General features: G+C 69.1%; 52 protein-coding genes (2 of these 52 running past the window's edge). 3 read left to right on the top strand and 49 right to left on the bottom strand.

Going from position 1 to position 57,671, the window contains the following annotated elements; genetic code table 11:
* The 46 genes from AOP72_RS05980 to hisS form a co-directional block, all read right to left on the bottom strand.
* A protein-coding gene (locus tag AOP72_RS05980; protein ID WP_062133718.1) for a bifunctional 3,4-dihydroxy-2-butanone-4-phosphate synthase/GTP cyclohydrolase II crosses the window boundary here: on the bottom strand, positions 1 to 153 show its start. The gene continues 1,089 nt to the left of window position 1, outside the view; only the first 153 of its 1,242 coding nucleotides appear in the window; it begins with the start codon at positions 151 to 153; its stop codon lies beyond the left edge, outside the window.
* Positions 150 to 761 carry a riboflavin synthase gene (locus AOP72_RS05975; protein ID WP_062133715.1) on the bottom strand — a complete coding sequence of 204 codons (612 nt, stop codon included), beginning with the start codon at positions 759 to 761 and terminating at the stop codon, positions 150 to 152. Before AOP72_RS05975 ends, AOP72_RS05980 begins: the two co-directional genes overlap by 4 nt.
* Entirely contained in the window at positions 761 to 1,789 is a 1,029-nt protein-coding gene (gene ribD / locus AOP72_RS05970) for a bifunctional diaminohydroxyphosphoribosylaminopyrimidine deaminase/5-amino-6-(5-phosphoribosylamino)uracil reductase RibD (RefSeq protein WP_062133712.1), read from the bottom strand. The genes AOP72_RS05975 and ribD overlap by 1 nt, the downstream gene beginning before the upstream one ends.
* The gene (rpe, locus tag AOP72_RS05965; protein ID WP_062133709.1) at positions 1,786 to 2,451 is read right to left on the bottom strand and encodes a ribulose-phosphate 3-epimerase; all 666 of its coding nucleotides are present in this window, start codon (positions 2,449 to 2,451) and stop codon (positions 1,786 to 1,788) included. Before rpe ends, ribD begins: the two co-directional genes overlap by 4 nt.
* Before the next feature lie 174 nt (positions 2,452 to 2,625).
* Positions 2,626 to 3,969 (bottom strand): RsmB/NOP family class I SAM-dependent RNA methyltransferase, encoded by a 1,344-nt coding sequence (locus AOP72_RS05960; protein WP_062133708.1) that lies wholly within the window; start codon positions 3,967 to 3,969, stop codon positions 2,626 to 2,628.
* On the bottom strand, positions 3,966 to 4,898 hold the full coding sequence (gene fmt / locus AOP72_RS05955) for a methionyl-tRNA formyltransferase (RefSeq protein WP_062133705.1): 933 nt from the start codon (positions 4,896 to 4,898) through the stop codon (positions 3,966 to 3,968). Before fmt ends, AOP72_RS05960 begins: the two co-directional genes overlap by 4 nt.
* 29 nt (positions 4,899 to 4,927) lie before the next feature.
* Entirely contained in the window at positions 4,928 to 6,898 is a 1,971-nt protein-coding gene (locus tag AOP72_RS05950) for a primosomal protein N' family DNA-binding protein (protein WP_152650262.1), read from the bottom strand.
* Positions 6,895 to 8,064 (bottom strand): methionine adenosyltransferase, encoded by a 1,170-nt coding sequence (gene metK / locus AOP72_RS05945; RefSeq protein WP_084631365.1) that lies wholly within the window; start codon positions 8,062 to 8,064, stop codon positions 6,895 to 6,897. The genes AOP72_RS05950 and metK overlap by 4 nt, the downstream gene beginning before the upstream one ends.
* Positions 8,061 to 9,569, bottom strand: coding sequence for an HNH endonuclease (locus tag AOP72_RS05940; RefSeq protein WP_062133695.1), 1,509 nt, complete (start codon positions 9,567 to 9,569; stop codon positions 8,061 to 8,063). The genes metK and AOP72_RS05940 overlap by 4 nt, the downstream gene beginning before the upstream one ends.
* Before the next feature lie 67 nt (positions 9,570 to 9,636).
* Entirely contained in the window at positions 9,637 to 10,866 is a 1,230-nt protein-coding gene (coaBC, locus tag AOP72_RS05935) for a bifunctional phosphopantothenoylcysteine decarboxylase/phosphopantothenate--cysteine ligase CoaBC (RefSeq protein ID WP_062133692.1), read from the bottom strand.
* 26 nt (positions 10,867 to 10,892) lie between these two features.
* Entirely contained in the window at positions 10,893 to 11,162 is a 270-nt protein-coding gene (rpoZ, locus tag AOP72_RS05930; RefSeq protein WP_062133689.1) for a DNA-directed RNA polymerase subunit omega, read from the bottom strand.
* Between the two features lie 68 nt (positions 11,163 to 11,230).
* Positions 11,231 to 11,785 carry a guanylate kinase gene (gmk, locus tag AOP72_RS05925; RefSeq protein ID WP_062133686.1) on the bottom strand — a complete coding sequence of 185 codons (555 nt, stop codon included), beginning with the start codon at positions 11,783 to 11,785 and terminating at the stop codon, positions 11,231 to 11,233.
* Positions 11,782 to 12,096 carry an integration host factor, actinobacterial type gene (mihF, locus tag AOP72_RS05920; RefSeq protein WP_062133683.1) on the bottom strand — a complete coding sequence of 105 codons (315 nt, stop codon included), beginning with the start codon at positions 12,094 to 12,096 and terminating at the stop codon, positions 11,782 to 11,784. Before mihF ends, gmk begins: the two co-directional genes overlap by 4 nt.
* Positions 12,097 to 12,123: 27 nt before the next feature.
* Positions 12,124 to 12,966, bottom strand: coding sequence for an orotidine-5'-phosphate decarboxylase (gene pyrF / locus AOP72_RS05915; RefSeq protein ID WP_062133681.1), 843 nt, complete (start codon positions 12,964 to 12,966; stop codon positions 12,124 to 12,126).
* A gap of 47 nt (positions 12,967 to 13,013) precedes the next feature.
* Complete coding sequence (gene carB / locus AOP72_RS05910) at positions 13,014 to 16,343, bottom strand: carbamoyl-phosphate synthase large subunit (RefSeq protein WP_062133678.1); 3,330 nt, start codon at positions 16,341 to 16,343, stop codon at positions 13,014 to 13,016.
* Positions 16,344 to 16,345: 2 nt separating this feature from the next.
* Positions 16,346 to 17,473: a glutamine-hydrolyzing carbamoyl-phosphate synthase small subunit gene (carA, locus tag AOP72_RS05905; protein ID WP_062133675.1), complete on the bottom strand. Its 1,128-nt coding sequence runs from the start codon at positions 17,471 to 17,473 to the stop codon at positions 16,346 to 16,348.
* A complete protein-coding gene (locus tag AOP72_RS05900) occupies positions 17,470 to 18,771 on the bottom strand; it encodes a dihydroorotase (protein ID WP_062136918.1) in 1,302 nt (433 codons plus the stop codon). The genes carA and AOP72_RS05900 overlap by 4 nt, the downstream gene beginning before the upstream one ends.
* A 23-nt stretch (positions 18,772 to 18,794) precedes the next feature.
* Entirely contained in the window at positions 18,795 to 19,757 is a 963-nt protein-coding gene (locus tag AOP72_RS05895) for an aspartate carbamoyltransferase catalytic subunit (RefSeq protein WP_062133672.1), read from the bottom strand.
* The gene (gene pyrR, locus AOP72_RS05890; RefSeq protein WP_062133668.1) at positions 19,754 to 20,320 is read right to left on the bottom strand and encodes a bifunctional pyr operon transcriptional regulator/uracil phosphoribosyltransferase PyrR; all 567 of its coding nucleotides are present in this window, start codon (positions 20,318 to 20,320) and stop codon (positions 19,754 to 19,756) included. Before pyrR ends, AOP72_RS05895 begins: the two co-directional genes overlap by 4 nt.
* Before the next feature lie 90 nt (positions 20,321 to 20,410).
* Positions 20,411 to 20,785: a YrhK family protein gene (locus tag AOP72_RS05885; protein ID WP_062133665.1), complete on the bottom strand. Its 375-nt coding sequence runs from the start codon at positions 20,783 to 20,785 to the stop codon at positions 20,411 to 20,413.
* Positions 20,782 to 21,315 carry a transcription antitermination factor NusB gene (nusB, locus tag AOP72_RS05880; protein ID WP_084631356.1) on the bottom strand — a complete coding sequence of 178 codons (534 nt, stop codon included), beginning with the start codon at positions 21,313 to 21,315 and terminating at the stop codon, positions 20,782 to 20,784. The genes AOP72_RS05885 and nusB overlap by 4 nt, the downstream gene beginning before the upstream one ends.
* Positions 21,315 to 21,878, bottom strand: coding sequence for an elongation factor P (efp, locus tag AOP72_RS05875; RefSeq protein WP_062133661.1), 564 nt, complete (start codon positions 21,876 to 21,878; stop codon positions 21,315 to 21,317). Before efp ends, nusB begins: the two co-directional genes overlap by 1 nt.
* 83 nt (positions 21,879 to 21,961) lie before the next feature.
* The gene (locus AOP72_RS05870) at positions 21,962 to 22,411 is read right to left on the bottom strand and encodes a type II 3-dehydroquinate dehydratase (protein ID WP_062133659.1); all 450 of its coding nucleotides are present in this window, start codon (positions 22,409 to 22,411) and stop codon (positions 21,962 to 21,964) included.
* A 101-nt stretch (positions 22,412 to 22,512) separates the two neighbouring features.
* A complete protein-coding gene (gene aroB / locus AOP72_RS05865; RefSeq protein ID WP_062133656.1) occupies positions 22,513 to 23,601 on the bottom strand; it encodes a 3-dehydroquinate synthase in 1,089 nt (362 codons plus the stop codon).
* Positions 23,598 to 24,122 carry a shikimate kinase gene (locus tag AOP72_RS05860; protein WP_062133652.1) on the bottom strand — a complete coding sequence of 175 codons (525 nt, stop codon included), beginning with the start codon at positions 24,120 to 24,122 and terminating at the stop codon, positions 23,598 to 23,600. Before AOP72_RS05860 ends, aroB begins: the two co-directional genes overlap by 4 nt.
* On the bottom strand, positions 24,122 to 25,306 hold the full coding sequence (gene aroC, locus AOP72_RS05855) for a chorismate synthase (RefSeq protein ID WP_062133650.1): 1,185 nt from the start codon (positions 25,304 to 25,306) through the stop codon (positions 24,122 to 24,124). The genes AOP72_RS05860 and aroC overlap by 1 nt, the downstream gene beginning before the upstream one ends.
* 110 nt (positions 25,307 to 25,416) lie before the next feature.
* Positions 25,417 to 26,232, bottom strand: a complete 816-nt coding sequence (locus tag AOP72_RS05850; RefSeq protein ID WP_062133648.1) for a hypothetical protein — start codon at positions 26,230 to 26,232, stop codon at positions 25,417 to 25,419.
* Positions 26,232 to 27,005, bottom strand: coding sequence for a hypothetical protein (locus AOP72_RS05845; RefSeq protein WP_062133645.1), 774 nt, complete (start codon positions 27,003 to 27,005; stop codon positions 26,232 to 26,234). The genes AOP72_RS05850 and AOP72_RS05845 overlap by 1 nt, the downstream gene beginning before the upstream one ends.
* On the bottom strand, positions 27,002 to 28,060 hold the full coding sequence (pilM, locus tag AOP72_RS05840; protein WP_062133644.1) for a type IV pilus assembly protein PilM: 1,059 nt from the start codon (positions 28,058 to 28,060) through the stop codon (positions 27,002 to 27,004). Before pilM ends, AOP72_RS05845 begins: the two co-directional genes overlap by 4 nt.
* A 61-nt stretch (positions 28,061 to 28,121) precedes the next feature.
* Positions 28,122 to 28,907, bottom strand: coding sequence for a prepilin peptidase (locus AOP72_RS05835; protein WP_062133640.1), 786 nt, complete (start codon positions 28,905 to 28,907; stop codon positions 28,122 to 28,124).
* Positions 28,908 to 28,914: 7 nt separating this feature from the next.
* A complete protein-coding gene (locus tag AOP72_RS05830) occupies positions 28,915 to 30,774 on the bottom strand; it encodes a bactofilin family protein (protein ID WP_062133637.1) in 1,860 nt (619 codons plus the stop codon).
* Positions 30,775 to 30,785: 11 nt separating this feature from the next.
* On the bottom strand, positions 30,786 to 31,409 hold the full coding sequence (locus tag AOP72_RS05825; protein ID WP_152650261.1) for a PulJ/GspJ family protein: 624 nt from the start codon (positions 31,407 to 31,409) through the stop codon (positions 30,786 to 30,788).
* On the bottom strand, positions 31,406 to 31,843 hold the full coding sequence (locus tag AOP72_RS05820; RefSeq protein WP_152650260.1) for a type IV pilus modification PilV family protein: 438 nt from the start codon (positions 31,841 to 31,843) through the stop codon (positions 31,406 to 31,408). The genes AOP72_RS05825 and AOP72_RS05820 overlap by 4 nt, the downstream gene beginning before the upstream one ends.
* A gap of 123 nt (positions 31,844 to 31,966) precedes the next feature.
* Positions 31,967 to 32,431: a prepilin-type N-terminal cleavage/methylation domain-containing protein gene (locus AOP72_RS13200; protein ID WP_084631353.1), complete on the bottom strand. Its 465-nt coding sequence runs from the start codon at positions 32,429 to 32,431 to the stop codon at positions 31,967 to 31,969.
* A gap of 141 nt (positions 32,432 to 32,572) precedes the next feature.
* Positions 32,573 to 33,802 carry a type II secretion system F family protein gene (locus AOP72_RS05810; RefSeq protein ID WP_062133629.1) on the bottom strand — a complete coding sequence of 410 codons (1,230 nt, stop codon included), beginning with the start codon at positions 33,800 to 33,802 and terminating at the stop codon, positions 32,573 to 32,575.
* A 12-nt stretch (positions 33,803 to 33,814) separates the two neighbouring features.
* Positions 33,815 to 35,347: a type IV pilus twitching motility protein PilT gene (locus AOP72_RS05805; RefSeq protein WP_238581619.1), complete on the bottom strand. Its 1,533-nt coding sequence runs from the start codon at positions 35,345 to 35,347 to the stop codon at positions 33,815 to 33,817.
* Between the two features lie 111 nt (positions 35,348 to 35,458).
* Positions 35,459 to 37,126 carry a GspE/PulE family protein gene (locus AOP72_RS05800; protein ID WP_062133624.1) on the bottom strand — a complete coding sequence of 556 codons (1,668 nt, stop codon included), beginning with the start codon at positions 37,124 to 37,126 and terminating at the stop codon, positions 35,459 to 35,461.
* 96 nt (positions 37,127 to 37,222) lie between these two features.
* Positions 37,223 to 38,095 (bottom strand): shikimate dehydrogenase, encoded by an 873-nt coding sequence (locus tag AOP72_RS05795; protein ID WP_062133621.1) that lies wholly within the window; start codon positions 38,093 to 38,095, stop codon positions 37,223 to 37,225.
* Entirely contained in the window at positions 38,082 to 39,239 is a 1,158-nt protein-coding gene (mltG, locus tag AOP72_RS05790; RefSeq protein WP_084631350.1) for an endolytic transglycosylase MltG, read from the bottom strand. The genes AOP72_RS05795 and mltG overlap by 14 nt, the downstream gene beginning before the upstream one ends.
* Complete coding sequence (gene ruvX, locus AOP72_RS05785; protein ID WP_238581618.1) at positions 39,229 to 39,684, bottom strand: Holliday junction resolvase RuvX; 456 nt, start codon at positions 39,682 to 39,684, stop codon at positions 39,229 to 39,231. Before ruvX ends, mltG begins: the two co-directional genes overlap by 11 nt.
* Before the next feature lie 25 nt (positions 39,685 to 39,709).
* Positions 39,710 to 42,391 (bottom strand): alanine--tRNA ligase, encoded by a 2,682-nt coding sequence (gene alaS / locus AOP72_RS05780; protein ID WP_062133612.1) that lies wholly within the window; start codon positions 42,389 to 42,391, stop codon positions 39,710 to 39,712.
* 171 nt (positions 42,392 to 42,562) lie between these two features.
* Complete coding sequence (rpsD, locus tag AOP72_RS05775) at positions 42,563 to 43,189, bottom strand: 30S ribosomal protein S4 (RefSeq protein WP_062133609.1); 627 nt, start codon at positions 43,187 to 43,189, stop codon at positions 42,563 to 42,565.
* A gap of 180 nt (positions 43,190 to 43,369) precedes the next feature.
* Positions 43,370 to 44,716, bottom strand: a complete 1,347-nt coding sequence (locus tag AOP72_RS05770; protein ID WP_062133606.1) for a replication-associated recombination protein A — start codon at positions 44,714 to 44,716, stop codon at positions 43,370 to 43,372.
* Between the two features lie 16 nt (positions 44,717 to 44,732).
* A complete protein-coding gene (locus AOP72_RS05765; RefSeq protein ID WP_062133603.1) occupies positions 44,733 to 46,823 on the bottom strand; it encodes a bifunctional diguanylate cyclase/phosphodiesterase in 2,091 nt (696 codons plus the stop codon).
* A gap of 326 nt (positions 46,824 to 47,149) precedes the next feature.
* A complete protein-coding gene (gene aspS, locus AOP72_RS05760) occupies positions 47,150 to 48,937 on the bottom strand; it encodes an aspartate--tRNA ligase (RefSeq protein WP_062133600.1) in 1,788 nt (595 codons plus the stop codon).
* Positions 48,938 to 49,042: 105 nt separating this feature from the next.
* Positions 49,043 to 50,377, bottom strand: a complete 1,335-nt coding sequence (hisS, locus tag AOP72_RS05755; RefSeq protein WP_062133597.1) for a histidine--tRNA ligase — start codon at positions 50,375 to 50,377, stop codon at positions 49,043 to 49,045.
* Between the two features lie 107 nt (positions 50,378 to 50,484).
* On the opposite strand from hisS, the gene AOP72_RS05750 reads away from it, so the two are divergent.
* From AOP72_RS05750 to AOP72_RS05740, 3 genes are all read left to right on the top strand, one after another.
* Positions 50,485 to 51,345, top strand: coding sequence for a peptidylprolyl isomerase (locus AOP72_RS05750; RefSeq protein WP_062133594.1), 861 nt, complete (start codon positions 50,485 to 50,487; stop codon positions 51,343 to 51,345).
* Positions 51,342 to 52,703, top strand: a complete 1,362-nt coding sequence (locus tag AOP72_RS05745; protein WP_062133592.1) for a DUF349 domain-containing protein — start codon at positions 51,342 to 51,344, stop codon at positions 52,701 to 52,703. Before AOP72_RS05750 ends, AOP72_RS05745 begins: the two co-directional genes overlap by 4 nt.
* Positions 52,704 to 52,799: 96 nt before the next feature.
* Complete coding sequence (locus AOP72_RS05740) at positions 52,800 to 53,219, top strand: hypothetical protein (RefSeq protein WP_062133589.1); 420 nt, start codon at positions 52,800 to 52,802, stop codon at positions 53,217 to 53,219.
* Here AOP72_RS05740 and AOP72_RS05735 read toward each other — a convergent pair.
* The 3 genes from AOP72_RS05735 to secD form a co-directional block, all read right to left on the bottom strand.
* A complete protein-coding gene (locus AOP72_RS05735) occupies positions 53,191 to 55,446 on the bottom strand; it encodes a RelA/SpoT family protein (protein WP_062133587.1) in 2,256 nt (751 codons plus the stop codon). The two genes, AOP72_RS05740 and AOP72_RS05735, sit on opposite strands and share 29 nt — an antisense overlap.
* 75 nt (positions 55,447 to 55,521) lie before the next feature.
* Positions 55,522 to 56,607 carry a protein translocase subunit SecF gene (gene secF / locus AOP72_RS05730; RefSeq protein ID WP_062133584.1) on the bottom strand — a complete coding sequence of 362 codons (1,086 nt, stop codon included), beginning with the start codon at positions 56,605 to 56,607 and terminating at the stop codon, positions 55,522 to 55,524.
* A protein-coding gene (gene secD / locus AOP72_RS05725) for a protein translocase subunit SecD (RefSeq protein WP_238581617.1) crosses the window boundary here: on the bottom strand, positions 56,604 to 57,671 show its 3' portion. Its footprint extends 822 nt past the window's final position; 1,068 of the gene's 1,890 nt are visible here — the last part of the coding sequence; its start codon lies off the right edge, out of view — the gene reads right to left on this strand; the stop codon is at positions 56,604 to 56,606. Before secD ends, secF begins: the two co-directional genes overlap by 4 nt.

The raw sequence follows: 57,671 nt of genomic DNA, 5'->3' as shown, positions 1-57,671 counted from the left end.
GCCCCAGGCGACCCACTCGACCGTGGTGGTCTGTGCGGACATGATGAAGTCCGCCTCGTTCTCGCGATGGCGGGAGTCCGCGACCAGGACGGGCTTGCCGGCGCGCAGGTCTGCGAGGGCCCGCTCGACCAGGGTGACGACGTCGTGGCTCATGCGCGGGCCGCCAGCATCGACTCGACGTACTTGCCCATCACATCGACTTCGACGTTCACGGAGTCGCCCATGGACAGTCCGCCGAGCGTCGTGTCGGCGAGCGTGGTGGGGATCAGCGACACCGTGGCACGGTCGCCGTCCAGTGCCGCGACCGTGAGCGACACGCCGTTGAGCGCGATCGATCCCTTGGGCACGACGTAGCGCACCAAGTCAGCGGGGAGAGCGAAGGTGAAGTCGTCCCAGTCCTCCTGCGAGTCCCGCGCGACCAACTGCGCGGAGCCATCGACGTGGCCCTGCATGATGTGACCGCCGAGCCGGCCGTCGGCACGCAGCGCACGCTCGAGGTTGACCCTTCGGCCGGGCGCGATGTCACCCAGCGTGGTGGTCTCGCGGGTGACCCGCATGACGTCGGCATCCCACAGACCGGTGAGCCGCCCGTCGGCCTCCGGCTGACCCGCGACGGTCAGGCACACGCCGTCGACCGCGATCGACTCGCCATGCGCAAGATCGGTGCCGAACCCGTCTGACTGGATGGTCACGCGTGAGCGAGCGCCGTCGTCGTCGACGTTCACCACGGTGCCGACCGCCTCCACAATGCCGGTGAACATCAGATTCCTCTCGAGAGATGAGCGACTATCAGTGTATCCGCGCCCAATGGTTGAAGGTTCACGTGCTGTCCCCTCAACGCGTCTGCCATCGTTCCGATTCCCAGGTCGTCGACCACGCTCGGGCCTGCTCCCAGGAGCACCGGAGCGATGTACGCGTGCACCTCGTCGACGAGCCCTTCGCGCAGGAACGCTGACAGCACCGTGGGACCGCCTTCGACCACGAGCGACCGCACCTCTCGCTCCCAGAGTGCGGCGAGAACGTCGCGGGGATCGTGGGAGGGAACGGACACGGCGTGAGAGTCCCGCCACACGCGCCTGCCGGATGTGTCCCGATGCCCGATCACCACCCGCAAGGGCTGATGCGGGCCGTCCTCTCCCCCGGGACGCGCGGACAGCCGGGGATCGTCGACCAGCACGGTGCCGGTGCCGACGGCGATGGCGTCGACCTCCGCGCGGATGCCGTGAGCATGGTCGCGAGCCTCCGGACCGGTGATCCACACCGACGTCCCATCCGCGGCCGCCATCCGGCCGTCCAGAGTCGCGGCCCACTTGGCGATCACGTAGGGCCGGCCCCGTCGCATCGCGGTGAGCCATCGATGGGTGAGCGCCGATGCGCCCGCGTGTGCGGTGAGCATCGCGGGGATTCCGCGCGTCGCGAGCACCGCAGCACCGCCGCTGGAGGAATCGCCCGGATCGGCGACGGCGTACGTCACTGCCGCGATGCCGGCCTCGGTCAAGGCGTCGACGCACGGGCCGGTGCGCCCCGTATGGGCGCAGGGCTCCAGGGTGACGACGGCCGTGCCTCCGCGGACGTCGGCGCCTCGGGTGCGCGCATCGGCGATGGCCGCCACCTCCGCGTGCGCGGTCCCCGCGCCGCGGTGCCAGCCCTCGCCCAGCACGGCTCCGGCGCTGTCGAGGAGGACGCATCCGACTCTGGGGTTCGGCCCGTATGCGGGACCGTTCGCGGCCAGCGCGACCGCGCGGTCCATCGCGCCGGCGACGGACAGCGGCGCACGGGCGGCGGTCATGCGGGCCGTGCGTGAGTAGCGAGTTCGCGCAGGGCGGTGACCTCGGCGGCCGGGTCATCCGCTCCGAACACTGCGGATCCGGCGACGAAGACGTCGCAGCCGGCCGCAGCGATGTCCTCGATGGTGTCTCGGGACACGCCACCATCGGACTGCAGCCACAGCGGGTGGCCCGCGGCTGTCGCGGCGGCCCGCAGCGCTTCGAACTTGGGGAGCATCTCCGGCATGAACGACTGGCCCCCGAAGCCGGGCTCCACGGTCATGACGAGCACCATGTCGAACTCCTTGAGGTGCTCGAGCACGACGTCGACGTCGGTGCCCGGCTTGAGTGCGACCGACGCACGCGCGCCCAGGGCACGGAGGTCCCTGGCGATCGCCACGGGGTCAGCGGCGGCCTCGTAGTGGAACGTCACCGACGTCGCGCCCGCTTCGGCGTACCGCGGCGCCCAGTGGTCGGGGTCATCGATCATCAGGTGCGCATCGATCGGCATGGGAGACACCTCGGCGATGCGCTCCAGCACCGGCAGCCCGAGCGTGAGGTTGGGCACGAAGTGCGCATCCATCACGTCGACGTGGAGCCAGTCCGCGCTGGCGACCGCGGCGATGTCTCGCTCGAGGTTCGCGAAGTCGGCGGCCAGGATCGACGGAGAGATCTGCATGCCCATGCGTCGAGCCTAGCGCCGCTGCGGCACCGGCTCAGCGCGCGCTCTCCGCGGGAGGCGCCAGCATGCCGACTCGGCCCGATGGGCCGCGCACCCACGGCCGCCGCGCACTCCACCCGCATCGTTGCCGCGGCCCCCGTTCGCGCCGCTGCCCGCCGGCACACTGTCCCTGACGGATCAGTCGGGTCGCTCCAGCAGCGCCAGGAACATCGCATCCGTGCCGTGCGCGTGCGGCCAGAGCTGCACGTGCGGGCCTGCACCCCAGTCCGATGCCGTGGTGCCGGTCAGCGCCGCCACGGCCTCGCGGGCGTCGAGCTGTCGCAAGGCGGACCCCGCCACGACGTCGCGGGTCTCGGCCACCACGGGCGAGCAGGTGATGTACGCGAGGATCCCGCCCGGCGCCAACAGCCGTGCGGCGCGCGCCAGCAGCGATCGCTGAAGCGCGACCAGCTCGCCAAGGTCGTCGAGGCCGCGGCGCCAGCGCGACTCAGGCCGCCGTCGCAGCGCACCCAGGCCGGAGCACGGGGCATCGAGCACGATGCGCTGGTAGGCACCCTCGTCACCCCACTCGCGGGCATCCCCCACGTGCACCGCTACGGTGCCCTCGGGCACGGCACGGACCGAGGAGCGCACCAGCTCGGCCCGGTGCGGGTGCAGCTCGAGCGCATCCAGCCTGACCCCCTGCTGAGCGGCGATCGCTCCCAGAAGGGCAGCCTTGCCGCCGGGCCCGGCGCACATGTCCAGCCAGCGCTCCTCTGGCGCCATGGGTCTCGCCGACGCCAGTGCACCCGCGGCGACCTGGCTGCCCTCGTCCTGGACGGCGGCCCGGCCCTCCGCGACGGACCCGAGATCTCCGGGACGGCCGGAGGCGAGGGTGACCGCCCAAGGCGACCAGTGGCCGGCCTCACCGCCCGACTCCGCGAGCACGTCATCCCGCTCAGCCAGTCCAGGTCGCGCCGCGAGGGTGACCCGAGCGGCAGCGTTGTCGGCCTCCAGCAGCGCGTCGATCTCGCCCGCACGGCCGTCGGCGGCGAGAGCACGCTCGAACTCCGCGACCACCCACTCGGGATGAGAGAACCGCACGGCCTTCGCCGCGCGCGACGTGCCGGGCGCGATCACGGTGAGCCACGCATCGGCGGTCTTCTCCGTGACCCGCCGCATCACGGCATTCGCGAACTTCGCCGCCCCCTGGCCGCGCTCGCGACGCACCAGGTCGACGGTCTCGGATACCGCGGCATGGGAGGGCACTCGCATGGCCAGCACCTGGTGGGCGCCGACCCACAGCGCGGCCCGCACCTCAGGGTCGAGCGACGCGGGGTCGCGCCGTGCCGCCTTGGCGATGATGGCGTCGTACTGGCCCCGCATGCGTAGCGCCCCATAGGCCAGCTCCGTGGCGAAGGCCGCGTCGCGACCATCGAGCCGGGCCTGATCGATCAGTCCGGGCATCACCAGGTTCGCGTAGGCGTCGTCGTCACCGACTGCCATCACGCAGCGATAGGCGACATCGCGCGCGGCGCTCATGCGTCGCCCAGGACAGCGGCGTCGCCGAGGCGCGCTCCGCGCCACCACGCGTCGGCCTCGACCTGACCCTTGCCCGCCGGCTGCACCCACCCGAGCTGGACGGGGTCACCGCCTGTACCGACGATCACGGCGCCATCGTGCTCCGCCACCTGACCGGGGACGGTCGGTGGGAGGTCGGCGCGCTCGCGGACAGGGCCGAGCTTCATCGCGGTGCCGTCCGGCAGCGTGGTCCACGCTCCCGGCGCCGGAGTGCAGCCGCGGATCTGGCGGTCCACCACGTGCGCTGGTCGGTCCCACCGCACGGAGGCGTCGTCGCGCGTGAGCTTGGGTGCGTGACTCACGCCGTCCTCGACCTGGGGAATCGGCGTCGCCTGGCCGGTGCCGAAGGCATCGATGGCTTGGACCAGCAGCGGGGCACCCGCCTCAGCGAGACGCGCGAGCAGTATTCCGGCCGTGTCATCGCGGCGCACGCGCTCCGACATCGAGCCGATCACCGGGCCTGTGTCCATGCCCTCGTCGAGCACGAAGGCGCTGACTCCGGTGATCTCGTCGCCTGCCATGAGCGATCGCTGCACCGGCGCCGCTCCCCGCCAAGCCGGAAGCAGGGAGAAGTGCAGGTTGACCCACCCCAGCCGAGTGGCGCCGAGCAGGTCCTTGCGCAGAATCTGCCCGTACGCGACGACTGCCGCGATATCGGCGTCCAACGCGGCGATCTGCGCCATGAAGTCGGGATCGGAGGCTCGAGGAGGAGTCAGCACCGGCCATCCCCGCTCCTGCGCGTATGCCTTGACCGGCGACGGGTGCAGGTCGCGACCGCGCTTGCCCCGAGCGTCGGGCTGGGTGATCACGGCGACGATCTCGTGTCGGTCCGCGAGAGCCTCGAGGCTCGGCACGGCGATGTGGGGGGTACCGGCGAAGATCAGACGCATGCGTCCATCGTAGGGCGGCGAGAACGCCGTCAACGCGGCAGCTCGAGCGGTCCGTCGACCCTCACGCGGAGTTCGCGCTTGACCTTCGAAGCTTCACGCTGCGCGTCCCGCAGACCGTCGACGATGGCCTGGGCTTGGGACCGTGGCACCAGGATGCCCACACCGTCCTGGAGGTCGATCCAGGTGGTCGGCCCGGACGGCTCGTCGACGACGCCCGCATGAGCGAGCGCGTCTCTCACGAGTGCGCGGTCGCCGTGCACGGTGAGGTAGCGCCGATGCGGAGGCAGCCCCAGCGCGCTCCGCTCCTGGTACTCGTCGCGGGCTGCGTCCGCCGGCGACCACGTCGACAGTGCACGCCGGACAGCGGGAGGCACCTCCCCCACGATCGTCACGGAGCCGCCCTCATGGCGACTGCGGACCAGGGCTGCGGCTCCCAGCCACCACCGGATCGCCTTGAGCTCGCCGCCGAGCCCGGTGCCGGCGGGCACCCCCGCGTCGGTCACCACGAGGTGACGGTAGCCACCGGCGACCGCGGGCAGCGCCGCGGGCGTCGCCAGCACCACCCCCTCGGTCACGGTGTGGTCGTCGACAACGCCGGCCGATGCGGTCGAGACCGTGAGCGGAACGTCGCCGAGCATGCGCTGCAGCTGCTCCGCGATGCGGTCCGCCCCTTGGCGCACGTGCTTGAGCTGGGCGCCCTGGCACTCGGGACAGTGCCAATCCGTCTGGAGGTGTCCCTGGTCGAGACACACCGGGTCAGCCCCGGGGCTCGCAAGACCGAGGAGCGACGAGCACTCGCGGCACTCCGCCCACTGCTCGCAGCGTGCGCAGGCGGTGGCGTTCACGTATCCGGCCCGCGGCACGACGATCGCGACGGGCCCCTCGGGCAGCGCTGCACGCACGGCCCGCCAGACGCTGCCCGGCATCCAGTGCCATCCGGCGCCGCCCTCCGCGTCACGGCGCTCGGCAGTCATCACGTCCACGGCCGGCACGGCCGCTCGCACCTCGTCACGTGACGGTGCCTCGAGGCGGGCCCAGCCGTGCTCCACCAGGGCGATGGCGTCCGCACTGGGGGCGTAGCCGCCGAGCACCAGGCCCGCGCCCTCCTCGGCGCGCATCGATGCGACGGTGCGCGCGTGCGGGTAGGGCGCGTGGAGGTCTTCCAGCGCGCCGTTGGCCTCGTCCCACACCGCGATGACGCCCAGGTGAGGGACCGGCTGCATTGCCACCGGTCGGGTACCGATGACGATCCGCGCGTGTCCACGCATGGCAGCCACGTAGCTCCCGAAGCGCACCGCCGCGCCATCGTCGTGATCGAGGACCGCGACGGACCCGCCGGAGCGCGCCGTCCACCTGGAGAGGCCGAGGCGCCGGCACTCGGCCATCAGCACTGCGACCGCACGGGCGTCTGGCGCCACCACGATGCTCGAGGCGCCGGTGACGGCCGTCGCGAGAGCCGTGGCGACGAGGCGTGCTGCGGCGATCGACGTGCGTGGCTCGACGTCGGGCAGCGCCTCCCACACGACGCGCTCGCCCACACGTGCGAGCGGCTCCGCCTGCGCGCGCGACGCGGCGTCGGCGTAGTCCGCGTCGAGCGCCACGGGAGCGGACTCCCAGTCCCGCTTCTCCACCGCGGCCGCCCGAGGAGGGGCCATGAGGCGCAGCACATCCCACACCGAGCCGCCGTAACGGCGCGCGATGCGCTCCGCGAGGGTGATGGCTGCCGGCGTGTAGCTCGGGATGGCGCTGGAGCTGCGGATGGTGCTGAGGTCGCCGCCGAAGGAGGAGGTGCGCGGCAGCCGGGTCACGACGCCGCTCACCAGTCTGCCCGCGAACGGGATCCGTACGCGCGAGCCCACCTCCACCACGTCCACCAGCGTGGGCGGAACGGCGTAGTCGAAGGGCCGGTCGAGGTGCGGAAGCGGGCTATCCAGCCGGACCGAGGCGACCGGCGGCTTGCGCCCACTGGCAGGCGCACCCGGCGTACGCGGGGGGCTCACGCGCACGCGGCGGCGAGAGCCTCAGCCCTGTCCGTGCGCTCCCACGTGAAGTCGGCGAGCTCGCGGCCGAAGTGGCCGTAGGCCGCCGTCTGCCGATAGATCGGGCGGCGCAGGTCGAGGGCGTCGATGATCGCCGTGGGTCGGAGATCGAACACCTCGCGGATCGCGTCTTCGATACGTCCCGGCGCGACGGTCTCCGTGCCGAAGGTCTCGACGTACAGGCCCACAGGGCGGGCGGTGCCGATCGCGTACGCCACCTGCACCTCGCAGCGCTCCGCCAGACCGGCGGCCACCACATTCTTCGCGACCCAGCGCATGGCGTAAGCGCCGGAGCGGTCCACCTTCGAGGGGTCCTTGCCTGAGAACGCTCCCCCGCCGTGACGGGCCATTCCACCGTACGTGTCCACGATCACCTTGCGGCCGGTGAGCCCTGCGTCGCCCTTGGGACCGCCGATCTCGAACTTGCCGGTGGGGTTGATCAGTGACCGATGAGCCTGGGTGTCAAGGTCGAATGCCGCGAGCACCGGTGCGATCACCTCGGCCTCGACGGCCGCACGCAGGTCACCCATGCCCATGCCCTCGGCATGCTGGGTCGACACCACCACGGTGTCCACCGTGCGGGCGATGTCGCCGTCGTAGCCGATGGTCGCCTGGGCCTTGCCGTCGGGACGCAGACCCTCGATGATGTTCGCCCGGCGCACCTCCGCGAGGCGTTGCGTGAGTCGGTGCGCGATGGCGATAGGCAGCGGCATCAGCTCCGGGGTGTCCTTGCATGCGTAGCCGAACATCAACCCCTGGTCACCGGCGCCGAGCTCGGCGCCGTCGGAGTCGGTCGCGCTGCCGACGCCCTGCCAGATATCGGGACTCTGCTCGCCGATGGACACCGAGACGCCGCACGAGTCCCCGTCGAATCCGGTGGAGGACGACGTGTAGCCGATTCCCGTGACGACCTCGCGGATGGTGCCCGGGATGTCGACGTAGGCCTCGGTGGTCACCTCGCCGGCGACGTGCACCAGACCAGTGGTCACCATGGTCTCGACCGCGACGCGGGACAGAGGATCCTGCCGGAGCATCTCGTCCAGGATCGCGTCAGAGACCTGGTCGCAGATCTTGTCAGGGTGGCCCTCGGTCACGGACTCGGAGGTGAACAGTCGTAGATTCGTCACGCGAGCAAGCCTAACGGCGCGCGTGATGTGCCACCGGCCCCGCGCTCATGATCCGCGACCCACTCCCGATGCTCTCGTTCCCACTCGTGGACCATCGCCTCGTCTTCAGCCGTGATCGCGGGCAGGTCGAGTTCCGGCGGCAACGGCACCTCGACATCGAGGGCGGCCGATCCTCCCGAGGACGGAGTCCTCCCCACGTCCTGAAACGCGGGTGGGATGAACGACACCGAGGTCGACGTCGCCACGATCTCCCAACCCTGGCGATGAATGTCGTGATGGCACCTGGTGCAGAGCATCACTCCGTTGGACAGGTTCGTAGTCCCGCCGTGCTGCCACCACCTGATGTGGTGCGCCTCGCAGCGCTCCGGCGGGGCATGACACTTGGCGCACCCTCCGTCACGCTGCACCAGCGCGATCCGTTGCGCATCGGTGAACAGCCTCTCCCGCACACCCTGATCGAGGATCTCACTGTCGCCTCCGAGGACCTGCGGGATGATCTCTGCGTCCCCCGACAGGCGACGCAACTGACCGACCGAGACCGGCTGGTCGATCCCGTCGACGCTGCCCAGTCCGTCGCCGCTCATCAGGTCCGACAGACTCATCCGCACCACCATCGTGGTCCGCACCCCGGAACGGTCGGTCCGCGTGCACCCCAACGAGTGTCGCGCGAGCGCATGCAGCGCATCGACTCGCATCTGCCCCACGGTCCGGGTGTCGTCGCTTTCGCTCTCCCCATTGCGACCGGTGCCACGACCTTGCCGCCGCACGTCCCTGGTGGTCATCTGCTCCAGCACCGCGATGATCGGCGCCGCCGTCACCGCATCCATCTGGCCATGGATCACGACCGTGCCTTCGTGGTCCTGCCTCCACCACAGGTACCGGGCCTCATGGTTCTCGCGTTCGCGTCGCTCGTGACCGGCACGATCCGCGCGAGCGACGGCACGGGCCATCATCGTCTGAACTTCGTGAGCCGCCATCGAGACCGCCTTTGACACCAGGCGCTCCTCCAGCGCCACCAGCGCCTCATCCTCGAGGCGATCCGTCAACCGGTTCAGCCCGCCGACGATGAGGCTCGCAGCATCGACCGACAACTCCCCCGCCACCGAGGCGCGAGCCACCGCCGGGTACTTGGGCCGGGGCGGAGAGTGGACGGGAGCAGCGGAGGGCGGCGTCACCGGGGAGAACGCCTCCCCCGCCTGCATGGCCTTCTGGGCACCCGCCATCGTGCCGCCACGCACCTTGGACAGCATGGTCTTGGCATTGCCATGCCCCTCACGACGAGCCAACCCGCCGCCCGGAAGATCCGGCGTGGACCGGCGCGCGATCTCGCCCGCGCATCGGGAACTCAACGCTCCCACGTGCCGCTCAAGCCTCGCGATCGACGCGTTCAGCCCGAGCAGCTCATCCCTCGACAGTCCGGAGACATCACGAGACGCGAGCTCACCCACCAGGGTGCTCACCCGCTCGATCTCCGCTGGCTGGATGACAGCCGCCTCACTGGCCATGACATCAGTCAAACACCGGGGTCTGACATCGCCGCGATGACCACTCGATCAGGGGCGTCGCGAGAGGCTACTCCGTACGAAGCCGCTCGACGATGCGATCCAACACTGCACCCGCGACGGCGAGCTTCGAACCGCTCGCCTCTCCCACGCGCGCGCCAGCGGAGTCCAGAATCGTCACCGTGTTGTCCACGGTCCCGAAGCCGCGGCCGCCGCCCACCTCGTTCACCACCAGCAGGTCCGCTCCCTTACGCCGAGCCTTGGCCGCGCCATGCTGGAGGACTGACCCCGCGTCGTCTCCGGTCTCGGCAGCGAAGCCGACCACCACCTGACCAGCGGGCCGCGAAGCGACCAGCCCCGCCAAGATGTCAGGGGTCTCCACCAGCTCCAGCGTCATCCCGCCGGAGCCGTCCTTCTTGAGCTTGCTCTCAGCGACCGCTGCGGGCCGGAAGTCCGCGACCGCTGCCGCCATCACCACGGCATCGGCCGCGGGAGCGAGCGACTCGACGGCCTGCGACAGCTCTTCAGCGGTCGACACGTCCACGCGTGAGATCCCCTCGCCCAGCGGGAGCGTCACGTTCGCCGCCACCACGGTCACCTCAGCGCCGCGCTCGCGCGCCGCCTCCGCGATCGCGAAGCCCTGCAGGCCAGAGGACCGGTTGCCGAGGTAGCGGACCGCGTCGATCGGTTCGCGGGTGCCGCCGGCGGTGACGACGACGGTGCGTCCCGCGAGGTCCCCCCACGGCAACGAGGCGTCGGACAGCGACAGGCCCTCGCCGCGCACCACGCCATAGAGCGCCGCCACGAGAGCGTCGGGCTCGGGGAGCCGCCCGGGGCCGGAGTCGGGCCCGGTGAGCCGCCCCACGGCGGGCTCGATCACGTGCACCCCGCGCGCGCGCAGAGTCGCGACGTTCGCCCGTGTCGCCGGGTCGTTCCACATCTCGGTGTGCATCGCGGGGGCCACCACGATGGGGGCCTCGGTCGCGAGCAGAGCGTTGCCCAGCAGGTCGCGCGCGGCGCCGGAGGCCATCTGCGACAAGAAGTCCGCAGTGGCGGGGGCGACGAGCACCGCATCGGCGCTCTGACCCAGCCGCACGTGCGCGACGGAGGGGACGTCCTCGAACGTCTCCGTGGGTGCGGGATGCCCCGAGAGTGCCTCCCACGTGGCACGCCCCACGAAGTTGAGGGAGGCGGCGGTGGGCGCCACGCGCACCGAATGCCCGTCCTCCACGAGGCGACGCAGCACGAGCGCGACCTTGTACGCCGCGATCCCGCCGGTCACGCCCAGGAGGACGCGCATGGCCGTGTGGCTTACCGGTGGTGCCGCTACTCGGCGGCTGAGCGGCCGAGCGTGAGCAGGCTGCCCGCGTTGATCTCGCGCAGTGCGACGGAGAGCGGCTTATCGGTCGAATCGGCCTCGACCAGCGGGCCGACGTTCTCGAAGTGGCCCTCGCCCAGCGCCTCGTAGTAGGCGTTGATCTGCCGTGCTCGCTTGGAACTGTAGATCACGAGGGCGTACTTGGAGTCCACCTTCTCGAGCAGTTCATCGATCGGGGGGTTGGTGATGCCCTCGGGCTGTGCCACAGTTCCGGCCACGATTACTCCAAAGTGTTGATACTGGAAAGTCCGCGTTCAAGTCTACCGTGCATGCGTCGGCGCGGGGCTCAGCCCGCGCCCAGCACCAGCGTCTCGAGCTGGGTGACGGCGGTCTCGAGGTCGTCATTGACGATGATCCGGTCGAACTCCTTGGACGCCGCCATCTCGATCTGGGCGGTGAGCAGCCGCCGCTCACGCTCCAGATCGTCCTCGGTGCCGCGCCCCACGAGCCGGCGCACCAGCTCGTCCATCGAGGGCGGCTCGATGAACACGTAGAGCGCCTCCGGCATCGCGCATCTCACCTGACGCGCACCCTGGAGATCGATCTCGAGCAGCGACGGCACGTCAGCCGTCAGATGGTCCTCGACCGGCGCGCGCGGGGTCCCGTACCGGTGCACTCCGTGAACGGTGGCCCACTCCAGCAGGTCTCCGCCCTCGATCATGCGCGAGAACTCGGTCTCGGAGACGAAGTGGTAGTCCTCGCCGTCGACCTCACCCGGCCGCGCGGGCCGGGTGGTGGCCGAGACAGAGACCCAGATATCGGGATTGCGCTCGCGCAATGCCCGCACCAGCGTGCCCTTGCCGACGGCAGTGGGGCCCGCCAGCACGACGAGTCGCGTCACCGATGCTCGCGTTCGACGAGGGCGTCGATCTGGTGCGTGCCGAGACCACGAATGCGCCGGGCCTGTGAGATCCCGATCTCCTCCATGGCCGACTCGGCGCGCTTGGGCCCGATGCCGGGCAGGCACTGCAGCAGATCGCGCACCCTGATCCCGGCGAGCGCCTCGTCGGTCTTGGCGCGAGTGATCGCCTCGTGCAACGTCATCTCACCGCGGGCCAGTTCCTCCTTGAAGACTCGGCGTGCACTGCGCACCGCCGTCGCCTTCACGAGGGCCGCCGCACGCTGCTCTTCTGACAGTTCAGGTGTCGCCACGACCCCTCCTTCCTCGCGCCGGGGAATTCACGCCCTGAGCGCGTACTGGGCTGCTCCGGCGGCGGCCTGGATGGCGCCGCGCAGCTTTTCTGCAAAGGGCCCTGCGGACAGGACCCCTCTCGATTGATTGACGAGTACCAGCGAGGATGCGTTCCCGAAGGTTGCGGTCACCGCTGCGGGACCGGCACCCTGGGCACCCATGCCGGGCGCCAGTATCGGGCCGTTCAGCCCGCCGAGGTCGATGCCGAGATCCGACATCGCCGAACCCACCGTCGCACCGACGACGAGTCCCACATCCCCCATGGGCTGTGCGCCCACATTCCGTTGCGCAGCCTCGCGCACCACCGCACCAGCGACGGACTCTCCGTCCGCCGTACGCGCGTGCTGCACCGACGCACCCTCGGGGTTGGACGTGAGCGCGAGCACGAACACCCCCTTGCCGTTCTCCGCCGCAAGCGACAGCGCCGGCTCGAGGGACCCGAACCCGAGGTACGGCGACAGCGTCACCGCGTCGCATTCGAGAGGCGCACCTGGACGCAGGAACGCATCGGCATACCCCGCCATCGTGGAGCCGATGTCGCCGCGCTTGGCGTCCATGATGGTGATCAGGTCGTGTTCGCGCGCCTTGCCCAACACGTACTCGAGCGCCGCGATGCCGCGGGCGCCGTGACGCTCGAAGAACGCGATGTTGGGCTTGACCGCCGCCGCAGCGTCGATCGAGGCCATGACGACAGTCTCGCCGAACGCCGCGAGGCCCTCAGGAGTGTCGTCCAGCCCCCAGTCGCGCAACAGCTGGACATGCGGGTCGATGCCGACGCACAGAGGACCCAAGCGATCCATCGCCTCTGCGAGCCTGGGGCCGAACCGCATAGGGTGCTCCTTCCGCAACCGTGGCACCTCGGAGTTCATTTGCACTTCTAGGCCATGCTACCTGCGATGACGTTTCTCGCCCGGTCGCCAGCGGCGTCCTGGAGGCTCAACACGTCGAACGGCCCCAGACGTAACGCTTCGATCGCGAGCACCGCCGCCGCGAGCTGCTGCGTGGTGGTGACGATCGCCGCATCGGCCGCCGTGGCGGCAGCGCGGATCTCGTATCCATCGGCACGTGCGCCCTGACCGGACGGCGTGTTGATGACGAGCGGCACCTGTCCCTCGTTGACGAGGTCCACAATGGTGGGCTCGCCCTCGGGACCGCGGCCCTGCGAGTACTTGCGCACCACGGTGGTGGGGATGCCGTGACGCCCCAGCACCTGCGCGGTGCCGGCGGTCGCGAGGATTTCGAATCCCAGCTGGTGCAGGCGCGCCACCGGGAAGACGATCGAGCGCTTGTCACGGTCCGCCACCGACACGAACGCCTTGCCCTCGATGGGCAGGCCGCCGAATGCCGCGGCCTGCGACTTGGCGAACGCGAGCGGGAACGTCGCATCGAAGCCCATCACCTCGCCGGTCGAGCGCATCTCAGGGCCCAGCACCGAGTCGACGATCAGGCCGTCGTGAGTGCGGAACCGCTTGAACGGCAGCACCGCCTCCTTGACCGCGATGCGCTGCGACATGTCGATGTGCGCCGCATCCTGCTGCGGGAGCACCCCGTCCGCCTTCAGCTGGGCGATGGTCGCGCCGGTCATGATCAGCGATGCGGCCGAGGCGAGGGGCACCCCGGTCGCCTTCGCCACGAAGGGCACGGTGCGGCTGGCGCGCGGATTCGCCTCGAGCACGTAGAGCACGTTCGAGACGAGCGCGTACTGCACGTTCATGAGGCCGTGCACGCCGATCCCCCGCGCCAGCGCCTCGGTCGAACGCCGAATGCGGTCGAGCTCGTCGAGCGACAGCGTCACGGGGGGGAGCACGCACGCGGAGTCTCCCGAGTGGATGCCGGCCTCTTCGATGTGCTCCATCACGCCGCCGAGGTACAGCTCCTCGCCGTCGTACAACGCGTCGACGTCGATCTCGATCGCGTCGTCCAGGAACTTGTCGATGAGCAAGGGAGCATCGGACGCGTGGTCGCCCACGTCCGCCATCCGGGTGCCGTAGTCCTCGAGCTGTGCGCGATCGAAGACGATCTCCATGCCGCGGCCGCCCAGCACATACGACGGGCGGGCGAGCACCGGATAGCCGATGCGCTCGGCGATCTCGATGGCCTCGCCGATTCCGTGAGCGGTGCCATACGCCGGAGCAGGCAGATCGGCGGCGTCGAGCACACGCCCAAAGGCCCTGCGGTCCTCGGCGTTGTCGATCGCCTCAGGGGACGTGCCAAGAATGGGCACCCCCGCATCGGCCAGGCGCTGCGCCAGGCTGAGCGGGGTCTGCCCGCCGAGCTGGACGATCATGCCCTTGACGGGCCCCGCCGCCTTCTCCGCCTCGTAGACGGCCATCACGTCTTCGAACGTGAGCGGCTCGAAGTACAAGCGGTTCGCGGTGTCGTAGTCGGTGGAGACCGTCTCCGGGTTGCAGTTGACCATGACGGTCTCGTACTGCTCCTTGAGACTGAGCGCCGCGTGCACGCACGAGTAGTCGAACTCGATGCCCTGGCCGATGCGGTTGGGGCCGGAGCCCAGGATGAGGACGGCCTCGCGCTCGCGCGGGGACACCTCGTTCTCCGAGTCGTAGGAGCTGTAGTGGTACGGCGTGCTGGCCTCGAACTCGGCGGCGCACGTGTCAACCGTCTTGAAGACGGGCTGGATGCCCAGATCGGCGCGCGCGGTGAAGACGTCCTCGACGGTCAAGCCGCGCAGCAACGCGATCTGGGTGTCCGCCAGCCCGTGACGCTTGGCGTCGCGCAGCACCTCGGCAGTGAGCGATGGGGCGTGGGCCACCTCGTGAGCCACCTCGTTCATCAGCAGCATCTGGTCCAGGAACCACCGGTCGATGCGGCAGGCCTGGTAGACCTGCTCGAGGTCGCAGCGACCCGCGCGGACCGCGCGCAGCAGCTGCTGGACCTGGATGAAACGCTTCTCCGTGGGCACACGGACGGCCTCGAGCAGCGCGTCCACCTCCTCCCCCGCGGGGACATCGCCGTTCCAGTGGAAGTTCATGCTCTGCTTGTCGATCGAGCGCAGGGCCTTGCCCAGCGCCTCGGTGAAGCTGCGGCCGATGCTCATGGCCTCGCCCACGGACTTCATGGTGGTGGTGAGCACCGGGTCGGCCGCCGGGAACTTCTCGAACGCGAAACGGGGCACCTTGACCACGATGTAGTCGAGGGTGGGCTCGAAGCTCGCGGGCGTGGAGCCGGTGATGTCGTTGGGAATCTCGTCCAGCGTGTACCCGAGGGCGAGCTTGGCCGCGATCTTGGCGATCGGGAACCCCGTCGCCTTCGAGGCGAGGGCGGAGGACCGCGAGACGCGCGGGTTCATCTCGATGACGATGAGCCGACCGGTCTCGGGCTCGACCGCGAACTGCACGTTGCAGCCGCCGGTGTCGACGCCCACCTCGCGAATGATCGCAATGCCGACGTCGCGCATGCGCTGATACTCACGGTCGGTGAGGGTCAGGGCGGGCGCCACCGTGATCGAGTCGCCGGTGTGCACGCCGACGGGGTCGACGTTCTCGATCGAGCAGACCACCACGACGTTGTCGTGCTTGTCGCGCATCAGCTCGAGTTCGAACTCCTTCCACCCCAGGATGGACTCCTCCAGGAGCACCTCGGTGGTGGGCGAATAGTGCAGGCCGGCGCCGGCGATGCGGCGCAGGTCCTCCTCGTCGTACGCGAAGCCGGAGCCGAGGCCCCCCATGGTGAACGACGGGCGCACCACCACCGGGTACTTCAGGTCCTCGGCGGCCGCCAGGCACTCGTCCATGGTGTGACAGATCTTCGAGCGCGCGGACTCCGCGCCACAGCGTTCGACCACGCCCTTGAACAGCTCGCGGTTCTCCCCCAGGTTGATCGCCTCGAGGTTCGCTCCGATGAGCTCGACGCCGTACTTGTCCAGCACTCCCGCGGCGGCGGCGTCGATCGCCGCGTTCAGCGCGGTCTGGCCGCCCAGCGTGGGAAGCAGCGCGTCGGGACGCTCCTTCTCGATGATCGCCTCGATCACCTCGGTGGTGATGGGCTCCACGTAGGTCGCGTCCGCGAACTCCGGGTCGGTCATGATGGTGGCCGGGTTGGAGTTGAGCAGCACCACCCGCACGCCCTCGGCCTTCAGGACGCGGCACGCCTGGGTGCCGGAGTAGTCGAACTCGCAGGCCTGGCCGATGACGATCGGTCCGGAGCCGATGACCAGCACGGAGCTGATGTCGTCGCGCTTGGGCATCGCTAGCGCGCTCCCTTCATGACGGAGATGAAACGGTCGAACAGGTAGGCGGCGTCGTGCGGACCGGCCGCTGCCTCGGGGTGATACTGCACCGAGAAGGCGGGGAGGTCCAGGCACTCGAGACCCTCGACAACGTCGTCGTTCAGACACACATGGCTCACCTTGACTCGGCCATAGCCGGCGGGCGACACGGAGTCGCCGTCGAGCGGCGCATCCACGGCGAAGCCGTGATTGTGCGCGGTGATCTCCACCTTGCCGGTGGTGCGGTCCATGACGGGCAGGTTGATGCCGCGGTGGCCGAACGGCAGCTTGTAGGTGCCGTAGCCGAGCGCGCGGCCCAGGATCTGGTTGCCGAAGCAGATGCCGAAGAACGGCACCTTGGCATCGAGCACGGCGCGGAGCACGTCGACGGCGCGCTCGGCCGCGGCCGGGTCGCCAGGGCCGTTGGAGAAGAACACGCCATCAGGGGCCTTGGCGAGCACCTGATCCGCGGTCCACGTGGACGGCACCACGGTGACGCGGATGCCGCGCTGCGCCATCATCTCGGGGGTCATGGCCTTGATCCCCAGGTCCACCGCGACCACGTGGGCGACGGTCTCCACGCCCTGGGGCGGCTCGACCACATACTCGTCGGGGATGGTGACCTCGTCCGCGAGGTGGGCACCGGTCATCTGCTCGCCTGAGCGCACGCGCTCGACGAGTTCCTGGACGGGGGCCATCGCATCACCGGAGAAGATCCCCGCGCGCATCACGCCCTCGCGCAGGATCCGCGTGAGCTGGCGCGTGTCGATGCCGGAGATGCCGACGATTCCCTGGGCGACCAGGTCGTCGTCCAGCGTCCGCTGCGCGCGCCAGTTCGACGCCCGGCGGGAGGGATCGCGCACCACGTATCCGGCCACCCAGATCTGCCGGGACTCGTTGTCCTCGTCGTTCACGCCGGTGTTGCCGATGTGCGGCGCCGTCATGACCACGATCTGACGGTGGTAGCTGGGGTCGGTCAGCGTCTCCTGGTAGCCGGTCATGCCGGTGTTGAAGACGATCTCGCCCAGGGTCTGACCGAGCGCGCCATACGCGGCGCCCTCGAACGTGCGGCCATCCTCGAGCACGAGGATCGCAGGGGTGCGGGTCACGCGGGGGCTCCTTCGGTACTGGTCTCGGTGAGGCGGGCGTCGAGGTGCGTGGGTGTGCCGCGCAAGAACGTGGCGACGGCGCGCCCCGGCAGCGTGATGCCGCCGAACGGGGAGTTGTTGGACCGGCTCGCCGTCCCGGCCGGGTCGACGGTCCAGGCCGCTGCGGGGTCGACGAGGGTCACGTTCGCCGGCTCGCCCGCGGCGAGAGGGCGTCCGTGGCCCGCATCGCGGCCGATGCGCGCGGGGGTCTCGCTCAGCACACGAGCGACGTCGCGCCACGTGAGGGCTCCGGTGTCGACCATGGCCTTCTGGACGATGCCCAGCGCGGTCTCGAGGCCGATCATGCCCATGGCGGCCGCGCCCCACTCGCAGTCCTTGTCCTCGTCAGGGTGCGGGGCGTGGTCGGTCGCGACGATGTCGATGGTGCCGTCGGCGAGCCCGGCCCGCAGCGCGTCCACGTCCGCCTGCGTGCGCAGGGGCGGGTTGACCTTGAAGCGCGGGTCGTACCCCCTGGCCGATTCGTCGGTGAGCAGCAGGTGGTGCGGCATCACCTCGGCGGTGACGTCGATGCCGCGCGCCTTGGCCCATCGGATGATCTCGACGGAGCCGGCGGTCGACAGGTGACAGATGTGCACGCGCGAGCCCACGTGGCCCGCCAGCAGCACGTCGCGAGCGATGATCGACTCCTCCGCGACGGATGGCCATCCGGCGAGGCCGAGCTCGGCGGACACGAGGCCCTCGTTCATCTGGGCACCTTCGGTGAGGCGCGGATCCTGCGCGTGCTGCGCCACCACTCCCCCGAATGTCTTCACGTACTCGAGCGCGCGGCGCATCAGCAGCGGGTCGTGCACGCACTTGCCGTCGTCGGAGAACACCCGCACCTGCGCGCGGGAGTTGGCCATCGCAGCCATCTCGGACAGCTGCGTGCCTGCGAGGCCCACGGTGACGGCTCCCACGGGGAAGACGTCCACCAGTCCTACCTCGCGGCCGCGGCTCCACACCTGCTCGACCACTCCGGCGGTGTCCGCCGTCGGCGTGGTGTTCGCCATCGCGTGCACCGCGACGAACCCGCCGTTGGCCGCCGAGCGCGAGCCGGTGGCGATGGTCTCCGCATCCTCGCGGCCCGGCTCGCGCAGGTGTGTGTGAAGGTCGACCAGACCAGGAAGGGCCACCAGGCCCGAGCCGTCGATGCGCACCGCCCCGGCGGGCGCATCGGCCGCGCTCAGGGACGCGATGACGCCGCCCGCGAGGACGAGGTCGGCCGTGGTGTCGCCGTACAGCGACACGTTCTCGATCAGGTGGGCGCGTGCAGTCGTGGACGTCACTGGGGCGCCTCCTCTCCGGCAAGCAGCAGGTACAGGGCGGCCATGCGCACGGCGACGCCGTTGCTGACCTGTTCGACGATGACGGAGCGAGGTGAGTCCGCGGCCTCCGCAGAGATCTCCAACCCCCGGTTCATCGGCCCTGGATGCAGCACGATCGCGTGATCAGGCATGCGCCGCAGGCGGTCGCCGTCGAGACCGAACAGCCGGGTGTACTCCTCGGGGCTCGGGAAGAATCCCGATCCTCCGCCGGTCATCCTCTCACGCTGGACACGGAGCATCATGACCGCGTCGATGTCGTGGGCCTCGATAGCGTCGTCGAGCGTGTAGTGGACGTCGAGGTCGTCCCGATCCGTCATGCCATACGGCAGCAGCGTGGGCGGCGCGACCACCACCACCTTCGCCCCCAGCGTCCGGAGGAGCGGGATGTTCGAGCCCGCGACCCGGGAGTGGAGGATGTCCCCCACGATCGCGACCGTGACGCCGTCGAGCGCCTTGCCTGCCGAATCGTCGACCAGGTGACGGCGCATCGTGAAGGCGTCGAGCAGCGCCTGGGTGGGGTGCTGGTGCGTGCCGTCGCCGGCATTGATGACGTGACCGTGCATCCAGCCGGACCCCGCCAGACGGGAGGCCGCGCCGGACGCCCAGTGCCGGATCACCACCGCATCGGCCCCCATCGCCTGGAGCGTCAGCGCCGTGTCCTTCAGCGACTCGCCCTTGGACAGGCTCGAGCCCTTCGCCGAGAAGTTGATGACGTCCGCGCTCAGGCGCTTCGCCGCGGCCTCGAAGCTGATGCGCGTGCGCGTCGAGTCCTCGAAGAACAGGTTGACCACCGTCTTGCCGCGCAGCGTGGGGAGCTTGCGCATCTCGCGCTCCTGCGTGGCGGCCATCTGCGCGGATGCGTCGAGGATCCGGATCGCCTCGTCGCGGGTCAGGGTGTCGGTGTCGAGCAGGTGCCTCATGCGCGCTCCCCGTCCGTCGCGCTCCGCGCCCCGGAGATGAGCACCTCGTCGTTGCCGTCCACCTCGGTGAGGTGCACATCCACCCGCTCCGACTTGGCCGTGGGCAGGTTCTTGCCCACGAAGTCCGCGCGGATGGGCAGTTCGCGGTGGCCGCGGTCCACGAGCACCGCCAGCTGCACCGCGCGCGGCCGGCCAAGATCCTTGATCGCGTCGAGCGCGGCGCGAATGGTGCGGCCGGTGTGGAAGACGTCGTCGACCAGCACCACGGTGCGGTCGTCGAGTCCCATCGTGGGCAGCGTGGTCTCGCCGATCGCCCGCGTGGGCTGCCGGTGGAGATCGTCCCGATACATCGTGATGTCGAGGGCGCCGGCGCGGGCGGAGGCGTCGAAGCCGGGCTCCACATCGCCGATGCGGGCGGCGAGCCTGTGCGCGAGCGGCACTCCGCGAGTGGGGATGCCCAGCAGCACGAGCGAGTCGTGGCCCTCGTTGCGTTCGAGGATCTCGTGGGCGATGCGTGTGAGGGCCCGTGCAATGTCGGGCGCTCCAAGAACGGTGCCAGTCATCTGGCGACCCCCTTCCCCGCCTCACTGGACGGTCATTAAAGGATGGTTGCAGTGGTGGTCAGCCTACCCCAGCGCGGAGCGCGCCGAGGGTCAGGCGTCGATGTCGGGCCGGTACATGCGCGGCCGGGACCGCTGGTGCCCGCCGCCGGCGTGGATCCTCCGCTCGAGCCGGAAGAAGGCGCGCGCGAGAAGCTGAACGGACCCCGCCAGGTAGAGGTAGAGAGACCAGTCACCGCCGACGTCGAGCACATTCAGCGTCGAGCCGGCCAGGAACCACAGGCCCGTCATGATGTCGTTGAGGATCGACGCCGCCTCCCACCGGTTGTCGACGTCGATCTGCATGCTCCCGATGCGGAAGCTGAGGTTGCCTTCGGGTTCCGTGAAGGCGCTGTGCTGAGACGGACCTGGCGCCGGTGCGCTGGAGTCCGATTCGAGGTGGTCGGATCCGCTGCGCTCGTCGCTCACGTGCGGTCGTCTCCCTCCCCAGGCTCGTGCGCACTGTTGTCCACGATAGATTCCGCCGGCGCTGTTGTCTCGGCGGACGCAGTCGCCTCCACGGCAGTGGGCGTCTCCACGGACACGGCGCCGATCGCGGGCGCCTCGCGCGCGATCCGGCCCAGCACGCCGTTGATGAACCGGGGAGAGTCGTCGGTGCTGAGGTCGCGCGCCAGCTCGACGGCCTCGTCGATCGCCACGGCGACCGACACGTCGTCGTTGCTGAGGATCTCCCACGCGGCGATGCGCAGCAGGTTGCGGTCCACCGATGGCATGCGCTTCATGGGCCAGTCGGGGCTGGCGTCGGAGATGATCGACTCGAGCTCGCGCCACCGCGACACCACTCCCCGGACGATCTCCGCGGAGTAGTCCGGCAGCGGCGTCTCGCGGCCGGACTCCATGAGCCGGGCCGTGAGGGCGTCACCCACGTTCATGCCGCGCTGCTCGGCCTCGAAGAGGACGTCGAGAGCGCGCTTGCGGGCCTTGGTGCGGGCTGACACTAGTCGTTCACGCGGCCGAGGTAATCGCCCGAGCTGGTGTTGACCTTCACCTTGGTGCCCTGCTCGAGGAAGAGGGGCACCTGGATCTCCTTGCCGGTCTCGAGCGTGGCGGGCTTGGTGCCGCCCGACGAGCGGTCGCCCTGGAGGCCGGGCTCGGTGTAGGTCACCTCGAGGACCACCGATGCGGGCAGCTCGAGGAAGATCGGGTTGCCGTTGTGCGAGCCGATGGTCGCCTTCTCGCTCTCGAGCAGATAGTCGGTGGCGTCGCCCATGACCGCTTCGCTGACCGTCACCTGGTCGAACGTGTCGGGGTCCATGAACACGAAGCCGGTGCCGTCGCTGTAGAGGTACTGCATGTCGCGCCGGTCGACGGTCTCGAACTCGACCTTGGTGCCGGCGTTGAACGTCTTGTCGACGGTCTTGCCCGTCATGACGTTCTTCATCTTGGTGCGCACGAACGCGCCGCCCTTGCCGGGCTTCACGTGCTGGAAGTCGATGATGGTCCAGAGGTTGCCATCGAGGTTGAGCACGGAACCGTTCTTGATGTCGTTCGAGGTCGCCACGGGTCTAGTCCTTCGCTTGGGTGCGTCGTCGGTGTGTCGTCAATCCGCGCCGAGCGCGGAGGCCGTCGTCGATTCTAGCCCAGTCATCCCTCGTGGACCCGTGCCGCCACGGCCTCGAGGCCCAGGCGGTAGGAGTCCGTGCCGAAGCCGGCGATGGTTCCGCTCGCCACCCCAGAGATGACCGAGGTCTGCCGGAACTCCTCGCGGGCGTGCGGGTTGGTGAGGTGCACCTCGACCAGCACCAGTCCGGCAGAGGAGACAAGCGCACAGGCATCGCGCAGCGCGTAGGAGTAGTGGGTGAAGGCGGCGGGGTTGAGCACCACGGACCACCCCGCGTCGACGGCCTCGTGCATCCAGCCCACCATGGTGGCCTCGTCGTCGCTCTGGCGCACGACGGTCTCGAGGCCCAGGTCGCTCCCCCACTGCATGCACAGTGCGGCCAGCTCATCGTGCGTGGTCGTGCCGTACTTCTCCGGCTCGCGCGTGCCGAGACGGGAAAGGTTGGGGCCGTTGGCGATGAGGACGGTCGTCATGGTGACAGCGTAGCGAGGCGCTCCGCGTGCGGCCGATGCGCGCGCCGGGCTCGCGCACGCCTGTGCGCCTGGTGGCTCGGTGGGCTCAGCGCCCGCTCAGGTCACCGGGCGATGGCGTCGTAGGCGCCGGCGAGCAGTGCCGGGTCCGGGCCTTCGAGTCGCACGGGGTTGCCGATGCCCTGCAGCACCACGAACCGCAGCATGTCGCCGCGCGTCTTCTTGTCCCGTCGCATGGCGGTCAGCAGCGCGTCCCACCGGTTGCCCTGATAGGTGACGGGCAGACCGAGCCCCGTGAGGATGTCGCGGTGGCGATCCACGGCATCGTCATCCAGCCTGCCCGCGAGGCGCGCGAGCTCGGCCGCGAAGACCATCCCGACGGACACCGCGGCGCCATGCCGCCACTGATACCGCTCCGTGTATTCGATCGCGTGGCCGAACGTGTGGCCGTAGTTGAGGATCTCGCGCAGGTGGGACTCCTTGAGGTCTGCGGCCACCACGTCCGCCTTGACCTGGATCTTGCGAGCGATCAGCTCCTCGAGCACCGTCATCGCGTGCTCGTCGAGCTCGGGTGCGGTGAGCGCGGCCGTCTCCGACTCCACGATGTCGAGGATTCCGGTGTCGCGGATGAAACCGCCCTTCACCACCTCGGCCAGTCCTGCCACGCGGTCGTGCGAGGGAAGAGTGTGCAGGACGTCCGTGTCGCACCACACCACTGCGGGCTCGTGGAAGCTTCCCACCAGGTTTTTGCCCTCGGTGGTGTTGATGCCGGTCTTGCCACCCACGGCCGCGTCCACCATCGCGAGCACGGTCGTGGGGAGCTGCACCACGGCGACGCCGCGCAGCCAGGTGGCGGCCACGAATCCCGCCAGGTCGGTCACCGCTCCCCCGCCCATTCCCATCACCACATCGGAGCGGGTGAAGTCGGAGCGCCCCAGCACCTGCCAGCAGAAGGCGGCGACCTCGGCCGTCTTGCCCTCCTCCGCATCGGGCACCTCGGCCAGCACCGGGGTGCGGCCGCTCGCCTCGATCAGGGCCCGCAGCTCGTCAGCACGATCACGCAGCGGAGCCGAATGCACCACGAGCACACGCACGGCGCCGTCGGGCAGCGAGTCGACCGCGGCGGTCAGCAGGCCGCGACCCACGGTGACGTCGTAGGGGGCGGCAGTGGCGACGGTGACGACTGCGGTCAACGGTGGTCCTCCAGTGCGGCGATCGCGTGAGCGACCTGGTCGGGGTTGAGGTCGTCGGTGAGCACGGTCGACGTCGCGAGGCGCTCGTAGATGGGGCGGCGCTCATCCATGAGGGCCTTCCACTGTTGGCGCGGGTTGGTCGCGAGCAGCGGCCGCGCCCGGTTGAGGCCCACGCGAGGTGCGGCCTTCGCGAGCGACACCTCCAGGAACACCACCTGCGCGCCGTCTCCAGCCGAGCTCTCCAGCAGCGCCTGGGTGTCGGGGTCCAGAATCGCGCCACCGCCGAGCGACAGCACGCCGTCGTGCTCGGCGAGAGCAGTCGCGACGGCGCTCTTCTCGAGCGCACGGAACGCCGCCTCCCCGTCATCGAAGAAGATGTCGGGGATGGACTTGCCCGCGCGCTCAACGACGTCCAGGTCGGTGTCGCGCCAGGCGACAGACAGGAGACGCGCCAGTCGCTTGCCCACCGAAGACTTGCCGGAGCCGGGCGGCCCCATGAGGACGATGCGCGGGACAGCCATCAGCGCAGGTGCTCAGGGATGGCAGCCTGGTAGCCCTCGATGTTGCGGCGGACCTCGCCCACGGAATCCCCACCGAACTTCTCGAGCAGAGCGTCGGCGAGGGTGAGGGCGACCATCGCCTGGGCGACCACGGCGGCCGGGGCCACGGCGCAGACGTCGCTGCGCTGGTGGATGGCCTTCGCAGCCTCGCCTGACTCGGTGTCGATGGTGTCGAGAGCGCGGGGCACGGTGCTGATGGGCTTCATCGCCGCACTGACGCGCAACGGCTCACCATTGGTCATGCCACCCTCGAGCCCGCCGGCGCGATTGGTACGGCGGGTGACGCCGCCGTCGCGGTACTCAATCTCATCGTGCGCCTGGGAACCGCGGCGGGCGGCCGTGCGGAAGCCGTCGCCGACCTCGACGCCCTTGATTGCCTGGATGCCCATCAGGGCGCCCGCGAGCCGCGAATCCAGACGGCGGTCCCAGTGGACGTGGCTGCCGAGCCCCACAGGAACGCCATAGGCGACAACCTCGACCACTCCACCCAGGGTGTCGCCGTCCTTCTGGCACTGGTCGATCTCCGCAACCATGCGCTCGGAGGTCTCCGCGTGGAAGCACCGGATGGGGTCCTCGTCGAGCTGCTGAGTCGCGTCCGCGGGTGGGAGCGGTGCGTCCTCGGGCACGCTGACGGGGCCCACCTGGGTGGTGTGCGACACGAGGCGAATGCCGGCGGCCTGCTCCAGGAACTTCTCTGCGACCAGACCCAGCGCGACGCGGGCGGCCGTCTCGCGGGCCGATGCCCGCTCGAGGACGGGACGCGCATCGTCGAAGTCGTACTTGGTCATGCCCACCAGGTCCGCGTGCCCGGGTCGGGGCCGTGTGAGAGCCGCGGCCCGTGCACCGGTGAGCTCGCTCGCGTCGACAGGGTCCGCGCTCATCACGGTCTCCCATTTGGGCCACTCCGTGTTGCCCACCTGGATCGCGACGGGGCCACCCTGCGAGATGCCGTGACGCACCCCGCCGAGCAGCGTCACCTGGTCCTTCTCGAAGGACATCCTGGCGCCGCGGCCATAGCCGAGCCGACGGCGTGCCAACGCCTCCTGAATGTCGGTGCTGGTGAACTCGACGCCCGCGGGCAATCCCTCGAGGGTGCCCACCAGGGCCGGACCGTGTGATTCGCCTGCCGTGAGCCATCTGAGCATGGCTGTCATTGTGCCAGAGGTGACGTGCCCGGCTCTCACCTGACGCTCCAGCCCGAACGCACGACGGGGGCCGGGCGCAATGCCCGGCCCCCGTCGTCACGTGACGAGTGTCAGTTCGCGCCTGGCTGGTTCTCGCCGCCCTCGATCGGCTCGAACGGAGTCGCACCGCCCAAGGAGCCGTCACCCAGCGTGCCGGTGTCGACGATCTCCAGGTCCGGCTCGTGCAGGTAGAAGAAGCCGGAGAATTCGAGGATCGCATCGCCAGTCGCAGGGTCGGAGACGCCAGCAATCGACGAGCTCGTGTCCGGACGCGCGGTGAACTCGACGGTGTGCACCTGGAAGATCTGCTGATCAGGGTCTTCGAGGATGTCCAAGACGTCGAGCACCTCCTGGCTCCCGCCGGCGACGGTCACCATCACGGGCACCGCCCAGATCTGCGCGCCGCCCTCGTCCGTGCTGACCGGGGTGACAGCGGGGGTGAACACCTCTTCGGTCGCCTCAGGGTGAACGGGTCCCGTCTGGAACAGTGCGGCGACGCGGTCCGACTCCAGGGAGCCAGACGGCATCTCCCATCCTTCGACGTCCGTCGACGTCGCCTGCTCCACGGTCACCACCTCGGCACCGGCCGAGCTGATGGCGCTCGCGATCCTGGCCCGGATGGCCTGCATGTCGAAGGTGCTGGGAGCGTTCAGAGCGATCGCGCCCGAGTAGTCCGTCGTCTCCTCGAGCGCGGCCGCGAACGAGTCGATCTGCGCGGAGGCCAGAGCGATCGCCTCCGTGTTGGCTCTGACTTCGTCGGTGGTCGAGGCGATGTCGCCACGATCATCGACCTGCGGCTTGATGGCCAGGAACCACCCGAGCGCACCCACGATGATGACCGCGAGCACAGTGAGCGCCACGATCGGCGCATAGCGTGAGCTGAGCATCAGCCCTCCTCCTCCGTGGTGGGTTCCGGACTCAGGGATGGCAGGGACACCGGCTCCTCCTCGGGCTCGAACTCAGGGTCCGCGAACAGCGTGGGGTCGATGCCCGTCAACCCGTCCACGGGAACCAGACGCATCGTCAACGGCGTGGCCGTCACGACGGCGTTGCCCTCGACGCGCCAGTACGCGTTCCCGCCCGCTGCCTCGTACACTTCCGCGACGCCCCTGACCTGTGCGAGCCCGGGTGCCTCCTCGAGCCTGCCGATCAGCGCGGTGGCTTCCTCATATGAGTCTGTACGAGCGGTGAACTCGACTGACCCGATGCCTCCCCCAAAGATCGGATCACCGCTCAATGACTGCAGGCCGAGTGCGCTGGGGCCGGAGAACGTGAGCACGTCGAAGTTGGACGAGTCGTTCGCCGTCGACAGCACCGTGCTGGCGAAAGAGCTGTAGAGCACCTCGCCATAGCCGATCTGGGCAAGCGTGAACTCTTCGATCTCCTGTTGGACATATGCGGCATGAACGTCCGCCTTGGCGTCACGCGCGGCGATCGCCTCGGTCTGAGCGGTCCGCGCGTCGTCCAGGTCGTTCTGAGCCAACTGCTTCGCGCCCAGCGCGAGGACGTAGCCGAGCACCACCACTCCGAGTGCGATCAGGACGACGAACAGCGCCGTCACCTGCACGGCGCGCATCGCTCGCTTCTCGGCGAACTCCTTCGGAACCAGGTTGACCTGCGGAAGGCCGGGTGCGCCTACTCTCTTCGCGGTCTCGTTCATGACACACCTCCCATGGCGAGCCCGATCACCGTGGCCAGCTCGGCCTCGCGACCACGAATGCTCGCGGCATCCACCTTCTTGCCCAGCGTCACCGCGGCGAAGGGGTCGCCGATCATCACCGGAAGTCGAGTAGCGCTCGACAACGCCTGACCGAAGCCGTTCAGGTAGGCACCGCCGCCCGTCAGCACGATGCGCTCGGCACCGGCGCCCGGATTGGAGCTGGCGAAGTACACGAGCGTGTTGCGAATCGACTCGACCAGCGGTCCCATGACGTGCGCGACCGCCTCCGCGATCGGCCGCTGCTCAGGGCCGACGTTGGCGTTCATGCCGACCTGGCGCTTGAGCGCCTCGGCGTCCACGGACGTGCCCTTGTATGCGCTCGCGATGGCCTTGGTGGCGTCGATACCCCCCTGGGGAAGCACGCGCACCAGGCGCGGCCGGCCCTGTTGAGAGACGATGATCGTGGTGGTCGCTGCGCCCACGTCCACCAGAGCCACGTTAGAGTTCAGCAGTTCGCCCCGGCATCCCGAGCGCCAGAGCGCAAACGCAGCGTGGTCGACGTGGGCGAGCCCCACACCACTGCCGTCCATCGCAGCGAACACGCCCCGCACCAGTTCGCGGGGCGCGGCGACGAGCAGACCACGCAGCACTGGCCCGCCCTGGCCGTCGATGTCCTGCGTGGGATAGAAGTCGAGAAGTGCGTCGTCGATGGCCATCGGGAGCGAGTCCTGCACGTGGAAGGCCAAAGACTCCCGCACCTTGTCGATCTGCTGAGACGGCACGTCCACCTCGCGCACCATCACGCTGGGGTGGCCGACGGCGATGGAGGCCTTCTTGGCGTTCACCTTCGCCGCGCTCACGGCCTCCTTCACGACCGAGGCGAAGGTGCCTGGCTCCTCGATCGAGCCGTCGCGCAGCACGCCCGCCGGGATGGGCCGCTCGGCGTAAGCCGTCAGCGTCGCGCCGTCCCGTGGATCGTTCCCGCTGCGCATCTCGACCTCGGCAACCTTCACCGAGGCCGCTCCGATGTCGATCGCTACCGATCTTGTGGCCACGTTCCCACCTCCCTCATTCGTCCACGTGGCCTATCGGCACGTGCAGCATTCCACTCAAGCGTCATGTGAGGCCCGCCACGCCCAGGTACCAGTCAGCGACGGCCGCGCCGGCGACGATGCCCGTCCACGCCCCCACGAACATCCACGGCCCGAACGGAATCGCCACCCCGCGGCCACGCCTCTGCATGATCATCACGATCACGCCCGCGAGCGACCCCCACAGGAAGGCCGCAAAGCCTCCGACGGCCAACGCGGGCCAGCTCAGCGAACCGAGGACGGCACCGAGCACCGGGGCCAGCTTCACGTCGCCGAACCCCATGCCGCGCGGGTAGGCGAGGAAGGCGAGGAAGTAGAAGAGTCCGAAGGCCGCCGCTCCGATGGCCGAGCGCCACAGCACGCCGAGGTCGCCGGTGCCGAGAGCCACCACCAGGACGCTGACCACCACCAGTGCGGCGAACGGCGCCACGATGCGGTCGGGCAGTCGCCTCGTCTCGAGATCGACGGCGCTCAGCACGATGGTGAAGAACGCCAGCACCAGCAACAAGGGCAGCTCCCAGGCCAGGCCGACCGCCAGACCGATTCCCGCGAAGATCAACGCGGTGAGTGCCTCCACGAGCGGGTACCGCCCGCTGATGGGCGCCCCGCAGTCCGCGCATCGGCCGCGCAGCCACAGCCAGCCCAGCACGGGCACGTTGTGCCGCGCCCGCACACGCGCCCCGCACGCCGGGCAGGCGCTGGGGGGTGAGACGACGGACTCGCCCCGCGGCACGCGGTGAATCACCACATTCGCGAAGGAGCCCAGCGCCAGACCCAGGGCAGCGGCCAACAGCCCCACCAAACCGTGCATCGTGTCCCTACGACCCGTACACGTCGAAGCGAGACAGCAGGCGCATGTCCATGAGATCCGAGGTGTTCGGCACGGTGGTCGCCAACGACGGAATCGGCAGGGACGCCATCTGCATCTCGACCGCGTTCTGCAGTTCCACCTTGCCGGCGTACATCTGGCCCGCGGTCGGACTGATCGTGCCGTTCTGGATGTGCAGGGTGCACGGCGTGTAGAACATCGTCTCCACGCTCTCGACGCCGAACTTGTTGATCGCGATGTTCCGCTCCGTGGAGCACACGGGCCGCGTCTGACCGGAGCCCGCCGACACCCACGACACACCCGGAGCGTCCGACGGCACGATCATGAACATCGATCGCGTCTGCGACGCGTCCGTGGACCGGAACCACGAGTCGTTCTTCAGGTCGAAGCCCGTGTGCGACACCATCGCCAGGTCATTTCCCAGCTCGAGGTTGGGACCGTCGAACTTCACGGCCGCCCCGCATTGGAAGATCACCATGGTGGGGTCGGACCACGTGAGGTTGTTGATGAAGTTGCGGGGTGCGTTCCCCGTGCAGTCGGTCGTGGTGACCACGTTCCAGCCCTGCGCGATCCACTTGCCCATCTCCTCGCTGACGGTCGCGGGGTAGCCGTCGAGGCCCAGGGAGAGACGCGGCATCTGCTCGCGCGGAGGCGGCTGGATCTCAGTCGGATAGCCCACCGCGCTGGGGAACGCCACTGCGGGGTTCGGCGGGTTGGAGAACGCCACGCCGCCGTTGTTCGGCATCCGGGTTCCCGTCACGCTGGGCGGATCGCCGATCGTACCGGCCGCGCGCGCCGTGCCCCCCACGGATGAACCGGAGTTGCCGCTGATGGCACCGCTGCGAGAGTAGACGTCGCGATCCACGCGGCCCTGCGCAAGATCGATGTTGCCCTCCGCATAGGCGGAGCCGCCGATGACGCCTCCGGAGTTCTGGAGTCCGATGGTGCCGGTTCGGGCGAACACGGTGCCGTCCACGCGTGCGGCGTTCGCCATGAAGAAGCTGCCGTTCGTGAGCACGCTGCCCTTGACGCGGATGCCGCCGTTCTGCAGGTGCACCGCGTCATTGGTGGCGCTCGCTGCGTAGATGTTGCCCTCGATCACGGAGCCCGTCGCCTGCTGACGGACGCTGCCGGAGGCCCACACGTCGCTCGAGATCTTGCAGTCGTTCTGCAGGTTGACATCGCCGTGCGCGGCGATGAACTTGCCATCCACGATCTCTCGCGTCTGGCAGTTGATGCCGCCGTTCGAGTAGACGTGCGCGTCCTCGAGCGAGTTGCCGCTGTCGTCGTCGCCCGAGGCCTGCAGCTCGGTGCCGTTGCGCAGATCGATGGATCCCTCAGAGAAGATCGCCTTGTCGAGGAGCGCGTCAGGGAGCGTCGGGTTGAAGACGGCTGCGACCGTCTGCGACACCGTCTCACCCGTGAGCACGTTGTTGTCCGTGGTGGCGGTCGACTCCACCCGCAGCGCCGTCACCACGTTCGAGGCATCGATGCACGCGGGCGAAGAAATGGACGAGCCGTCGGCGAGAGTGAAGCGGTAGGACACCGCCACCTGATCGTTGTTCACTACGAACGAGTCGTAGGCGCAGATGTCGTGAAGGTCCTCGTACTTCTTGCCCTCGAGATTGGCCAATGCCAGGTCGATGCCAGCGTCAGCACTCGCACGAGCGCGCATCTCGACGCGGGTCTCCAGAGTGTTCTGCGCGTTGAAGATGGTCACGGAGGCCAGCGTCACCATGATGATGGCACCGACGAGCATCATGCCGAGCACCATCACGAGAGCGACGCCCGATTCGGGATCCTCCCCACGTTGGCGGCGTGCCTGCGCACGCATCGTGCCTCGCATCATTGTCAAACCCCTCATTCGCATCCGCCGGCCATCCCGTTCTGCGGTCGCAGCACCACGGTCTTCTCGAACGCGATGCTCTTGCTGTCGCTCGAGGCATTCAGCCGCATGGCGAGCGAGACCGAGTCTGGAGAGTCGAAACGACCGTCGCCACCGCCAAAGACGCGAGTCGTGCCGATGCGATCCACGTCCGTGCGCTCCCCGCTCCATCCCAGCGCCAAGGTGCGTACCGCAGTGCTCGACCCCGCGGCGAGCACCGCAGCGGTGTCAGCGACACTGATCGAGCGGGTGTGGTGCAGCGTGCCGTCGCCCTCGTTGAAGTAGTAGGCGACGCAGCGCTCCGTGGAGTCCTCCCCCACGGACGCCGTGCGCGTGCGCATCACGAGGAGGTCGCCTCCCCACCGGACGTCGGCCCAGCCCGCGTTGCGCATGTCCTGCTCCAACTCGGTGAAGATCTGCTGCGCCTCGTTGTTCTCCTCCGCCATCACCGTGACGTCGCGCTGAGTGCCGATCACATTGATGAACAGCGCCGTGGACATGGTCATCACCACAATGAGCAGCACGGAGTACACCAGCATCTCGACGAGGGTCATGCCATCGTCTGGCCGGGTGCGGAGCCGTTCCATCAGCGCGCTCATGTGGTCTGCTTCACCCACAGGTCGGTCGTGATGGAGGTGGCCGCCTTGGTGCCCGCGGTGCCGGAGGCCTCGACCTCGACGGTCACGCGTGCCAGGCGGGGGTTGCCGTGGGGGTCGCCGGCGGGCTGGTCACAGGTGCCCGCGTGGACGTAGCCGGTCACCGTCAGCGGAACGCCGCGGCCGTCCTCGACGGTCTCTGTGGCGCTGGCGACGGCATCGACATTGCCGCAGCTCCCCGTCGCGGCGGCGGCACGCACCTCTTCGATGCGCTGCGTGGCGAGCTGCGAGGCCGACGCCCTGGTGCCGTTCGCTGCGACCTCGGTGAGGGAGCGGAGCAGCAGCAGGCCGAAGGCGAGGAACACCACGAGCACGATCATCAGAGAGACCACGATCTCGACGAGGCCGAATCCCTCGTCACGTCGCTCAGCGTTCACTGTGTTCACCACCCCCTCGCGGCCTCAGTCTAGTGCTCACCCTGGTAGATACCAAGGTGCGAGTGTGGGGCCTGGGCCGTGGCCCAGGCCCCACACCGCTGTCATGCGTCGTACGGGCGAGGCTTAGAGCTCGCTGTCGCCGCTGCCTGCCGCCGCCGCCTCGGTGATCGTGCCGTTAGCGTCGATCGTGAAGGAGGTGCCGGTGCTAGACGTGACCGTGATCGCGACGGTCGGGTCGTCGGCGCCGAGCGTCACGGAGCCAGCGGTGAGGTCGTTGCCGGGCGAGACGGCCGCGGTGGAGGTCTCACCGTCGGCGGTGATGGTGGTCTCGCCACCGTCGTCGACGGCGGTCCAGCTGACCGAAGGCGCCTGCGGGTTCTCCGTGATGGCAGAGACGACCGCAGTGCGAATCGTGGCGAGGTCCGCCTTGGCGGCCGAGTCCTTGGCCTTGTTCTGCTGGTTCAGGTACAGCGGGATGGCGATCGCGGCGAGGATGCCGATGATGATGATGACGACGAGGAGCTCGACGAGGGTGAAGCCACCCTCGGTCTCGCGCTCTTCGAGGCGCTTCTGAATGCGAGCAATCATGGTGTTGCCTTTCAGTTCTCAGTTACCTGGTGTCACTACCGTGTGACGGATGTCTCACGGTCCTGGCCGCGCCCCTGATGGGTGGCCCGGATATCGCCCGGGCGCGCGACCACGTCTCTGGATTTATCGCAGGTGGATCGGTTACCCGATGAGGTCGAAGACCTTGAAGATCGGCATATACAGGGCAATTACCATGCCGCCGATCATTCCCCCCAGCACGGCGATCATGATCGGCTCGATGAGCGAGGTCAACTGCTCTGTGGTGGATTCCACTTCTTGATCGTAGAAGTCCGCGATCTTGTCCAGCATCGCATCCAGTGCACCCGTATCCTCACCGACCGCGATCATCTGCACGACCATGGGGGGGAAGACCGGGTGCTGAGACAACGGCCTGGCAAGCGACTCGCCCTTGCGCACGGACTGGCCGACCGCGCGGGTCGCGTCCTCGATGACGATGTTGCCGGAGGCCTGCCCCACGATGTCGAGCGCCTGCAGGATCGGCACGCCGGAGCGGATCATCGATCCGAAGTTGCGGGAGAAGCGCGCCACGGCGATCTTCTGCACCAGGGAGCCGAAGACGGGTGCCTTGAGGAACGCGGGCTGATACCTGCGCCGAATCTCTTCGCGGTGCTTGTTCTTTCCCCACCAGACGGAGAACGCGATGATCGCGATGACCAGCGGCACCGCTCCAACCTTGAGAATGTCCGACATATACACCAGCATCTGGGTGGCGAATGGCAGCTCGCCGCCCAAGTTGTCGAACATTCCGGCAAAGACCGGCACGATGAAGATCAGCATCGCTGCGGTGGCGAGAATGGCGATGAAGAACACGACGACCGGGTAGGTCATCGCGGACTTGATCTTGCCACGCAGCTTGACCTCGTTCTCGAAGTTCTGGGCGATCGAGACCAGCACCTCGTCGAGGAAGCCTCCGACCTCGCCCGCCTTGACCATGTTGATCATGATGGGCGGGAAGGTCTGCGGGTGACGGCTCAGCGACTTGGAGAAGGACTGACCCGTCTCCACGTCGCCGCGCACCTCTGCGACCACCTTCTGGAGCGGCTTGCTCTCCGTCTGCTCCGCAAGGATCGTCAATGAGCGCAGCAACGACAGGCCAGCCGAGATCATGGTCGCGAGCTGGCGCGAGAGGATCGCGATGTCCTTGAGGGTGATCTTCTCCCCCAGGCCTGGGATCGAGATCTCGGAGTTCAGGCCCTTGCCGCCTGCCTCGCTGACGGACAGAGGTGTGAGGCCCCTCTCTCGCAGGCGGCTCGCCACGGCGGCACTGGACGGCGCCTCCATGGTGGCCTTGTGCTCCTTGCCCTGCATATCGCGGGCGGTGAAGTCGAACTGCTTGGTCGCGGTGGCCATCGCTGCGCTCCCCTAGTGTCGCTCGGGGCTGGCGCGCCCGCAGAGCCGGTTGAATTCTTCGAAGGAATGGCACATCTCGACGGCGTCGTCGTACTCGACGGTGCCGTCCTTCACCAGCTGCGCGAGGTGCTGGTCCATCGCCTGCATGCCCAGCGAGGCGCCGGCCTGCATCGCGGTATGGATCTGGTGCGTCTTGCCCTCGCGGATGAGGTTGCGGATGGCCGGGGTGGCGACGAGCACCTCGACGGCGACGGCACGCCCCGGAGTGCCGGCGCGAGGCAGCAGCGCCTGGCACAGCACGCCCTGGATGGCGGTCGCGAGCTGCGTGCGCACCTGGCCCTGCTGCTCCGAGGGGAACACGTCGATCACGCGGTCGATGGTCTGGGCAGCGTCCTGCGTGTGCAGCGTCGCGAACACGAGGTGTCCGGTCTCAGCCGCGGTCAGCGCCACCTGGATGGTCTCCAGGTCACGGAGCTCACCGATGAGGATGATGTCCGGGTCCTGGCGCAGCACGTGCTTGAGTGCCCGCTGGAACGACTTGGTGTCGGAGCCCACCTCGCGCTGGTTCACGAGGCTGCGCTTATGACGGTGCAGGAACTCGATCGGGTCCTCGACCGTCATGATGTGGCCGCTGCGCGAGCGGTTGGCGAGGTCCACGAGCGAGGCGAGCGTGGTGGACTTGCCCGATCCCGTGGGCCCCGTCACGAGGACCAGGCCGCGCGAGAGGTTGGCGAAGTTCGACACGGCCTGCGGGATGCCCAGCGCCTCGAGCGGCTTGATCTCGTAGGGAATCACGCGGAACGCGGCTCCCACGGACTCGCGCTGGCGGTACAGGTTGACGCGGAAGCGCGCCTCGCCCACAAGTGCGTAGGAGAAGTCGAGCTCCAGCTCCTCCTCGAACTTCTCCCGCTGAGCCTGCGTCAGGATCTGGTAGAGCGTGCGCTGCAGGCTGTCCTTGGTGAGCTTGGGGAACCCCTCCAGAGCCTGGAGACCGCCGTCGACCCGGACCATCGGCTGGGCGCCGGTGGTGACGTGCAGGTCGGACGCGCCAAGCTTGAGCATCCCGCGCAGGGCGTCCGCGATGTCCAGGTCGTCATCGTGCGCCTCTTGGCTCATGCCGATGCGCGACGAGCCAGCCGGCTGTCCTGCGCGCTGCTGCGGGGCGTGAGGCGGAGCCTGTCCCGGCCCACCAGGAGCAGCTCCGGGCCGCTGCTGCGCGGACGGCTGACCCGGCATCATCGGGGCGCGCTGGGGAACTCCGTGGCCCTGCTGGAGCGGCACCCCGCCCGAGACGGGCATCTGTCCCGAGGTGGGACGCTGCGTGGGCGCCAGCGGAGGCGTGGCCTGAGCACTGGGCTGCGCCTGCTGAAAGTGGCCCTGCGGCACCGCCGGCGGGCGCTGCGGCTGGACCTGCGGCGGCTGCCCCTGGGGGCTGTGCGACGGCACGCTCGGCGCTCCCGGTCCCGTCTGCTGCGGGCTCGCCGGAGGTCCGGCGGGCTGCTGCGGACGCTGCGGAGGCGTCTCCTCAGGCATGAACGACGTCATCTTTGCTCCCCCTCACGCCGAGCGCACGTGCGCCGGCTCTCGGTCGTGCCACCGATATCGGCGCGTCGACCCACGTACTCAAGTCCGCATCGGCCAGTGTGACGACCACCACTACTTGACGACACGCAGCAGCTCCTCCACCGACGTGGTGCCCTCGAGCACCTTCGCCCATCCGTCCATCAGCAGGCTCTCCATGCCGTGCGAGCGCGCCATGCGCGTGATCTCGGCGGAGGAGGCGCGCGCGACGGCGAGCCGTTCCAGGTCCTCGTCCACCACCATCACCTCGTGCAGCGCGACTCGGCCGCGGTAGCCGGTGTTCGAGCACCGCTGGCAGCCTTCCGGGCGGAAGACGACGGGCGGCGGGGTGCCAGGCACCCACTCGACGCTCGTGGGGATCTCGGCCTCGTCCATCTGGTACTCGACCGCGCAGTTGGTGCACAGCCGGCGCGCAAGCCGCTGGGCCACCACGCAGTCGATCGCCGAGCCCACCAGGAACGGCTCGATGTCCATCTCGATGAGCCGCGTCAGCGCGGACGGTGCGTCGTTGGTGTGCAGCGTCGACAGCACCAGGTGACCGGTGAGCGCCGCCTCGATCGCGATCTGCGCGGTCTCGTGGTCACGGATCTCTCCCACGAGCACTACGTCGGGGTCCGCCCGCAGGATGGATCGCAGGGCGGAGGCGAAGGTGAGCCCGGCTTTGGGGTTCACCTGCACCTGGTTGATGCCGGGGATGCGGTATTCGACCGGGTCCTCGACGGTGATCACGTTGATCTCTGGACGGGTGATCTGGTTCAGGGTCGCGTACAGCGTGGTCGACTTTCCCGAACCGGTGGGTCCGGTCACCAGGATCATCCCGTAGGGCTTGGTGAAGGTCCGCGCGTATGCCTCGTAGTTCTTCTCACGAATGCCCAGGTCCTCGAGGTCCAGCGTCGCCGTCGAGTTGTCGAGGATACGCATGACGACCTTCTCGCCCCACACCGTGGGGAGAGTCGCGACGCGCAGGTCGATCTTGCGGCCCTGGTGATTCACGGACAGGCGGCCGTCCTGAGGCTTGCGCCGCTCGGCGATGTCGATGTCGGACATGATCTTGAGGCGGCTCGTCACGCCGTTCGCGATGGCCTTCGACGCGTGCTGCATCTCGTGGAGCACGCCATCGATCCGGTACCGCACGCGCAGGTCCTTCTCGGTGGGCTCGATGTGGATGTCGGAGGCGCGGTCCTGCACGGCCTGGCTGATGAGCAGGTTCACGAACCGCACGATGGGCGCGTCGTCCTCGGAGGCCGATCCGGAGAGCAGGTCGTCGTCGAGGTTGACCTCGTTCTCGGACAACTCCTCCTGGAGGTCCTCGAGCTCCGCATCCGACCGGCAGTACCGGTCGATTGCTCCGGTGACGTCGTCGTGAGCCGCCACCACGGGCGTCACGGCCATCCCGGTGATGGTGCGGAAGTCGTCGACCGCCACCACGTTGCCCGGGTTGGACATCGCGACTCGGAGCAGCCCGTCGACGATGGCGATCGGGAGAGCGTTGTGTCGCCTGCAGACCGCGGCCGGCACCATCGACACGGCCGCGCGATCCACGGCATACTCGCCGAGCTCCACGAACTCCATGCCCACCTGGCTGGCGAGAGCGCGCACCAACTGACCCTCGGAGATCATGCCAAGTTCCACGAGTGTGCGGCCCAGGGACTGGCCGCGCGCCTGCTGCTCGTCGATGGCGTCCAGCAACTGTTCCTCAGTCAGGACGCCGTCTTCGAGCAGGATCGATCCAAGCTGCTTCACTGAATCCCTCACCCCTCATGCCTACGCGCTGTGCGCAACGTAACATCGGCATGGGCTTGAGTTCATCACCGTGTTGTACATCTCACTCGGCGTCGGTCAACGCGGCTCAGTGGCCTCATCCAACACGGCCGCCATGGCGTCGAGCGGAGCCTCCCGGCCGGTCATGAGTCTCACCTGCTCCCCCGCCTGATGCAGCAGCATGCGCGTGCCACGGACGAACGTGCCGCCCGCCCGCGCCCACGCCACACCCAACGGGGTGTCCAGGGGCGCATAGACCGCGTCGAGCAGCACGGCGCCCTCGTGCATCGTCTCCCCCGCCTCGGACAGAGCGCGTCCTAGACTCTCCCCCGCCTCGGCAGGCACCGTGGACACCACGGCGCGAGCGCGCGCGAGGTAGCTCGGGGCGTCATCGAAGCCGACGAACCGTGGCTCGACGCCCATCTTGGTGGCCGCGCGCATCAGCGCGCCAGCCCGCGCACGGGATCGCACCACCACGATGGGCCGGGTGACGCCGATGCGCCCCAGCGCCGCCAGAGCCGAGGTCGCCGTCGCTCCCCCGCCCACGATGACCCCCGCATCGGCGCGTTCCACGCCGCCCTCGCGCAGCGCCGCGACGATGCCGTGCACGTCGGTATTCGCCCCCACGAGCTGACGGCCGTCGGCCACCGGCTGCACGAGCACAGTGTTGATCGCCCCCACGAGCTTCGCCATCGGCTCCACGAAGTCGACCAGCGGCATGGCGGCGACCTTGAGGGGCATGGTCAGCGACAGTCCGCCCCACGCACCGTCGAGCGCGCTGACGAACGCGGGGAGCTGTTCCTCGGTCACGTCGTAGGCGTCGTACTCCCACTCCAGGCCGAGCGCCTCGTACGCGGCACGATGCAGCCGCGGCGACAGCGAGTGCTCGATCGGGTGGCCGAGCACGCCGGCGCGGCGGTGCGCACCGCGACCGACGCTAGTCGGTGGCACCCTCTGCGTCCTCGGCCTCGGCGGCCTTCGCCTGCGCCCACTCCTGCAGCAGCGCCACGTTGTCCTGGTGCTCGTCGAACGTCTCCGCGTAGCGGGTCTCGCCCGTGTCCGTGTTGATGGTCACGAAGAACAGGTAGTCGTGCTGGGCCGGGTCCGCGGCCGCCTTGATGGCGGCCTCGCCCGGCGCGGCGATGGGCGACGGCGGCAGGCCCGTGTACATGTACGTGTTGTAGGGGCTGTCGATCTCGCGCTCCTCTGACGAGGTGAAGACCCCCTCCGACGGGCTGATGTACTTCACCGTCGAGTCCATCTCGAGCCGCATGTCGATGTCGAGACGGTTGTAGATGACGCCTCCCACCATGGGACGGTCATCTTCGAGCCGCGCCTCGCGCTCGATGATCGAGGCCACGGTCATGACCTCCATCCAGCGGTCCTGGGCGACACCGTTGCGCTCGAGCACGTTGACCGTCGCCTCGATCATCTCGGCGAGGATGTCCGCCGGCTGAGCGTCGGGAGTGAACGTGTATGTCGCGGGGAACAGCCAGCCCTCGAGGATGCCGTTCGCCTGCTCTGGCAGCCCCAGTGCCTCGGTGTCCTCGGCCACGGCCTCGATGTCGGCCTTGGAGTAGTCCGTGAGGTTGGCGATCGCCTCGAAGTACGAATCGACCGTGCGGCCCTCGGGGATGGTGATGGTGAGCTCGTTCTTGTTGCCCGGATCCAGCAGCGCCAGGAGGGCGAACTCGGCCTTCATCTCCCGCTGCAAGAAGTAGTAGCCGGGGGTGATGTTGCCTGCGTCCGCGCTGGCGTTGGCCTCGCGGATGAATGACTCGGGTGACGCGACCACACCAGACTCGAAGAGCGTCTGCGCGATGTCCGCGCCGGTGTCACCCTGCTCGACGACCACCTGCACCACGCCTTGGCCGGCGCCGGGGTAGTCGGCGATCTCGTTGGACTCAGACTCGAAGCTGCCCAGGAAGTTGTACGCGATGGAGCCGCCGATCGCCAGCAGCACGAGCGCCACCGCGGACACCACGAGGGTCCATTTCTGACGCGTCTGGCGTCGCTTCTGGCGCTGCAGTCGCCGCATGTCGAGCGACGTGGTGGTCGTCGCCTCGGTCTGGGCGTGGAAGAGGTCAGTCATCATTCCCCTTAGGGTCCGGCTCGTAGGTCACCCTATCGAGGTTCCCCTGTCGTTCGATATCCAACGCGCTCTCCAGGATCACGACGGCGGCCGCCTGGTCGATGACCTGACGCTGCTGACGCGAGTTCCTGCCCGCTTGACGCATGGCATGCTGCGCTGTCGCGGTCGAGAACCGCTCGTCCACCAAACGAACCACCGCGCCGCAGCGTTCCGCGAGGGCGGCGGCGAACTCATGGGCGAACGCCGCGCTCGCGCCATCGTGGCCGGACAGCTTGCGGGGCAGCCCCACGTACACCCGGGCGACCTCGCGCTCACTCACGATGGCGGCGACCTGATCCACGTCGCCGTCGCCCCTGGTCACCGTGGTGACGGGAAAGGCCATCAGGCCATCCGGATCGGAGGCGGCGATGCCGATGCGGACGGTGCCCACATCGACGCCGAGACGCACTCCCCTGTCCACGAGCGAGCCGACCCTAGCGGGAGCCCACCGCGTCGCGCACGGCGACGAGAGCATCGGGAATCTTGGACGCGTCCTGGCCGCCGCCCTGAGCGAGATCTGGCTTGCCGCCGCCCCCGCCTCCCAGCACGGCCGATGCGGCCTTCACGAGGTCACCGGCCCGCACCCCGGCGTCGCGAGCGGCCTGGTTGGTCGCGACCACGATCTGCGGACGGCCGCCCACCGCAGCCGATGCGGCCACGACGGTGGGCTCCGACTCACCGAGGCGTGCGCGCACGTCCGTCACGAGCGTGCGCAGGTCATCGCCGTCCGCCGCAGTGGTGGACTCGTGCGCCACGAGGCGGACGCCGTTCACGTCAGTCGCGGTGCCGACCAGCTGCGCGGCGACCTGCTGCATCGCCTGCTGGCGGTACTGCGACAACTGCTTCTCGGCGTCGCTCAGGCGCGTCAACAGTGCGCCGATGCGGTCGGTGAGTTCCTCGGGACGCGCCTTGAGCGTGGTGCTGAGCTCGCTGACGATCGAGCGCTCGGCCGCGAGGTTCTGGAATGCGTCAGCACCCACGAGCGCCTCGATGCGGCGCGCGCCGGAGCCGACGGAGCCCTCGGACGTCACACTGAGCAGGCCGATCTGCGCCGAGTTCTCGACGTGCGTGCCCGCGCACAGTTCACGCGAGAACGGGCCGCCGATCTCGACCACGCGCACGCGGTCGCCGTACTTCTCGCCGAACAGCGCCATCGCGCCCAGGCTGCGCGCCTCGTCGAGGCTCATCACCTGCGTGCCAACGGGGAGTTCCTCACGGATCGCCCGGTTCGCGATGCCCTCGATCTCCTCGCGCGCGCTGTGCGAGATGCCCTGGCGCCAGGCGAAGTCCAGGCGCATGTACCCGGGCTTGTTGTACGAGCCCGCCTGGGTGGCGTCATTGCCCAGCACCTCGTGCAGGGCTGCGTGAATGAGGTGGGTCGCCGAGTGGGCCTTCGACGCGAGGCGACGGTTGACGAGGTCGACCTCGGCGGAGACCTGGTCGCCCACGGCGACCTCGCCCTCGTCGACCGTCACGGTGTGCACGATCACGTCGGCGACGGGCCTCTGCACGTCGATGACCGTCAGGGTCGCGTTGGCGCCGCGAATCTCGCCCGTGTCGGCGTCTTGGCCGCCGGACTCGGGGTAGAACGGGGTCTGCGCCAGCACCACCTCGACGGTGTCGCCGGTGGTCGCCACGGGCACCGAGACGCCGTCCTTGATGACGGCGGCGACGGAGGTCAGGAGCGAGAGCTCGTCGTAGCCGCGGAACGTCGTGGGAGTCTGAGCACCCACCGCCTGGTAGACGCTGACGTCCGCGTGACCGCCCTTCTTGGCCTTCGCATCGGCCCGCGCGCGATCGCGCTGCTCGGCCATGAGCGAGCGGAAGCCTGCCTCGTCGACGCTCACACCCTGCTCGGCGGCCATCTCGAGAGTGAGATCGATCGGGAACCCAAAGGTGTCGTGCAACTGGAACGCGTCCGTGCCCGACAGCGCGGAGCTGCCGGCGGTCTTGGCCTTCGCCACCGCCGTGTCCAGCATTGCGGTGCCCTGCGTGAGGGTGCGCCGGAACGACTCCTCCTCGGAACCCGCGATGCTCTGGATGCGCGTGATCGACTCAGCAAGCTCGGGATACGAGACGCTCATCGCGCGGTACGAGGTGTCCATCAGGATCGTCAGCGACGGGTCGTCGACGCCCAGCAGGCGCATCGCGCGCACGGTGCGGCGCAGCAGGCGGCGCAGCACGTAGCCGCGGCCCTCGTTCCCGGGCACCACACCATCGTGCATGAGCATCATGGCCGAGCGCACGTGGTCCGCGATCACGCGCATGCGGACGTCATCCTGGGCGTTCGCCTTGTACTCGCGGCCCGAGAGCTCCTGCGCCTTCTCGATGACGGGGAACACCTCGTCGATCTCGTACATGTTGGACACGCCCTGCTTGAGGAACGCGATGCGCTCCAGGCCGGCGCCGGTGTCGATGGCCTTCTGGTCCAACTCACGGATCAACGGGTAGTCCTTGCCGGAGCCGGGACCGCGCAGGAACTGGTCGAAGACCAGGTTCCAGATCTCGAGGTAGCGATCGCCGATCTCGTCGGTCCAGCCGGCCGCACCCGTGGCGGGGTCGTAGTCGGGACCGAACTCTGGGCCGCGGTCCACGTGCCACTCGGCGCACGGACCGGCGGGGCCGGGCTGGCCGGTGTCCCAGAAGATCTCTTCGCGGGGAAGCTTGACGATCCGCTCAGCGGGGAGCCCCACCTCGAGCAGCGCGGCCTCGGCCTCATCGTCCTGCTCCCAGATGGTGACCCACAGCGTCTCGGGATCGAAGCCGTACCGACCCTCGTCCTCGGGGCCGGTGAGCAGCTCCCAGGCCATCTCGATCGCGCCCTGCTTGAAGTAGTCGCCGAACGAGAAGTTCCCCAGCATCTGGAAGAACGTGCCATGGCGGGTGGTCTTGCCGACCTCCTCGATGTCCTTGGTGCGGATGCACTTCTGGACCGAGGCGACGCGCGGGTGCGCCGAGGTCTGGGTCCCGATGATGTACGGGATGAACGGCACCATGCCTGCGACCGTGAACAGCAGGCTGGGGTCAGGGGACACCAGCGATGCACTGGGGGCGATGTGGTGGCCCTTCGACTCGAAGAAGTCGATCCAGCGCTGGCGAATGTCAGCGGTGCGCATCCTGTCCTCCATATCCTGCGTCGCCCGCCTGCCGAGCAGGTGGGGTGAGCGGCGCATCGGCCGCCGCTACTGAGATGACAACGCCGCCGGGCCCCGGCTGGTGCCAGGGGCCCGACGGCCGTAGTCGATCGGCCCGCTAGAGCCTAATGCGTGCGCGTGCGCGCCACGTACTTAACGGGCGTAGAACTCGACGACCAGCTGCACCTCGCAGGTCACGGGGACCTCGGCGCGCTTGGGACGACGAACCAGCTGAGCCGACAGCTTCTCGAGCTTGACCTCGAGGTAGTCGGGCAGCTCCGGCAGCACATCGCGGTGGGCACCGGCGGCGGCGGCCATGTAGGGCTCCATCGTGACGGCCTTGGGCTTGACCTGGATGGTCTGGCCGGGCTTCACGCGGAACGACGGGCGGTCGACGATCTTGCCGTCGACCATGATGTGACGGTGCAGCACCGACTGGCGCGCCTGCAGGATGGTGCGGGCGAAGCCCGAGCGGAGCACCAGCGCGTCGAGACGCATCTCGAGCAGCTCGACGAACGCTTCACCGGTCAGACCCGCCTCCTTGCGAGCCTCTTCGAAGACGCGCGTCATCTGCTTCTCGCGGAGGCCGTACTGGGCGCGCAGACGCTGCTTCTCGCGCAGACGAACGGCGTAGTCGCTCTCCTTGCGGCGCGCAGTGCGGCCGTGCTCGCCCGGAGGGTAGGGGCGCTTCTCGAAGTGCTTGACGGCCTTGGGGGTCAGTGCGAGACCCAGGGCACGGGACAGGCGCACCTGGCGGCGCGCGCGCTGAACTGAAGTCAAAATAGATCCTTTGGAGTCTGGAGCCGGTGTTGAACGCGCCGGGGCGTGTTCGTCTGCCATACGTTGATGAGGTCGCGGAGACAGCAGCCAACCGTCCGCGAGGGCTCCACAATCCTAACAGAGCAGGTGCGTCAGCGCGGCAGTGCGGCCGATGCGGGTGTCGCGCGAGGGCGGTGCCAGCTAGGAGTCGCCCCGGCGGCCGAGCATCTCGCGGACCCGCGTCAGCCTCTCGGACAGGGTGCGCTCGAACCCGAACTCGGTGGGGCGGTAGTAGCGAGTGCCCTGCAGCGACTCCGGCAGGTACTCCTGAGCCGCGACGGCGCCAGGCGCATCGTGCGAGTACACATAGCTCTTGCCGTGGCCGAGCCGCTCTGCCCCGGAGTAATGAGCATCCCTGAGATGGGCCGGCACCACACCGGCCCTGCCTGCCTTCACGTCCGCGATCGCGGCGTTGATGGCCGCGTACGCCCGATTCGACTTGGGTGCCGTCGCCAGGTACGCGGTCGCCTCGGCCAAGGGGATCCGTCCCTCCGGCATGCCGATGAAGCTCACCGCATCCGCAGCGGCCTGCGCGATCACGAGCGCCTGAGGGTCCGCGAGCCCCACATCCTCCGAGGCGAGGATCACCAGCCGGCGCGCGAGGAACCGCGGGTCCTCCCCCGCCACGATCATGCGCGCCAGGTAGTGCAGCGACGCGTCGACGTCCGAGCCACGCACCGACTTGATGAAGGCGCTGATCACGTCGTAGTGCTGGTCTCCCGACTTGTCGTAGGCGACGAGCGCCGAGTCCATCGCCCGCTCCGTCAGCTCGCCGGAGATCGTGGGCGGGTCTCCCCCGGCGCTCATGGCCGCATCGGCGACCGCTTCGAGGAGGGTCAGCGCCTTGCGCGCATCGGCCCCTGCCACGCGCAGCATGTGCGCACGGGCCTCGGGTGCCAACTCGACTCGGCCACCAAGTCCGCGCTCATCGGCGACCGCGCGGTCCAGGAGCGCGCCCAGGTCATCGCCCGTGAGCGGCTGAAGGGTCAGCAGCAGCGACCGTGACAGCAGCGGACCCACCACGGAGAAGCTCGGATTCTCGGTCGTGGCACCGATGAGCGTCACCCACCGGTTCTCGACGGCCGGCAGCAGCGCGTCCTGCTGAGTGCGCGTGAAGCGATGGATCTCGTCGATGAACAGCACGGTCTCGCGTTCGCCGGTGGTGACCCGCCGTCGCGACGCATCGATGACCGCACGGACGTCCTTGATGCCCGCGGTCACCGCCGAGAGCTCGACGAAGGGCCGGTTGCCGGCCACGAGATACGCGAGTGTCGTCTTGCCGGTGCCCGGCGGTCCCCACAGGATCACGGAAGTGGCGGAGGATCCCTCCTGCACGAGTCGGCGCAACGGGGCGCCGTCCGTCAGGAGATGGGCCTGACCGACGACCTCCTCGAGCGTGCGGGGACGCATCCGCACCGCCAGCGGTGCGTTCGGCCCCGCCTCGGGAACGCCCGTGCCGGTGCGTTCGGTCGATTCGAAGAGGTCCATGGCATCAGCGTACGGACTAGTACGAGGCCCGGCCTCTGCCGCCTTGCTTCGCCCGGTACATCGCCGCGTCCGCAGCGCGCAGGAGGTCGTCCGGCGCCTGTCCCGCATCGGCGATGGCGATCCCGATCGAGACGCCCACCTCGTACTCCGACCCACCGACCAGCAGCGGTGCCGAGAACGCCTCCACGATGCGCGCGGCGGCGGCGTCTGCGTCCGCAGCGCGCGCGCCTTCGCACACCACGACGAACTCGTCCCCGCCGATGCGCGCCACGGTGTCCTGGCTGCGGATCGTCGAACGGATGACGTTCGCCGCGGCGATGATCACCGCGTCACCCGCCCCATGGCCCTCCGAGTCATTGATCGCCTTGAAGCTGTCCAGGTCCGCGAACAGCAGGGCCACCGGCACCTCCCGCTCCCGTTTGGCGAGTGCCTGCTCCATCCGGTCGCCCAGGAGTCGCCGGTTAGGCAGCCCAGTCAGGGGATCGTGGAGCGCCACCCGGGCGAGTTCGGACTCCGCCGCTCTCAGGAGCGCCGCGTTGAGGTCGTGGCGGATCTCGCTCGCCTCCAGGAGCGCGAGGCGGTCCCACGGCGTGGACTTGCCTGCCACACTCTGGCTCCACGACGCGAACGAGGTCCGCGGGGTCAGCGGCGTGGCGCGGTTCGCCAACGATTGGTCCCCCAGCCACGTGACCGCGGATACCGTCTCTCGTCTGAACCAGGCCAAGTAGTCGCCGTCGGTGCCGAAGGGCACCACCAGCACTCCCGCGACCTGGGGCATCAGGACGTGGAGCTGCGGATAGTCGGTGCTCACCGCATCGGACACCACGATGGCCGTGTCGGTGCCCGTGAGACTCGCCAGCAGCGCGGGGTCGATCACCGCGTCAGGCGCGTCGGCGATCGACATCGACTCCCCGTCGACATGCAACGTGGCGCCGTCCGCAGGGATCAGGTCCAACAGGGTGAACTCTCCGTGCAGCAGAGAGGACGCGAGGTCTTCGCTCGATCTCACCTGGCGCGCGAGACTGGCCCTGACGGTGCGGACCGCGTCGATGCGCGTCAGTCTCTCGATCTCCGCGGCCGTCCCCAGCTGCATCGAGACCTGCCGGGCGAGGACGGAGAGACCCTCGCGCAGCAGGAACGGGAGGCGCTTGGAGGACCGGTGAGCACAGGTGATCATGCCGATCAGCTGGTCGCCGTGCACCAAGGACAACGACAGGGTGGTCACCTGCCCCATGTTCCTCATGAACTCCATGTGGTGCGGCGACACGCTGCGAAGCTCCGCTTGTCCGAGGTCGAGCGGTTGGCCGGACAGCGGGTTGAGAGCCGGCACCAGCGGTGCGGGCGGCAGGTCGTCCAGCACGATGGCGCGCGTCAGCTTGGTCAGGTACAGCTGCCGGGCCTGCGCCGGGATGTCCGATGCAGGGAAGTGCAGACCCAGGTACGGTTCCAATCCCTCGACGACCTCCTCCCCCACAACCTCACCGTGGCCGTCCGGGTGGAACCTGTAGACCACCACGCGGTCGTACCCGGTCAAGTGCCGGAGCTCGACAGCCGTTCGTGCGTAGATCTCGGGCACCGTGGCCGCTGTGCTCAGGCGGTGGATCGCCGCGTGCACGGACGCCGCCGAGAACTCGCTCGCTATCACCGGCTCGCACTCGACGATTCCCACGGGCCCCGCCTCATGGACGATCACGTCGAAGCGCCTGCCGTTGATACGAGCCGAGACCGGATTGGCCGCGAGACCCCGGTGGTCGATGATCGCGCGACACTCCTCGACGGCCTCAGCCCCCATGAGATCCGCCACCGTGGTTCCGGTGAGCGCTGCGGCCGCGATGCCCAGGATGTCGATCGCGTTCTCTGACACCTGAATGACCGTGAAGGTCTCCAGGTCGACGCTCAGCAGGGCGCCGTGCGGCTGGACGGATCCGGGGACACGAATCAGTTCGCGCGCACATGCCTCCAGGCGCTCTCGCTCGTCGGCGCTGGAGGTCACGTCCGAATGCACGATCTGAGGAGCGTTCTGTGGGCCGCTCGGCACCCGCGGCAGGGCCACCGCGTCGCCGGTGTCGCGGTCGTCAGAGTGGTCGGGGACGAATGTGTTCGTCACGGTACCGGCCGTCCCGTGCCGCTGCCCGCGATCGACGTCATGGCACTCGACTCGAGCCGTCGCTCAGAGGGCGATCCACCGGCGGTGCTGGGTCCTGCGGTGAGGATCGCGCGACGGTGCACGTACCGCAGATCGACGAGATCGTAGACGAGGCACCCCTTCCGTGTCACTCAGCTTCTCTCGATGGTATGCCTCTCGACTACCCTTCGAACGCCAAGCGGTGCCACGCCGTGCCGCCTTGTGACACAACCCACTCGTCGACGCCAGGGACGTCGCACGGTGCCGTGGACGACTCCCCGGGGCCGTTGCTCCGCACGGCGAACCCTCTAGTGAGAGATCTGCTCGACGGAGCCGTCGTCATCGGCCTCAGCCACGAAGTCCACGCCGGCCTCGGCGCGCTGCTCGGGCGTGATGGGGGCCGGAGCCGCGGTGAGCGGGTCGTAGCCGCCGCCCGACTTCGGGAAGGCGATGACGTCGCGGATCGAGTCCGCGCCGGCGAGCAGCGCCACCACGCGGTCCCAGCCGAACGCGATGCCGCCGTGAGGGGGCGCACCGAACGAGAACGCCTCGAGAAGGAACCCAAACTTCTCCTGGGCCTCCTCCTCGCCGATCCCCATCACCGTGAACACCCGCTCCTGCACGTCCTGGCGGTGGATACGGATGGACCCGCCGCCGATCTCGTTGCCGTTGCACACGATGTCGTAGGCGTACGCGAGCGCCTCGCCAGGGTTCGTGTCGAACGTGTCCATGAACTCGGGCTTGGGCGACGTGAACGCGTGATGCACCGCAGTCCATGCGCCCGAGCCCACCGCGACGTCGTCGTCATCGTCGTCGCCTACGGCCTTGAACAGCGGCGCGTCGACGACCCACACGAACTCGAACCTGTCCTCGTCGATCAGCCCCACACGGCGGCCGATCTCGAGGCGCGCCGCGCCCAGCAGCGCCCGCGACGGACCGGGCTTGCCTGCGGCGAAGAACACGCAGTCGCCCGGCTCGGCGCCCACGGCCTGCGCCAGTCCCGCACGCTCCGCGTCGGAGAGGTTCTTCGCCACCGGACCGGTCAGCTCGCCGTCAGCACCGATCAGCACATAGGCGAGGCCGCGTGCGCCGCGCTGCTTGGCCCAGTCCTGCCAGGCGTCGAGCGTGCGGCGAGCCTGGTCGGCTCCGCCCGGCATCACGACGGCGCCCACGTAGTCGTTCTGGAACACCCGGAACGGGGTGTCCTTGAAGTACTCGGTGAGCTCGGTCAGCTCAAGCCCGAACCGGAGATCCGGCTTGTCAGAGCCGAACCGCGCCATCGCATCGGCGAAGGTGATGCGCGGAATCGGCGTCGAGATCTCGTGACCCGCGAGGGCCCAGAGCTCGCGGACGATCTCCTCGCCCAGCGCGATGACGTCATCCTGGTCGACGAAGCTCATCTCGACATCGAGCTGCGTGAACTCCGGCTGACGGTCCGCGCGGAAGTCCTCATCCCGGTAGCAGCGGGCAATCTGGTAGTACCTCTCCATGCCTGCCACCATCAGCAGCTGCTTGAACAGCTGAGGGGACTGCGGCAGTGCGTACCAGGAACCCGGCGCGAGGCGAGCAGGCACCAGGAAGTCGCGCGCACCCTCGGGCGTCGAGCGCGTGAGGGTGGGGGTCTCGATCTCGAGGAAGTCGTGGCGGTCCAGTACCCGGCGGGCGGCCTGGTTCGCCTTCGAGCGCAGCACCATGTTGGCGCGCGGCTGAGGGCGACGAAGGTCGATGTAGCGGTGCTTGAGGCGCGCCTCTTCGCCGACGGTGACGTGCTCATCGACGGGCATCGGCAGCGGAGCGGACTCGTTGAGGATGGTCACATCGGTGACGACGACCTCGATCTCGCCCGACGGCAGGTTGGCGTTCGCGGAGCCCTCGGGCCGCTCACGCACCTCACCGGTCACCTGGATCACGTATTCGTTGCGCAGGCTGTGCGCGACCTCCTCGCGGATCACCACCTGGGCGAAGCCAGAAGCGTCGCGCAGATCGATGAAGGCCACTCCCCCGTGATCACGGCGACGGCCCACCCACCCGGCGAGGGTGACGGTCGAGCCGGCGTCGGACGCCCGGAGGTTTCCAGCGAGATGGGTGCGAAGCACAGTGAGCCTTTCTGGCGCGCGGGAGGCGCGCGGGGTGACGGCGGGAAGAGTGAGTTCGAGTCTAGCGGCGCTGCAGGCGTGCGGCCGATGCGCGGGCGGGGCGGGTCAGTCGGTGACGATGCGCGGGCGGGCGTCCTCTGCCGGGGGTTCCCAGCTCGCGGCATCCGCCGCGACCTGGTCTCCCGAACGGATGTCCTTGACCTCGCCCGAGTCCGCGAACCACACGAAGGGGATCCCTCGTCGGTCGGCGTACTGAATCTGCTTGCCGAACTTCGCCGCAGCGGGCGCGACCTCCGTGGCGATGCCCCGCGCACGCAGCGCGTCGGCGACCTCGTTGGACGTCGCCCGGGTCGCCTCATCCGTCACCGCGACCAGCACGGCCGTGGGAACCGCACGCGACGCCCTGGCCAGGTCCGCGCCGATGACGCGGCTCACCAGCCGGCTCACACCGATGGACATGCCCACGCCCGGGAACCCGCCGCCCGCGACGAGGGAGTCGTAGCGGCCCCCCGAGCAGATCGAGCCCAGGTCCTCGTGGCCTGCCAGGAACGTCTCGTACACCGAGCCCGTGTAGTAGTCGAGCCCCCGCGCGATGCGGAGGTCGGCGATTGCGGTGCCGGGCACGGCGGCGTTCACTCCCTCCACCAGGGCCACCAGCTGCGCCAGTCCTTCACGCAGCTCGGCCTGCGGTCCGTCGACGTCGTCGATCGTCGGAGTGGTCGCCCACAGGTCCTCGACGGCCTCCACGAACCCCGCGTCTCGCGCGCTGATCCGTGCGAGCTCGAGCACCGCATCGGCCGCCGTGTCGCTCACGCCCTTGCCGGTGAGCTCGGCGCGCACGCCGTCCGCACCGATCTTGTCGAGCTTGTCGACGCTGCGCAGCGCGCCGGCGACGTCGTCGATGCCGACGCCACGGTAGAAGCCTTCAACGAGCCTGCGGTTGTTGACGCGCATGGTCGCGGCAGGGACGGGCAAGGCGGCGAGAGCGCGCGCCATGACCACGGCGACCTCGACCTCGAGGTGTGCCGGCAGCGACTCGCGGCCCACCACGTCGATATCGGCCTGATAGAACTCGCGGTATCGCCCCTCCTGCGGGCGCTCGCCGCGCCACACCTTCTGGATCTGGAATCGCTTGAAGGGGAAGGCGAGGGCGTGCTGGAACTCCTCGACATAGCGAGCGAACGGCACGGTCAGATCGAAGTGCAGCCCCACCTTCGACTCGGCGTCGGGTTCCGCGCCCAGCCGACCGAGCGTGTAGATCTCCTTGGCGGCATCGGACTTGCCTGCCAGGCGATCCAGCGGCTCGACTGCCCGCGTCTCGATCTCCGCGAAGCCGTGGAGGCGGAACGTCTCGCGCAACGACTCGATCAGCTGCGACTCGACGACGCGCTCAGCGGGCGTCCACTCGGGGTATCCGGACAGGGGTCTCACGCGTGCCATGGCGCCATTGTTCCACCCCGCCAGGGCTGGTACGTGCGGGGCCTCCCGACTCCTAGACTGGGGCGCCGAGGGCGCGCCGCGTCCCGCACCGTCGTGGAGGAGTTGCCATGTCGCACCAGCGTTCCAGGAACGCCGCCCGCGAGTACGAGAAGCGCCGCCGTGAGGCGCTCGAGCGCAAGCATGCCGAGCACGACGAGGCGCGCCAGCAGAGCCGTCGTCGCTGGCGCATCGGCGCGATCGTGACCGCCGTCGTGGCAGCCGTGGCGATCATCGCCTGGGTGCTCAGCACCCTGCTCGGCACCCATGACGAGTCCCTCGAGGCGGCCATGCCCAGCGAGTCGCCATCTGCCGTGGACGCCACGCCCGAACCGTCAGCGACCGACCCAGCTGCCGAGCCCACCCCCACCGCCAGCACCGATGAGTTCGGGTGGGCGACGTCGGGCGAGGCCCCCGACCCCTCTCTGGCCGAGGGTCGCACCTGGACCGCCACCATGAGCACCAGCGTGGGCGACATCGTGATCGAGCTCGACGGTGCCGCGGCCCCCCAGGCCGTTGCGAGCTTCATCGCTCTCTCGGACGAGGGCTTCTTCGACCAGACGGAATGCCACCGGCTCACCACGTCGGGAATCTACGTGCTGCAGTGCGGGGATCCCCTGGGAACCGGCACCGGCGGCCCCAGCTACCGCTACGGGCCCATCGAGAACGCCCCAGCGGACGGCGTGTACCCTGCGGGCACGCTCGCGATGGCGCGCGTCGGCAACGATGCGGAATCCATGGGCAGTCAGTTCTTTGTGGTCTACCAGGACTCCACCATCCCCTCCGACGCCGCCGGTGGGTACACCGTGTTCGGGCAGGTCGTCGAGGGTCTGAGTATTGTGGAGGGCGTTGCCAGTGCCGGAACGATCACAGGCGAGCCCGACGGGCGCCCGGCACAGTCCGTCATCGTGAACGAGGTGTCCCTGTCATGACCACCCCCAAGCCCACTCCGCGGCCCAAGCCCCGCCCGCCCGTAGGGCCGAGCCCCGCCGTCGTGGCGGCGCACGCGACCCACCCGGTGAAGGTGCCGGTGGCGAGCGACGTCACCGAGGAGGAGCTGGCTGCGGCCGCCGCTTTCGCAACCGTCGCGGACGAGGAGGTCTCGGTCACGGACGGCGACGACACCAGAGTCGTCGGCCCCGCCAAGGGTGACGACCCCCTCAAGCCGTACGTGAAGGCCTACTTCGAGCTCAAGGCATCGATCGAGCGCTTCCACGCCCGCCTCGAGTCTGCGGGTCTGTCGCCCAAGGACATCGACGAGGCCCTCACCGGTCTGCGCGAGTCGCTCGTCGCGCCTGCCGCTGTGGGCGACCTCCCCGCGCTCCGCGAGAGGCTCGACATCGTCGCCGGCGAGGCGGAGGCCATCCGGGAGCGCATCCAGGAGGAGAGGCGTGCCGCTCGCGAAGAGGCGCTCGCCGACCGTGAGCGCATCGTCGCCCGCGCCGAATGGATCGCCGAGAAGCCAGAGGCCCAGGTCCACTGGAAGGACGACACCGCCGAGCTGCGGTCGCTGCTCGACGAGTGGAAGGCCTCCCAGCGAGGCAACGCCCGCATCCCCAAGGACGCCGAGAAGGCGATGTGGAAGCGGTTCACCACTGCGCGGTCGTCCTTCGAGAAGGCGCGCAAGCACCACTTCGCCGAGCTGGACCGCGCGAACTCCGACGTCGCCTCCCGCAAGGAGCAGCTGGCCGCACGGGCCGAGACGCTTGCCGAGTCCACGGACTGGGACCGCACCGCGCGCGAGTTCCGTGACCTCATGGCCGAGTGGAAGCGCTCCGGTCGCGGGCGCCGCAGCGTCGACGATGCGCTGTGGAAGCGATTCCAGACGGCGCAGGACGCCTTCTTCGAGTCACGCCGGGCAGCCTCGAACGCCGAGGACGAAGCCCTTGCGGACAACGTCGCGGCGAAGGAGGCCGCAGTCGCCGAGGCCGAGGGGATCCTCCCGATCAAGGACCTGAACGCGGCGAAGCAGGCGCTCCGCGTCGCCCAGGACCGGTTCGAGGACGCAGGGATGGTTCCCCGCGGGGATGTCGCGCGTCTCAACAAGCGGATGGGCGCGGTCGAGAAGGCCGTGAGAGACGCCGAGGACGCGCGCTGGCACCAGCGCAACCCCGAGATCGAGAGACGGGCCACCGGAGCCGCCGCACAGCTGCAGGCGGCGATCGCGGGGCTCGAGGACGACCTCGCCACGGCAGAGTCGAAGGGCGACAAGCGCCGCATCAAGGAGGCCGAGGAGGCTCTCGCAGCGCGGCGGTCGTGGCTCGAGCAGATCGAGGGCGTGGTCAAGTAGTCCACCACAGGTCGGCGACGGCCTGCCCATCACCACTGTCCACAGCACGGCCGGACGCCCAACCGCGGGGCGTCCGGCCGTGCGACACTGCGGCGCATGTGGATCGTGCGCCGGACCGACATCGGTCGCCTCGCCTACGGGCGCCTGGTGCGCGACTCCGTGATCGCACCCCTGCTTCCGGGAGTCGCGCTGCCGCTCGACATCCCGGACAGCGCCGCGATTCGCCGCCGCGTGCTCGCGGAATGCGTGCCCGCCGGCTGTCAGGCCACTGGAATGGCTGCGCTGTGGGCTCACGGGGTCGGTGAGCGACCCGCCGTCATCGACATCCGGTGCCCCGTGGGCCGTCACGTCCGTGCGTGGACCGCGCCCGTGCCGGTGGTCTTTCACGGCGTGGGGATCGCCGCCCCGCACTCCCCCGTCGCCGACGTCACCACTGCGACGGCCGATGCGCGGCGCTGGCCTCCCGCGCCGGGAGACGCGGAGACAGTCAGTACGGGCGGCGCTTGGCGCCCGTGAGGCGTCGCGCGTCGTACACCCCGTCGATCTTGCGCACCGCGGCGATGACGGCGCCCAGGTGCGACGGGTCCGCCATCTCGAAGGTGAACGTGTTGAGCGCCACGCGGTCCTGATTCGTCGAGACGTTCGCGCCGAGGATGTTGACGTGATAGTCCGACAGCACTCTCACGACGTCGCTCAGCAGCCGGTTGCGGTCCAGTGCCTCCACCTCGATCTGCACCATGAACGTGGCGTCCGACTGCCCCGTCCACTGGACGTCGATGAACCGCTCCTGCTCGCTCTCGAGAGCGCTGAGGTTCTGGCAGTCCGCGCGGTGCACGCTCACACCGTTGCCGCGCGTGACGAATCCTCGAATGGGGTCTCCCGGCACTGGCGTACAGCACTTGGCGAGCTTGACCACCACGTCGGTGAGACCGTGCACCGAGATCCCGGGGTCGCCGCGCCGCGCCCGTGCGACGCCAGTGCCCGGTCGCGTGATCTCCGTGACGTCCTCATCCGCGCCCTCGGCTCCGCCGACCGCTGCCACCATGCGTGCGACCACGTCGCCCGCCTGCTCCTTATGCTCGCCGATCGACGCGTACAGAGAGTCCACGTCGTCGTAGTGCATCTCTTTGGCGAGCGCGAGCAGCGTCGACTTGGACATCAAGCGCTGCATCGGCAGATGCTGGCGGCGGATCGCGCGAGCGAGCATGTCGCGGCCCGTCTCGATCGACTCCTCGCGACGCTCGCGGGTGAACCACTGGCGGATCTTGTTGCGCGCACGGGCGGACTGCACGAAGTCGAGCCAGTCCCGCTTGGGGTGCGCGTTCTCGTCGGACGTGGTGAGCACGTCCACGGTGTCGCCGTTGTCGAGCGTCGAGTCGAGTGGCACGAGCCGGCCGTTGACCTTGGCGCCGATGGTCTTGTGGCCCACCTCGGTGTGCACCGCGTAGGCGAAGTCGACCGGGGTGGCCCCTTGAGGAAGCGCCAGCAGCTTGCCGCGCGGCGTGAAGACGTAGACCTCGGCGCGCGAGATTTCGCCGCGCAGCGCGTCGAGGAACTCGGTCGGGTCTGCGGTCTCCTGCTGCCAGTCCGCGATCTGGCGCAGCCAGCCCATGTCGCCGCTGCCCCCGCTGCCGCTCGTTCCGCCCCCACGCTCCTTGTATCGCCAGTGGGACGCGAGGCCGTACTCCGCCCGACGGTGCATCTCGTGAGTGCGGATCTGCAGCTCGACCGGCTTGCCGCTGGGCCCGATCACCGTGGTGTGCAGCGACTGGTAGAGGTTGAACTTGGGCATCGCGATGTAGTCCTTGAAGCGGCCCGGCACCGGCTGGTAGCGCGCGTGCATCGCTCCCAGCACCGCATAGCAGTCGCGGACGGAATCCACCAGGATCCGCATGCCCACGAGGTCGTAGATCTCGTTGAGGTCGCGACCTCGGACGATCATCTTCTGGTACACCGAGTAGTAGTGCTTGGGGCGGCCCGTGATCACGCCCCGGATCTTCATGGTCTTGAGCTCGGTCTCGATCTCGGCCCTGATCTCCGCCAGGTACCGCTCGCGCTCGGGTGCGCGCTCCGCGACGACGTCGACGATCTCCTGGTAGATCTTGGGATAGAGGGTCTTGAACGAGAGGTCCTCGAGTTCCCACTTGATGGCGTTCAGCCCCATGCGGTGCGCGAGCGGCGCATAGATCTCGAGCGTCTCCTGCGCCTTGCGGCGCGCGCTCTCCGGCGACACGTGCTTCCAGGTGCGGGCGTTGTGCAGCCGATCAGCGAGCTTGAGCAGCAGCACCCGGATGTCCTTGGCCATCGCCACGACCATCTTGCGCACGGTCTCCGCCTGGGACGCGTCCCCATACGAGACCTTGTCCAGCTTGGTCACTCCGTCCACGAACGTCGCAACCTCGTCGCCGAACTCCTCGCGGATCCGGTCCAGAGGGTGCTCGGTGTCCTCCACGACGTCATGAAGAAGCGCCGCGGCGATCACCGTGTCCGGCAGGCCCATGTCGGCGATGATCTGCGCGACCGCGATCGGGTGGATGATGTACGGCTCGCCGCTCTTGCGCTGCTGGCCCCGGTGGGCCTCGTCCGCGATCCGATACGCGCGCTCGATCATGCCCGTCTTCGCGCGCGGATACATGCGGCGGTACGTGTCGAGCACGCCGTCGATCGCGGTGGGCTCTTTCGCCGGACGGCGCAGGAACGCGAGCGGCCCCGTGGGCGGCGAGGAGTGGCGGGTGTCGGTCACTCGAGCCTCCTTCACGATTCGCGGTGGCTGGCCGCGCCGGGGTGAAGGCTCAAGTCTACTGGCGGCTCGAGGTGCCTAGTGGCGGCCCTTGCGGCGAGGCTGTGCCTTGGTGCCGCGGTGCTCGCCCGGCTGGAGAGCGCCCACTCGCACCGTGCCGTCCTCGTGCACCACGACGTCGGCCTCTCCCGACTCACGCAGCGCGAGCACCTTGGCGGTGTGCTCCTGGATCCGCGCCTCGCGGCGGCGCAGTGCCACCTCGAGCGGAGTCGCGACGAAGACCGACGAGTACGTGCCGACGGCCATGCCGACGAACAGCGCGAGGGCGATGTCGCTCAGCGTGCCTGCACCCAGCAGGAACGACCCGATGAACAGGATCGACCCCACCGGCAGCAGTGCGACGATCGACGTGTTGATCGAGCGCACCAGGGTCTGGTTGACCGCGAGGTTCGCCAGCTCGGCGTACGTGTAGCGGCTCTGCGCCGTCAGGTCCTGAGTGTTCTCCTTGACCTTGTCGAACACCACCACGGTGTCGTAGAGCGAGTAGCCCAGGATCGTCAGGAAGCCGATGACCGATGCGGGCGTCACCTCGAAGCCCACCAGGGCGTAGATGCCCACCGTGAAGAGCAGGTCGTGCAGCAGCGCGATGATCGCCGCGGCCGCCATGCGCCACGCGCGGAAGTACAGCGTGATGACGGTGAACACCAGAAGGAGGAAGATCACCAGCGCCTGCAGGGCCTTGGCGCCGACCTCCGCTCCCCACGTGGGACCGATCTGGTCGAAGCTGATGTCGTCGAGCGGGACGCCGTATGCCTCGGCCAGCGCGTCCCCGAGCGCCTGCTGGTCGGCGTCCTCCAGGACGCCCAGCTGCACCCGCAGGTCGTTGTCGCCGAGCACGCTGATACGGGGCTCCTGGGCGGGGTCGATCGCGGCGATCGCCTCTTCGGCGGGACCCGAGTCAGTGTCCGACACATTGGCGAGCACGTACTGCGTGCCACCGGTGAAGTCGATGCCGGGGTTGAGGCCCTTGCCCAGGAGCAGGCCGAGCGCCACGAGCATCAGGATCGCGGAGGCGATGAAGAAACGCCCGCTGTACTGGACGATCGGGTAGGTCTTCTCCCCCGAGTGGAGCTTGTTGCCCCAGGTGGCGAGGTTGGCGCTCATCGTGAGTCCCCCTTCGGCTCGGTGCCCAGAGGCGACTGAGAAGCATCGGTTGCTGACGCGTCGGGCGTGGTGACCTTGGCGCGCCGCGCCGCCGCCTTGCGCTCGGCGAGCGTGAGGCCGTCCGTGCTGGCGGTGGCCGCCGTGCCGGTGCGGACGCGGCCGCGGCCCTTGTAGAGCGCCTCGCGTCCCAGCTGGCGCGGGTCCAGCCCAGACCAGCGGTGGCCCTCGCTGAAGAACGAGGTCCGTGCGAGAAGCACCATCAACGGGTGGGTGAACAGGAACACCACGAGCACGTCCAGCAGCGTGGTGAGACCCAGGGTGAAGGCGAAGCCTCGCACCCCGCCCACGGCGAGCGCGTACAGGGTAAGGGCTGCCAGCAGCGACACCGCGTCGGACGCCAGGATCGTGCGGCGCGCGCGGCGCCACGCGTGGTCGACGGCGGACTGCAGGGACCGGCCCTCGCGCAGCTCATCGCGGATGCGCTCGAAGTACACGATGAACGAGTCCGCGGTCACGCCGATCGCGATGATCAGGCCCGCGACTCCCGCGAGCGACAAGCGATATCCGAGCCCCCACGACAGCAGTGAGATCACGCCGAACGTCGTGGCGCCCACGATGATCAGCGATGCGATGGTCACGAGGCCGAGCGCGCGGTACTGGAACAGCGAGTACAGGAAGACCAGGAACAGGCCGATCATGCCGGCGATCAGGCCCTTCTCGAGCTGATCGGCACCCAGGGTCGCGGAGATCTGCTGGTTCGACTGCACCTCGAGGCTCAGCGGCAGGGCGCCGAACCGGAGCTGGTTCGCGAGCTGCTCCGCCTGCTCCTGCGTGAAGTCACCGGTGATCGACGCCTCGCCGTTGGTGATGCGGTTGTTGACCACCGGGTAGGAGATCACGACGCCGTCGAGGACGATTGCGAACTGATTGCGAGGCTGCTCCAGGTTGAGCAGGCGGGTGGTGACGTCGCCGAACTTGGAGGCGCCCTCGTTGTTGAACTGCAGGCGGACCTCGTAGCGACCCGTGAGCGTGCCCGTCTGCGAGGTCTCGGGGCCGCTGGTCGC

It is taken from the genome of Demequina aestuarii, from assembly GCF_000975095.1.
In the GTDB taxonomy this organism is placed as follows: Bacteria; Actinomycetota; Actinomycetes; order Actinomycetales; family Demequinaceae; genus Demequina; species Demequina aestuarii.
The sequence above is the reverse complement of the archived record's forward strand: the minus strand, read 5'-3'. Positions and strand labels throughout refer to the sequence as shown.

Excerpts from the sequence above, each read along its gene's own strand:
- AOP72_RS05975 (WP_062133715.1), bottom strand. The coding sequence starts at position 761 with ATGTTCACCGGCATTGTGGAGGCGGTCGGCACCGTGGTGAACGTCGAC.
- ribD (WP_062133712.1), bottom strand. The coding sequence starts at position 1,789 with ATGACCGCCGCCCGTGCGCCGCTGTCCGTCGCCGGCGCGATGGACCGC.
- rpe (WP_062133709.1), bottom strand. The coding sequence starts at position 2,451 with ATGGGCATGCAGATCTCTCCGTCGATCCTGGCCGCCGACTTCGCGAAC.
- AOP72_RS05960 (WP_062133708.1), bottom strand. The coding sequence starts at position 3,969 with ATGAGCGCCGCGCGCGATGTCGCCTATCGCTGCGTGATGGCAGTCGGT.
- fmt (WP_062133705.1), bottom strand. The coding sequence starts at position 4,898 with ATGCGTCTGATCTTCGCCGGTACCCCCCACATCGCCGTGCCGAGCCTC.
- AOP72_RS05940 (WP_062133695.1), bottom strand. The coding sequence starts at position 9,569 with ATGGCCAGTGAGGCGGCTGTCATCCAGCCAGCGGAGATCGAGCGGGTG.
- coaBC (WP_062133692.1), bottom strand. The coding sequence starts at position 10,866 with ATGCGCGTCCTCCTGGGCGTGACCGGCGGGATCGCGGCGTACAAGGTC.
- pyrF (WP_062133681.1), bottom strand. The coding sequence starts at position 12,966 with ATGCGGTTCGGCCCCAGGCTCGCAGAGGCGATGGATCGCTTGGGTCCT.
- carB (WP_062133678.1), bottom strand. The coding sequence starts at position 16,343 with ATGCCCAAGCGCGACGACATCAGCTCCGTGCTGGTCATCGGCTCCGGA.
- AOP72_RS05895 (WP_062133672.1), bottom strand. The coding sequence starts at position 19,757 with ATGAGGCACCTGCTCGACACCGACACCCTGACCCGCGACGAGGCGATC.
- pyrR (WP_062133668.1), bottom strand. The coding sequence starts at position 20,320 with ATGACTGGCACCGTTCTTGGAGCGCCCGACATTGCACGGGCCCTCACA.
- AOP72_RS05870 (WP_062133659.1), bottom strand. The coding sequence starts at position 22,411 with ATGACGACCGTCCTCATCGCCAACGGCCCCAACCTTTCCCGTCTCGGC.
- AOP72_RS05860 (WP_062133652.1), bottom strand. The coding sequence starts at position 24,122 with ATGGCTGTCCCGCGCATCGTCCTCATGGGGCCGCCCGGCTCCGGCAAG.
- aroC (WP_062133650.1), bottom strand. The coding sequence starts at position 25,306 with ATGCTCAGATGGCTCACGGCAGGCGAATCACACGGTCCGGCCCTGGTG.
- AOP72_RS05850 (WP_062133648.1), bottom strand. The coding sequence starts at position 26,232 with ATGCTCAGCTCACGCTATGCGCCGATCGTGGCGCTCACTGTGCTCGCG.
- AOP72_RS05845 (WP_062133645.1), bottom strand. The coding sequence starts at position 27,005 with ATGAACGAGACCGCGAAGAGAGTAGGCGCACCCGGCCTTCCGCAGGTC.
- AOP72_RS05835 (WP_062133640.1), bottom strand. The coding sequence starts at position 28,907 with ATGCACGGTTTGGTGGGGCTGTTGGCCGCTGCCCTGGGTCTGGCGCTG.
- AOP72_RS05830 (WP_062133637.1), bottom strand. The coding sequence starts at position 30,774 with ATGATGCGAGGCACGATGCGTGCGCAGGCACGCCGCCAACGTGGGGAG.
- AOP72_RS05825 (WP_152650261.1), bottom strand. The coding sequence starts at position 31,409 with ATGAGCGCGCTGATGGAACGGCTCCGCACCCGGCCAGACGATGGCATG.
- AOP72_RS13200 (WP_084631353.1), bottom strand. The coding sequence starts at position 32,431 with ATGATTGCTCGCATTCAGAAGCGCCTCGAAGAGCGCGAGACCGAGGGT.
- AOP72_RS05810 (WP_062133629.1), bottom strand. The coding sequence starts at position 33,802 with ATGGCCACCGCGACCAAGCAGTTCGACTTCACCGCCCGCGATATGCAG.
- AOP72_RS05805 (WP_238581619.1), bottom strand. The coding sequence starts at position 35,347 with ATGACGTCGTTCATGCCTGAGGAGACGCCTCCGCAGCGTCCGCAGCAG.
- mltG (WP_084631350.1), bottom strand. The coding sequence starts at position 39,239 with ATGATGACTGACCTCTTCCACGCCCAGACCGAGGCGACGACCACCACG.
- alaS (WP_062133612.1), bottom strand. The coding sequence starts at position 42,391 with ATGCGCACCGCTGACATTCGCCAGCGCTGGATCGACTTCTTCGAGTCG.
- AOP72_RS05770 (WP_062133606.1), bottom strand. The coding sequence starts at position 44,716 with ATGGACCTCTTCGAATCGACCGAACGCACCGGCACGGGCGTTCCCGAG.
- hisS (WP_062133597.1), bottom strand. The coding sequence starts at position 50,377 with ATGGCACGCGTGAGACCCCTGTCCGGATACCCCGAGTGGACGCCCGCT.
- AOP72_RS05750 (WP_062133594.1), top strand. The coding sequence starts at position 50,485 with ATGTCGCACCAGCGTTCCAGGAACGCCGCCCGCGAGTACGAGAAGCGC.
- AOP72_RS05745 (WP_062133592.1), top strand. The coding sequence starts at position 51,342 with ATGACCACCCCCAAGCCCACTCCGCGGCCCAAGCCCCGCCCGCCCGTA.
- AOP72_RS05740 (WP_062133589.1), top strand. The coding sequence starts at position 52,800 with ATGTGGATCGTGCGCCGGACCGACATCGGTCGCCTCGCCTACGGGCGC.
- secF (WP_062133584.1), bottom strand. The coding sequence starts at position 56,607 with ATGAGCGCCAACCTCGCCACCTGGGGCAACAAGCTCCACTCGGGGGAG.